Source organism: Paraprevotella xylaniphila YIT 11841 (assembly GCF_900683745.1).
GTDB lineage: Bacteria > Bacteroidota > Bacteroidia > Bacteroidales > Bacteroidaceae > Paraprevotella > Paraprevotella xylaniphila.
Genome location: NZ_LR215980.1, coordinates 1,151,470 through 1,209,140, shown reverse-complemented (window position 1 = coordinate 1,209,140; position 57,671 = coordinate 1,151,470). Strand labels below are relative to the sequence as shown.

Genomic DNA, 57,671 nt, shown 5'->3' with positions numbered 1-57,671 from the left:
GATTCCGAAGGCGAGCCGGTGGAGGAATTTGGTTCTGTGGGGCGTGTGACCGCATACCGCTGCTTCTTTGTGAATGACGACGGAGGCAAAAGGATTGTCAACGAGTTCAGGGTTGGCGACAATGCGCAGTGCCGCACGTTCAATATCAAAGAAGGGGTGTACGAAGGGGTATCGAACCAGTTCTACTGGAGGAGAGTGGTTGGTGTGGGCGAGGATTACATTGATTTGTCTGACGATGCGGGGGAATACATGGAGGGGAGCACCGTGCCTTTGGCGGAAGACAATATTGTCACGGTAGGGAATGCCTTTGACGCTTCCCGGCAGAATGTGGTTGTCCTCTCGGCCTACGGGGAAGATTCCCCTTACGTCGCCCAGTATGCCGGTGTGAACTCGTTTTCGCTTGAAGGGAAACTCGTGACAAGAATATCACCTCACGGGAACCTTTTCAAGGGTAATTTCGTGATGGAGGACGGAAGCGTCGTGTCGGCGAGGTTCGAGCTTTTGGACGGTGCCATCAGGAACGTGGTCACCGACTTGGAATCCCATGGCGGCAGCATTTCCAAGTTGGAGCAGAGGGCTGATGAAATCACGTCTTCGGTGGAGGACTTGGACGAGGATTTGCGGAGCGAGATAAAACAGACGGCGGATTCTGTGCATATCGGTATCAACAACGGCCTTAAGGAAGTCGGTATCGACATTGAAAAAGGGGATGTCAACATCAAGGGAGAAAATATATCGCTTGAAGGCGCGGTGACCGCCAACGGTAACTTCAAGGTGTTGGAGGACGGGAGCACCGAGTCCAAGAACGGGAAGTTCGAGGGTATTATAATTGCCAATGAAGGCATATTCAGGGGGTATGTTGGAAAATCACGTACCGTAATCACAGAAACCAACATCGGACAGTACCTGAAACCTGTTGACGGACTTGAAGGAGAATATGAAATTGATTTTGAAAAGCTTGGCGGATATGTGGTTTTCAGTGGCGAGTTCACCGAAATTCCACCATTGTACCTTCCGGGCCTGTCAGATTATTACGTGACACAAGATGAGGAAAGAAAGAATTTTATAAGGTCGCTCGTGGGACAATATGTCATAATGTACAATATGAGCAACACGGCGTTCGCCCTTTCCGGTGCTTCCTCTGAAGATTTCGACCCTACGGGCTTTACAAGCCGGACTTTGAATGTAGGGGAGTTCGCTTCATTGCAATGCCGTGCAGGCGTAATGAACGGGTACGAAGCAATATTTTGGCAGCGTAGAATAGGAAAGTTTATGTAAAAAACAAAACAATAATAGATATGGCACAATTAAACAGGACTGTGGCGGAAGTCAACCGGTTGCTTGATGAATTGGCAAGGTTGCTTGATGAGGGAGGAAGCGGCTTTGAACTGGCCAATTCCTTGTCCGACCTCCAATCTCCGGGAATGGCAACAAGCTCTTCTCTTTCCGGATTGATATTCAACACGGCAATTTCCCAAGGCATTGGCATCTGTGATTACAATGACACGACCATTCCGATGCCGGAAATGTCATCCGTCACCAAAGTGAAGTCCGTGGTTTATTATGAACGAAGCAAAAAAATCTATGCCACGGGAGAAGACGGGAAACTCCATAATAACTGGTCGGATTCCTCGGTGACGCCTTTCGCTTACCAAAAGCGTGAGTTCCTCTGCGGCTTTGACGGAAACTCTCCCATAGCGGGCAAGGTTTACCTGATGCGCCATGCCCAGACGGGGAATCTTGGACTGTACTTCTTCAATGGGAATGCAATGGTGCAACTCATCGACTTCAACGTGGTGACGGAGATGGCCAAAGGTCCCAAAGTGGAGCATGCAGACACCCTTTCGGGCATACCGGCGGACGTGGACATGGTTGACATAAGCATCAGCTCCCCACAGTCGTTAAGCATAGCCGGCACTCCCAAATCCGGGCACAGGATTGAGATATTCGTATTCTGCGAGGAAGGCACGCAATCGGTCACCTTGCCGGATGACCCGACCACATGGACCCACATCAACGGAAATACCTTTTCGTTGGACGAGATGGAGTCGGCAAAGATAGAGCTGACTTATATCGGCAGCTTATACTACACGACTGTGATGAAGAAGTATGCGGATGCTTCTTTGATTGTTAAATAATAATTGGAAAATGATGGAAGAACAAGTAAAAGAACCTATTTCCTCGTGGAATATGGACGGCGCGGACAACGGGGACATCATGCCCATTGCCAGTGGCCCGGTGGGACAACTTTTTGAGGTATATGCCTCGAAGTCGGAGGCGGATGCGAAGGCTTTGGCATCGAGCAAGCCGGGGGCGATGTGTTTCGCCACGGACACGCACCGCATCGTGTTCAACGGCGTGGTTTATAATTTTGTGGAGATAATCAACAGCCTTACGGACGGGAGCACGAACAAGGCTTTGAGCGCGGCGCAGGGAAAGGCGTTGAAGGCGTTGGTGGACGCGCTTCCTACAATGGAAGAGATGAACAATGCCATCAACTCGAAACTGGGCAGCGTGTATAAGGTAATGGGGACGAAAGCGACCATTGCCGATGTGCTCGCGCTGACGAACGCGGTGAAGGGCGACACGTGGAACGTGACGGCCGAGTTCACGTTGGGTGGCAAGAAGTACCCGGCGGGGACGAACGTGGTATGCGTGACGAACACTTCGGCCAGTGACCACAACGACGACAACTGGGACGCCCTGGGGGGCACGGTGGACTTGTCGGTGTTCCTGAAGGCGGCCGACGCGGCAAAAACTTATGCCACGAAGTCGGAGCTGACCTCGCACACGGGGAACAAGAGCAACCCGCACGGGGTGACGAAAGCCCAGGTGGGGCTGTCGAACGTGACGAACGACGCGCAGGTGAAGCGGAGCGAGGTGGTGGACGATTACATAGACGTGAAGGAGGTGGCAGCGGGCAACACGGTGGCTAGCACGAACGTGACAAAGCGCATCATTACGGTGCAGGAGGCTTGCGTCCCGGTGCTGCTCGACCAGATTGTGGGGGGCACGCAGACGGTGCAGCAGGCATCGTCCACGAAGGCAGGGGGAAGCCTGGTCTACCTGAAAGACATGAAACAGTTGTGTTACCGTATTGACGGTACGTATTATAACAACTGGTCCATTGCCGATGACAGTAACAAGGCCAAGCAATATGCCGAACTTGCCGGAAGTGACGGCTTGGCCAGGAAGCCGATAGAGGGCAAGGTGTACGTGATGCCTTCGGCAGGTTCTTTTAAGGGCGTTTATGTATGCAAGGACGGTGACCTCGTGCTGTTGTCGGACAAGACGGAGGTCATCAACAGCCTGACGAGCGACCGCACGGATGCCGCGCTTTCGGCTGCCCAGGGAAAGGCGTTGAAGTCGCAGGTGGATGCCAAGCTGAACAAAAGCGACGTGGTGAACAGCCTGACTTCCACGGACACGGCGAAGGCACTATCGGCAGCACAAGGAAAAGCCCTGAATGACAAGCTGACTACGACAACGAACACGGCGAACTCTGCCAAGTCGATAGCCGACTCGATAAAAGCCGCCCTTACCATCAAATAGTCATGGCTTATGGACGAGAAAGTGATTGATTCGGAAGACCGGGAGCAAGGCGGCATTGTCCCCCTTGCATCCTCCCCCACGGGGAAGATTTTGGAGGTGTACGCGAGCAAGACGCGGGCGCAGGCTTTGTCATTGACGGGGTCCAACCCGCAGGCGTTGTTCTTTGCGACCGACTCGGATTGCATCGTGTTCAACGGGAAGGTGTATTGGAGCGGCTCGGAGCTTCGGATCAAGAACATGAACGCTTCGGGCGGGTCTACGAATGGAATCATTACGCGGACGAGTGCAATACCTGGCGTGTATTTCGATTCGGACGTATTGGCGAGCACGGCAGGACTTTTCCCGCATGGAAGCAATGCCAACGGGGTGTTGACGTTGCACACGAACGCGGGAAATTATTACCACCAGTTGGGTTTCAGTTCGGATGGCAACATATACCACCGTTCCTTCATGGGGAAGGTGCCTGACAGCACGACGGCATGGAAGAAAATCTCATTGGTTTCGGCCAAATCGGGCATGCCGGTGGCTTTGGAGGAAAGAGGCGTGGCGGAACTCATGGCCGAGGTGGAGGCGTTGCGCGGGGAGGTTGCGGAGTTGAAGAAAGCGGTGTACTGATTAAAGGAAGATGGCCATGGATAAGCATTGGGGTTCCATAGGGCGGAACGTGCGGTTATGGCCGGAAGTGGAAAAACGGGAACCCCATCGCGTTCCTGGATCGTATGTCGTGCGGGTCTTGTCTTGTGGCACGGTGAGGATTTTGTAACACTAAAAAAAGCATTGTAATGGAAAAAGTGATTATTGATTTTATAGAAAATCACATGATGAACCACATCATACTGATAGCATTATGCGTGGCGGCCACGATAGGCGCAATGGCCGTGGATTTGGTCTCTGGGGTACAAAAGGCCAAACAACGCGGCGAGGCGCGGACTTCCACGGGGTACAAGAAGACGGCCACGAAGGCAAAGAAGTACTTCACGCCTTTCCTGACGTTGTGCTTCATCGACATCCTGTGCTGCGTGGTGGTTCCCATACCGGTGTTCTCGATGTTGTGGACGGCTTACTGCATTTTCTGCGAGTTCGTGTCGGTAAGGGAGAAATCATGGCAGAAGGAGGAACTCCGGAAGGCGGAGAAGACGATGAGGGTAATCATCGACAACAAGGACGAGATAGCCAAGATGGCGGCAGAGCTTCTGTTTCAAAGGGAACATGAGAATAATACAGTAAAGAAGGAGGAAAAGTGACATGGCACTCAGGAATTTGAATTTCACCCTACAGGGTGACAGGTATGTGGCGGAAGAGACGGTGAACGCGGACTATGCTCTCCATCTGGAACGGAAGGAAGGCGGCGGGTTTTACATCTCGCAGCGGAGTTCGGACGAGGGGACGTTCGTGCCGTGCATCCTGCCGAACACGTTGTACAATCCCGGACAGTTCATAGACTGGTGCTTCGGACACGGCGTTTATCCGATGCACATCAGGATTGAGAGCATGTCGGAAGTGACGAAGGCCACTATCAGGGAGGCGGAATGATGGAGAGGATGAACTATTCACGGTTGAACATGGCGGGGTTGGGAACGACCCGCGCCAATTCTTCCGGCATCATAGGGCGCGGGGACCCGTATGAGCTTGTCGGCAACGCCCTGCTCTTGGAGGAAGGCAAGGCTTGGCTTTGGGCTGACGGAAGCCCCGTTATGATGGTGGAGGTGACAAGAAGGACAGTAAGGAAACAATTAAGACACAAGTAGTCATGGCAGTAGAAGGAAAGACGATATTACAGACCCCGGAACGCACGGAGCTGACGGGGAAAGAGGGCATCCCGTTCCAGGAGGGTGAGCGGAACGGGCATGTGCTGTTGGAGAGAATCAATGAGTATGTGAGTGGAAACGTAGTTTACATTTTACCGGGAGCTTTAGAAACGACAAAAGATTGGTCTACAACAGACGTGGAATCTATTGTAGGGAATTGGGATGAGTTTGTGGAAGCCGTAAATCATAAAGTCGTAATTGCAAAAGTTTCAATTGGATATGATGGGATTATAGCATATATTCCTGCAGGAATCGTCAAGCTTGATGGATTTATTGGATTTTATATAAATGCAGGCAATGGCATTTTTGTATACTCAATATCATCAGATAGAATATCCCTTGAAACTTTAGTAGTTGTCCCCAATGTCATAAACAACCTGAATTCTGATAATGAAGAAAGTGCTCTTTCGGCCGCACAGGGTAAAGTGTTGAATGACAAGATTGCGGAAATCTCAAATCCGGCCTCTGCGGACAAGGACGGTTTGATGTCGAAGGAGGACAAAAAAGCATTTGACAGCATCCGATTCAGCGAAGATGAGAATAGTATTTGGTTTAACGGGAAGAAGTACGGAGTGTATATATTAAAAGGGTTTGAAAACCTCAGTACTGATAGTAATACAGGTGTTATTCAATCCTTTTTGGGAGACTTTACCTATGATAGATGGGTAGATGCTGTAAATACGGGAAATATTGTATTTGTTGAAACAAATAATATATTAATACCTGCTAGTGTATATGCTAATAACTCTGAGGACCTAAATATAATGTTTGTTACACTTACATATACCTATTTTGTTAGTATACAGTATATGTATTTGCAACCGATTATTACTCAATATTTTGCAAGTAATAAGTCAGAAATATGGCCTTAATCTTTAATGGTACATTCTAAAGGACGAAGATTTAACGCTTTTATTGATTCTTAACTCATTAAAGTGTCAATACTGACACCTTCTCCTTCTCTCGATGCAGCTTGTTCCAAAATTCCACTTCTTTTTTCATTCATTTAAACCATCACAAATGGTACTATATTTCTTTAAAAGTTGTGATGTTGTTTCGGAGGACATAATGATGAACTACATCCACCATTATGTCAAATAAGAAAATGTGCCAAGCACTGACTTTTTGTCAGTTTTTGATTGTAGAAAGACATTCGGCATATAGTTTGCCATTTTAAGTATAAACATTTTAAATTAAATTAGCATGTCCATAGTAAAGTCTTATTCATTCCCAGAGGGAGATATTCGAGGGGATATGTTCTATATCAAACATGGTTCCCGAAATTTTACTGTTATTGATTGCTATCTAAAAGATGGTGATGGGAATAATGCCCGCAAAGATGAAATTATAAAAGAGATCAAAAATGAGTCTGCTGGTAGAGTTTGTCGTTTTATATCAACACATCCGGACAACGATCATATAGCAGGCATAGAATATTTGGATGATAGTTGGGAAATTACAAATTTTTACGCGGTAGATAATAATCGTCCGACAGATGATAACGATGATAGTTTAACTCGCTACCATTGGCTACTTGCTAATAAAAATTTTGCCATAAAGCGTGGCATTAGACGTGCTTGGCTCAATGAAACAAATGACGAGAATGGGTGTTCTGGAATAAATTTCATGTGGCCCGATTTAGAAAACGAAAAATTTAAGCAGGCACTTAAACTTGTTTCCGAAGGCAAAGAGGTAAATAATATTTGCCCAATTTTCACATATAGCATAGAAAATGGTGCTACTTATATGTGGATGGGGGATTTGGAAACAGAAATGCAACAAGCATACTACGATGAATACAAAAATAATATTCCACAAGTTGACATATTGTTTCAGCCACATCATGGTCGCAAATCAGGAGCTGTTCCTAATGATTTGTTAGAGGCATTAAACCCTAAATTAATCATCATAGGTAATGCGCCATCCGAGCATATTGACTACGGTGATTCAAGGCAGACTATTACTCAAAATGCAGCTGGAGATATACGTTTTGAAAATGATGGCAAAGAAGTGCATATTTACACTAAAAATAAAATTAATAATAAGCCCACATGCCTAAAAGCTAAACAAGGAAAAGGAAATATTACGCGAACCGTTTATGGATTTTCTATTGTAGATTGGTATTATGCGGGAACGTTAGTAGTTTAAAGATGAAATACTTATGGATATAAAATACTACGATTTATTATCAAATACCATAATAGGTGTAACTATTGTGGCCACCATTAATTATCTTTTTATCGGAAATATAGAAATAGATGGTGTTGTATATCTGGCATTAGGATATTTAGCTGGATATTTTATTAATGCTATCGGAAGCTTGCTTGAAGGCTTTTATTACAAAACAATAAATGGTATGCCATCAGATAAACTGCTTACATTAGTGAATGGACAAAATTGGACAGGATGTAAGCGTATTAAATTCTATGAAGCCGAAAAAGCAATAGCAACGTTGAAAAAAGAATTGAATGACCAACATGCCTCTGAACGGAAAATGTTCGGATGTGCCATGAGAAAAGTCAATGGATGTGAGGATTGTAGAGTTCCAGCTTTTAATGCCCAATATGCTTGGGCACGAACAATGCTTACAACAATATTGATTGCAGACACTCTGTGTGCTTTTCGTTTTTATAACGAATGGCAGTTTTGGCCGATTGCAATGATACTGTTGATTATATCATGGAATAGATTCAAAGAAAGAGGCTATTATTATGCAAGAGAAGTTCTTAATGAATATTTGAAGCGAACTGACAAAAAAGAATGATTTTCACACATAGGGCTAAGGCTGATTTCTGTTATTTCACTGCAATGTATGGCAATGTTTGGTAATCTTATTATGATAATATTAGTCGGTAATTTGTCTCTGTTGTCGAATACATCATTGATGTTAAGTTAATGAAACGTGAGGTTCAAATAATAGTTATTTCTGGATTATGCAAGAAAATCCACGAAAAGGCATTACCTTTGTGACTGAAAAAGCAACTGCGCTAATGACCTGAAGAATAAGAATAAATAACATACGAAACTCCTTCGCTGTCTTATAGGCTTTGGTCTGCCTCGCAGGGATAGTGATGGAGTTTTGCTTTTATATACGACCATGGCAAAAAAAGCAAAAACAAAAGATGTAGCAAAGAAAACCATCGAGCAGACGTTATGGGATTCCGCAAACGAATTGCGTGGCAACCTTGATGCTGCCGAGTATAAAAGTGTTGTACTCGGACTTGTTTTTCTAAAATATATCAACGACTGCTTCAAAGTCAAACACGATGAACTGATTGCAGAGGGTGCTGGCTTTGAGGAAGACCCGGATGAATATATTGGCGATAACATATTTTTTGTTCCTGTTGATGCCCGTTGGGACAAAATTGTTAAAGCCTCACTTACTGCTGAAATTGGAGTTGTTGTGGATGCGGCAATGGAAGCATTGGAGAAAGAGAATAAGCAACTTAAAGGTATTCTTCCCAAAAACTATGCCCGACCGGAGCTTGATAAACGCCGCTTGGGTAATGTAATTGATATATTTGAAAACAACCTGCATTTTACCGGTTCTGAAGCTCGCGATGTACTTGGGCGTGTATATGAGTATTTCCTTGGAGAATTTGCCCGCGAAGAAGGTAAGAAAGGCGGTGAGTTCTATACGCCTTCCTGTGTTGTCCGTACCATAGTTGAAGTTATCCAACCTTACAAGGGTAAAATTTTTGACCCTGCCTGTGGTTCGGGAGGTATGTTTGTGCAGAGTAGTAAGTTTATCGAACGACATCGGGGTAATATCAATCAAATATCTGTTTATGGGCAGGAACTCAACAGCAACACGTGGAGGTTGGCACAAATGAACCTTGCCATTTGTGGTATTGAAGCCAACTTTGGTGATAGTTCCGGTGATTCTTTCCACGATGACAAGCACCCGTTTCTCAAAGCGGACTTCGTAATGGCTAATCCACCGTTCAATATTTCTAAATGGGGTGGCGACCAATTACGAGATGACCCACGCTGGCAATATGGAATACCACCGGAGGGTAATGCCAACTTTGCATGGATGCAGCATATGCTATACCACTTGGCAGACAATGGACGTATCGGTCTGGTTCTTGCTAACGGTTCGTTATCATCACAGCAAGGCACAGAGGGAGAAATCCGTAAAAATATTGTCAAAGCCGATTTAGTGGAAAGCATTATTGCCATGCCATCGCAATTATTTTACAATGTGCAGATACCTTGTTGTCTGTGGTTCTTGACAAAGAAGAAGGCACAACCGGGCAAAACGCTTTTTATAGATGCCCGTAACATGGGTTATATGAAAGACCGTACGCACCGTGAACTTTCTTGTGGAGAAGAAACAGAAGACCATGGCAATGATATTGCACGCATAGCAGATACCTTTGAACAGTTTCGTGCCGGGACGCTTGAAACTGAAAAAGGTTTTTCTGCTATTGCCACTATTCAAGATATAGAAAAGCAAGACTTTATTCTTACTCCCGGACGTTATGTCGGTATTGCTGAAGTGGAGGAAGACGGAGAACCTTTCCAAGAAAAGATGGAACGCCTTACTTCCGAACTTTCGGATTTGTTTGCCCAATCACATACGCTTGAAGATGAAATTCGTAAACGGTTGGCAAGTATCGGTTTTACCGTCAAATGAAACGACTTCTACTCTTCGTTAGATTCACATTAATAACGAGGATATGAAAGAAAAATTAATTCAGGAAATCAGCACCGCAATGGCAGAAGTATTAAGTTTTGAACAAGTAGCTCACCTTAATAGTGTGTTGCTTCAAGTTGTAAGCAAATACACTATTACAGAGGATGGCGAGACCCTGCACGAAAATGCAGCGTCTAACGACCGTTTGCTTGATATATTTCTGTCGGCAAAACAAGTGGAGGGTTGCACTACTCCGACAATCAAATACTACGGTTCTACCATTCGGCAACTATTCAAAAAGATGCCTAAGAAGATAACCGACTACACGACAGAAGACATCAGAGCCTACCTCGCTGTATTCCAAAGAAAGAACAAATCAAGCAAAGTGACCATTGATAATATCCGTCGGATATTTTCGTCATTCTTCGCTTGGCTTGAAGAAGAAGACTATATTGTCAAAAGTCCTGTCCGCAGGATACACAAGGTAAAAACTGGGACACAGGTGAAAGAGGTGTTGAGTGATGAGAATATCGAACAGCTACGGGATAGTTGTACCAAAATTCGCGACCTTGCCATTATTGATTTGTTGGCTTCTACGGGTATGCGTGTGGGTGAACTGGTGAAGCTCAATCGTGAAGACATCAATTTTTCCGAGCGCGAATGTATTGTTTTCGGCAAAGGCAACAAGGAACGTATTGTTTACTTCAACGCCCGTGCAAAAATTCATTTGCAACAATATTTGACTTCTCGTAAAGACCGGAACAAAGCACTTTTTGTTTCGTTGGCAAAACCGCATAAACGGCTTGAGATTTCGGGCGTGGAAACCCGTTTGCGCAAAATCGGTCGTTTGGCAAAAATCGTACGTGTTCACCCTCATAAGTTCCGCCGTACCTTGGCTACTATGGCTATAGACAAAGGTATGCCTGTGGAGCAAGTGCAACGCTTGCTTGGTCATGTCAAGATTGACACCACCATGCACTATGCGATGGTTAATCAAAATAATGTCAAACTCTCTCACCGTAAATTTATAAATTAGCATGTGGTATTGTTCGACATATGGTAGAAGCACATCTTTTTTCCAAAATAGACACGGAAATGATAATTTAGAGCAGCAGGCACAGGCGTTGTTCAAGGCTTGGTTTGTGGATTTCGAGCCGTTCAGGGACGGTGAATTTGTCAATTCTGTATTGGGGAGTACTCCTAAAGAGCTACCAATAACATATATTGAAAATATACCTCATAATATAGAAAGCGGGAAAAGACCGAAAGGTGGAGCTACATTGATAGGCGTTCCGAGCATTGGAGCAGAAAACATTAAGGGGCTGGGATATTATGATTACTCTAAGACAAAATATATCCCCGAAGAATATGCTCAAACGATAAAAAAAGGAAAAATTAATGGATATGAACTATTGATTTACAAAGACGGGGGCAAGCCGGGGTATTTTATTCCAAATTTCACTATTTTTGGAGAAGGATTCCCTTTCAATGAAATGTATATCAATGAACACGTTTTTCTTTTGGACTTAATGGACTGTGGCTATAATGTGTTTGCTTATTTTTATATGCAAACACCATACATTATGAACCAATTAAATTCAATTGGAGGTAAGGCTGCGATTCCCGGAATTAATACTAAAGATGTTGAATGTTTGCCCATATACTCAAATGAAAGCCCTTATGTGAAAAAGTTTGGCGAAATAGTTCTACCTTTCATCAAAACGATACTTTCTAACAGCCTTGAAAATGCAAAACAGGCAAAAGTGCGTGACACACTTTTACCAAAGCTAATGTCAGGTGAGTTGAAAATTAATGAAATAGAAACCGAAAAATAATTATGGATAAATCAATCGGCATATTAGATAAGGATTACTCTTTATGGGTTGATGAGCTTGTAAAGCGTTATCGTGGTAGCCAAATCAAGGCAGCAATAAAGGTGAATAAAGAACTGCTGCGCTATTATTGGGAGCTTGGTAAAGATATTGAGGAGAAACAAGCAGATAACAAGTATGGCAGTAAGTTTTACGCTACATTAAGCCGTGACTTGCGTCATGAAATGCCTGATGTTGAAGGACTGTCCGAAACTTCAATTCGATACGCAAAGCGATTTTATACCCTTTATAACCAACAGGTTGCAATTCTTCCACAAGTTGTGGAAGAATCTGAAAAGGAAAATCTTCCACAACTTGTGGAAAGATTATACTCCGATTTGTTTTCAATACCTTGGGGGCATCACCGCTATATCATAGACAAATGTTCCAATGATTCAAGTAAGGCTTTGTTCTATGTACGCCAAACATTGGAAAATGGTTGGAGTAGAGATATATTGCTGAATATGTTGGGTACAAATCTGTATGAGCGAAGTGGTAAGGCTCTGACAAATTTTAAGAATACACTTCCAGATGTGGATAGCGATTTGGCACAGGAATTAACACGCGACCCCTACGATTTCTCTTTCACTGGTTTGCGTGGGAAATACAATGAACGCAAACTGAAAGATACACTGCTGACCAATATCACTAATTTTTTGTTGGAACTTGGTACCGGATTCGCCTATGTAGGCAAAGAGTATCGCTTGCAAATAGCTGAGAAGGAAAAATTTATAGACCTGCTTTTCTATAATCTCAGATTATCTTGCTATGTCGTAGTTGAAGTAAAAATCGGAGAATTCGATTTTGCTGACGCAGGTCAGTTGGGTGGTTACGTTGTCGCTTGTAATCATCTACTTCGCAAAGAGGGACGAGACAATCCCACAATCGGATTGCTTATTTGTAAGCAGAAGAACAACACATTGGCTCAATATGCGCTGGAATCAAGCAGCCAGCCTCTCGGAATATCCGAATATGAGCTTGAAAAGCTCTATCCTGAAAAGGTTGAAGGTACAATGCCATCAATCAAAGAGATAGAAGATAAATTGGATGGTCAAACTAACTGCTAAATTCTCATTTATGGAAGAATATAAATTATCAGATATTGCAGAGGTACGGACTGGTCCTTTTGGCAGTCAATTACATAATGAAGACTATGTTTCGACTGGAACTCCTATAGTAACAGTTGAGCACTTAGGGAATAGGCGATTTTCAAAACAAAATCTGCCATTGGTCTCTGATGATGATAAAAAGAGGCTTTCTAAATATTTGCTACAAGAGGGGGATATAGTATTTAGTCGCGTTGGCTCTGTAGATAGATGCTCATATGTAACTTCGGCTGAAAATGATTGGCTTTTTTCTGGTAGATGCTTGCGCGTTAGATGTGGCAATAATTGCCATCCATTATTTTTATATTACTATTTCTGCAAAGAGTCTGTTAAGCAATATATTAAGAGTATAGCAGTTGGTGCAACAATGCCTTCTATTAACACAAAGCTAATGGCTGAAATACCTATTTTATTGCCAAAACTTGAAGAGCAGAGATGTATTGCTGATATTCTTTCCTCCTTCGATGATAAAATTGAACTGAACCGCCGTATAAATGATAATTTAGAGCAGCAGGCGCAGGCGTTGTTCAAGTCGTGGTTCGTAGACTTCGAGCCATTCAGAGGCGGTGAATTTGTAGATTCAGAGCTTGGATTGATACCCAAAGGTTGGAGAGTTGTTAGCTTAGGTGAAGTCACAAAGCAAATAACAGAAAAGGTTGGCAATCGTGAAGATGTGACAGTGCTGTCTCCTATAAATTCAGGAGAATTGGTATTGTCAGAAGAATACTTCACCAAACAAGTATTTAGCAAAGACTTATCAAAATATCTAATTGTCAACCCTTTATCATTTGCTTATAATCCAGCTCGTATTAACATTGGCTCAATCGGGTTAAATACTTTCGACTTTGTGGGTTGTGTTAGCCCAGTCTATGTCGTTTTTGAGTGTGAACCTAATTACCAGTATTTCTTCGACTTTTTCAAAAGAACAGCTATGTTCAAAGACGAAGTTGCTTTAAGAGCTATTGGTGGAGTCAGACAATCGCTCGGCTATAATGATTTGTCGCTTATAAAAATAATATACCCAACATCTGATGTTGTAGTTGAGTTTAATAACCTCTATTTGAAAATGAAAGAGGTTATGATAAAGAATACGGATCAAAATGAAAAATTCATTTCTTTGCGAGATTCGCTTCTCCCGAAGCTGATGTCTGGCGAGCTAAAAATTAACGAATTTAATTGCTAAATTCTCATTTATGGAGCTAAAGAAAATACACATATCAGATATTGGCAAAGTTGTTACTGGGAAAACTCCCAGAACATCTATTGTTGAAAACTATGGCGGTGATATTCCTTTTCTTACCCCATCAGATGACTTATCTTATAAGTCCGTTCCTAAAACAGGTAAGACCCTTACAGAACAAGGATTGAACGAAGTGAAAAATTGTTTGCTCCCTCCGCACTCTGTGTGCGTAAGTTGTATTGGTACTGATTTGGGTAAGGTCGTAATGACATCAGAACCAACTATAACCAACCAACAGTTTAATTCTATTATCCCCAATCGGCGGTTTGATGCTGATTTTGTGTATTATCTCATGACATTGGTCGGTAAGGAATTGAATTATCTTAGTAAAACTTCCACTGCCGTACCTATTATAAATAAAAGTTCATTCTCCAACTATGAGGTTGAAGTACCAGATTTGGAAACGCAAGAAAAGATAGCTTCAATTCTTTCTTCACTTGATAGCAAAATCGAGTTGAACCGCCGTATAAATGATAATTTAATTCCAATCTATTATGCCTAATACGTTCTATTTTACAGAAGATTCATATGAGCAATCAATAATCTCATTGTTCAAGGGAATGGGCTATGAATATCATTATGGTCCGGAACTTGAAGCCGAAACAGGTCGGGAACTTACTGATGCAACCATACCGGGAGTATTGCGTAAGGCAATGTTGGTCATCAATGGAACAGACAAAGCCGCAGCCGTAGATGAAGCCATCCGTCAAATACGCGAACAATTCAGTTTACCTTTGGTTGGTGCGAATATTACTCTTACCGATTGGATACAAAACGGTTTGGATGTGACTTTTAAGACTGCTCAAGGCACATTACGCAGCGACCATATCAAGATAATCGAAACGAACCCTGACCATATAGACAATAACTCTTTTGTTGTAGCTAATCAATGGACTGTAGTAAATGGCAAATCTACCAAACGTGCTGACATCGTGGTATTCATCAACGGTTTGCCTGTCTCCGTCTTTGAATTGAAGTCTCCTTCTCGTGAAGTTACTAATTCGGAGGAAGCCCACCAACAGTTGCAAAACTATATGCGTATTGTTCCACAGCTCTTTACTGTTTGTCAAATGCTCGTAATAAGTGATATGGCAGACACTCGGGTGGGTACGATTACTGCACCACTCGACCGATATATGGAGTGGAAAACCACAGACGGAAGTTATGAAAGCACGGCATTTGCCGATTTTGAAACTTTCTTCAATGGTATCTTTGTCAAACATCGTTTCATTGATATTATTGCTGATTTTACTCTCACGATGGGAGTGGATAAAAAAGCCCGTATTCTTGCAGGCTATCATCAATATTTTGCTGTAAAGAAAGCTCTCGAATGTACCAAGCAAGCCCTGCAACGTAAAGACGGAAAAATCGGTGTATTTTGGCATACACAGGGCTCAGGTAAAAGTCTTTCGATGGTGTTCTATGCCCACCAGCTTTTAAAGAATCTGTTGAGTGCAACCCTGCTTGTACTAACTGACCGTCTTGACTTGAATGATCAACTGCACAGTACCTTTGCAGCTTGCAGCGATTATTTACGTCAAAAGCCTGTCAAGGCTACCGATGGAGAACATTTATATGAATTGCTTGAAAAGCGTAAAAGTCACGGTATTATCTTTGCCAATATCCAGAAATTCAAAGACCGTGAAAAATTAATCACCAACCGTTCTGATGTGATTGTGATTAGTGATGAAGCCCACCGTACACAATCAAACACCAAAACAAAAATAGATACTGAAACAGGAGAGTTGAAACTCGGTTTTGCAGCTATTGTGCGTAAACTTTTGCCTCATGCCGCATTTATCGGCTTTACGGGTACTCCCATCGAACAAGACGATAACGATACAAGGGAGGTTTTCGGCAACTATATCGACATTTACGATATGACCCAAGCTGTGGAAGATGGGGCAACTGTTCCTGTCTATTATGAAAGCCGCCTGCTGAAATTGGATTTGGATGATGACACACTCAGATTGCTTGACAGCGAGTATGACAAACTTGCTGAAGAGGGGGCGGAGGAGCAGGACATTAAACGCTCCAAGGATGAAAATGCACGGCTTCATGCCCTGCTTTCAGCCCCGCAGACTATTGACACATTATGCAAGGACATCATAGACCATTACGAGAATAACCGTGCCGACCTGCTTACAGGAAAAGCCATGATTGTAGCGATTGACCGAGCCACCGGGATAGACATCTATAAAAAACTGATAGAACTTCGTCCACAGTGGAAAGAGATTATCGCTGTGGTTATGACGCAAGGAAACCAAGACCCCGTAGAATGGAACGATATTATCGGCTCGGGCGCAAGGAAGGAGGAGCTGGCTCGCCAGTTTAAGGATAACAACTCATCCCTGAAAATCGCTATTGTCGTGGATATGTGGCTCACGGGATTTGATGTGCCCTCGCTTGCAACAATGTATGTTTACAAGCCGATGAAAGGACATAATCTGATGCAGGCTATCGCTCGGGTAAACCGTGTATTTCCTGAAAAAAGCGGCGGTTTGGTGGTGGATTATATCGGTATTGCCAAAGCTCTGAAAAAAGCCATGCACGATTATACAGGACGCGACAAAAAACGCTTCGGAGACCCAAATATCAAGACAACCGCTTATCAGCAGTTTGTTTCAGCTTTAAAGCGATGTCGGGAATGTCTGAACGGCTATGATTATTCTGCTTTTTCTGATTGTTCAAATCTGCAACGAGCCAACCTCATTAGAGGTGGTGTAAATGTGTTACTTGATAAGAATAATCTTGTCCCATCAGAACCTGCTGCTCAAGATAAAGTTTCTTCTGAAGCTCAAAAAGTCTTTATGGAAGAAAGCAAGCGTTTGTCGCAAGCGGCTTCACTTTGTCGCAGTTTGCTGACTCCTGCTGAGCGTTTTGAAGAGGCATATTTTGAAGCTGTAAGGACATTACTGTCACGTCTTTCCGGGAATAAGCAGATTACTCGAAAAATCATAGATGAGCGTATTACGCAGTTGCTCAAAGTCGCAATCAAAGCAGATGGCGTGGTGGAAATACTCAATACCAAAGGCTCTGAATTTTCTCTTTTTGATGAGAATTTCCTGAAAGAAATTGCCGAGATGAAAGAGAAAAACTTTGCACTCGAACTGCTCAAACGCTTGCTTGAAGAGCATATAAAAAAGCACGCTAAAAAGAGAATGGTTGAAGCCGAGAAATTCAGCGAAATGCTCGATGCCCGTCTTGCCGAATATTTGCGTGGATTGATTTCCAACGAGGAAGTTATCAAGGAACTCCTTAAAATGGCACAAGAGTTGAAAGCTAATGCAGAACAAGCGTCTGAATTGGGGCTGACCGAAGAAGAACAAGCTTTTTATGATGCCTTGACAAAACCGCAAGCTGTACGGGATTTCTATGAAAACGACCAACTTGTTGCTATGGCAAAGGAATTGACTGAAGCCTTACGCAGTAGTAAAACCATTGATTGGCGACAGAAAGAATCAGCTCGTGCCAAGATGCGCTCTCTGGTAAAACGATTGCTCAAAAAGTACAAGTACCCGCCTGAAGAACAAGAAGCAGCCCTCGAAACCGTTATCCGTCAATGCGAACTTTATGCGGATTCAGATGACGAAAGTTAGCGTAAAATAGAACAAGATAGCCTAATGGAATCCTAAAACTCTATTAGGCTATTCTTATTGCAAAAAGTTATTATACAAATTAAGAGAATTATCTTCTCATAGAAAAACCTCTTTTCTGCTGTTGGTCATAATGTCCCTCTACCACATTATCTACTTCCCGTCTGGCTTTGATTTGCTCCCGATTGTCAAACCCGCCCTTTTGCTTGGCTGTGAAATACAGGAAATCACCTGCCGCCCGATGTGATTGCCTGTCCTCCCCAAACAGGTTAAGGGCACTTTTGATGTCCGACACCTGTTCCGTATCAAAACGGGGCTTGTAATAATCACGGGCAAAATGAACAATACAGTGAACAGCCTTGCGGAAGATGTCGTTTGTTTTTAGCAGCAGGAAACTGAGGCAGCCGATGATATGGCTTTGCCATGCAATCCGGTTTTTAAGCCTTGTGGTTTCCTGTGCATGTTCTGCTTCCTTGCGGCTCAACTCTGATTGATGCCTACTTTCCAGTTTCATCAGTTCCCGGTGGTGGTCACTCTGTATGGTCTGGATTTTATCCTGTAACCGCTCAATGGTTTCCTCGTGCGTGGAAATTTCGCTGCGCAAATCCTCTATTTCATTTTTCAGGGCTTTCGATTTCCCGGTAGCCCAGCCGACAGCGGCATTCAGAAGTTCGCTCCCTTTTTCCCTGTTCAGCTTGGAGCGTTTCTCGCTGATAGCCCTGTCAAGGTATTCACTCTGCCGTTCCTTTTCATTTGCCTTTTCGATAAGGGCGTTGGTTATGGTTTCCGTTTCCTGCATTTTCTTATTCGCTATTTCCAACTGATGCTCCCTGTACTGCCTTGTAGCGTCAAGACGCTTCATTTCCTCTTTCTGCTTCTCAATGATGAAATCGTTTCGCTCTAAATGTATCTTGCCTGTAACAGCCTTTGACTGCCCACGCTCCATCAGGAGAATGTCGGATGCCAGACTTTGCATTTCGGTCATATCCTCGTCATTGAGCTTGCGGCTCTTGCCTGTGTCATGGTTCATCCAGTCGAACACGATATGCGCATGGTAATTTGGCTTGAACCATTTTTCGCCCACCTTGAAACTTTCTTTGTCTTCTTGGGTGGGTTGTCCGCCCAGCCAATGCCCCTCGTCTTTGTGCAGGAAGATTTGGAGCGGTGTGATGCCCCAACGTCTTTGGCATTCCTCGCCAAACTTGTGCACGTCTGCCAGTGTCGTGTCCGGTCGGATGAGCAACACGCCCTCACGGATTGGCGAGCATCCCGCCACCTTGATTATCTTTCCGTTCTTTCTCTTGCGTTCACGCTCCTTTTCCTGCATGGCACGACCTGTCTTTTCCTTGACCATCTGCTTGATGTAGTCATAGTGCGCCTGCAGGTCGGGATTGCCGAAGCCGGGATTTATCCACTGCTCATTATTGGCAGTGAGTTCGGGCACGATGTAGATTTTGGACTTGCCGATATTGCGCATATACTCGGCAGTCCTTCGGTTATGAGCCTCGCTTGACGAGGTCTTGCAAGGCTTGATGTGTATGCTGCTTTTTGTAGCCATATTCTCAAAATTTGATTTGGGTTGTTGATTAAACTTATTGCTGTCCGCTCATAACCGCACGGGGTTCTTAGGGGTGCAACCCATAAGCGAAGATTGCAAAGAGAGGGTCACTCTTTGCTCTGGGTTCTTAGGGGTGAAACGCCCTGAGTGGGTTATTAGGGCAAAGCCTTAATCCCCTCGGGAGAGCCCACAACTACGAAAGCGGAGCGTGTAGTTATAGTGGGCTATATCAATGGCAAGCCATTGTCTTTTACCCACAGCCTACGGCTTCCATTCTTCTCCGTTATGGAGGGTTTTCGCCGCTGCTGCCGATTGGGGATGCACCGACCAGTACGAGGTCAAAATCATCTATCAGCTTTTGCAGGACGGGATTCTTTTCTATCATCCGGCAGAGGATTCTTTCCGCCTCCACCAAGTGGTCGGCTGTACAATTTATTTTGCTTTCCCGTATCTGGAAGACAATCCAGTCGGCTATGTCTATGTGTGCCGCTTTCTGTTCCGGGGTGGCATTCTTCTCAATGATGTCGGACACGACCGTCTTGCAAAAAGTCATGTTTTCGGCACGCTGTTTCCATTCCTCATATCCGTCCGCATCGGGAAAGAAGAGCACGGTGCGCCCGGTCAGCACACGGAGCTTTTCCTCTCCCAACTGGCTCTTGCCGCCTGTCGCCAGCCATACATAGCCGGGGAAGATGGCAGAGCCGATAACGGCACTCTTTTCAGATTCCACCAAGACCACGACCTTGTCAGGATAAGTGCCCAGCAGGTGTTCACCGAACAAGCATTGGGACAGTTGCCATTCCTCTGCCAGCTCATGCCGCCTTTTAAGCAGGCTGTGTATCCAGTCCACTGCCGATGCCTGTCCGTCCTTGACACGGTGTCCGTCATTGGGATTGTACTGCATCACCTTGCCCGTGCGTACCCTGCCTGTGCGGTCTATCTGCCAGAAGATGACAGCCCCGTCACGGGTAGCTCCCAAACGGTACTCTTCCAGCAACCTCTTCAACACTTCCTTTGCCGTGCTGCCGTAATAGGAACCAAGGAGCGATGAAATGAAGCGGAAAAAATTGCTATGCACGCTTTGCGACCTCTCCACATACTTTGGCGGTATGCAGCCTATGGTTGCTTGTGGTGGTATCTGCACAGACTTCCGTTCTGACCTCTGCCTGCCAAAAGATAAACCGTTGGCAGTACGGCATTCGGGGTGGTCATGGAAATACTCCTTTGGAGTGTAATGATACCCGCAGCTACTTTCATGGTTGCACCTGCCGACAGACGGGTGCAGGGGCGTACCGCTTTCATCCACATAGTATGTGAAAGAACGCTTGTCCCCGCAGCTGGGGCAGGTATGCCGTGTTGCCGTTCCTTTATATTTCTGTAATGTATAATTACCCATTGCTTGCCTCCTCTATTTTTCAATGAAATTATTACCGTCCTGTCCCATTGTCCCACGTCCTGTGGGTCGGGACAGTGGGACACCTTGGGACACTTTGGGAAATCAGATTCCCGCTTGTACTATTACCGTTCTGATAAACAAGGCGGTTATCCTTCATACAGATATGTACAGGTTGTTTCATGGCTTGTCCTCCTCTCTTTCCTGACCGATAAACAACTCCGTCTGCCTTGTTTCCTCCGTTGTCCCACCTGTCCCATATTGTCCCACCGTCCCGTTTCCTCCGGGTTGGGACAGCGGGACACTTGGAACAGTAGATTCCTCCACTTTCCTGTTGCGCTGGATTATCCGGCTGACAGTGGATTTTCCGCAATTTACCTGTGAGGCTATTTCCCTGACGGACTTTCCCGACCGGGACAATTGTAATATTTGGCAGTCCCTCTGGCTGGATTCATTGTCGCCAAGTTTTTTCAGGTGTTCTTTTTCCGTTGAATAGCCCCTGAACACAAATTGCAGGAAAGCGTCCACCTTCTCAATCTCATAGATGATTACATTGTCCGCATCGTGGGAGAATGTCCCATATCGGACTTTGAGCTGTTTTACATAGCGAAGCTCTCCATCCTGCGCACTCTTCCCGATGGCGAACACGCTGTCAAAGAAATTGTAGAGCCGTTTGCTGCCGGCAAGGTCGTTGGACGTGATGGGGCAGTCCAAAGAGCGTTTTGGCGTATGCGCCAGCACAAGGACGGACAACCCGTATTTCTTTTTGAGGTTGTTGAGCTGTATCATCAGCCGTCCTGCCGCATCGCCCTTCTCCATAGCACAGCACAGATAGGTAAGATTGTCAACGATGAAAATCTTGCACCCGGTTTGCAGAGCCATCTGTTCGATACCTCCCATGATGGCTTCCTCGAAATCGGCTTCCAGCAACGAATTGCAGTCAAGCGAAACCCGGTACAGCCTTTCGGGAAAGGTGTAGGGCTTCCCATGCTCGTTGGTATAGCGGAGCTGGAACTGCTTTTCGGACAGTTCAAAATCCAGATACAGCACATTGTCCGTCCGGGCGATACGGTCGGCTATCTGCACAGCAAGGATGGACTTGCCCACATTGGAATCCGCAAAGAGGCAGGACAGTTCCCCCTCATACCAGAAACTGTCCCACAGCGCACGGGGCGTGGGCAACAGCGATGCTTCAAGTATCGTCCGGTTGGCGGTCTTGATACTCATTACACCGATGCTGTCCGGCATTCCGTGCTGCACTTGGGTCGCCCTCGTCAGGTCGCCATGTATCAGACTGATATAATTCTTGTCCTCTTCCATGACGTTTACCAATTACGTGGAGCGGGTTTGCGGCGGTGGGAGGAAGATAAGGATTCGCTCAGTTCCTCATCGGACAGGGGTACGGGATTCTTACGGGAGGATTCCAGCCATTTGTCCAGTTCGTCCCTGTAAAGGCAATATCGTTTGCCGGGTTTGGTGGCGGGAATGCTTCCCTCTGACAGCTTCATGTAGAGCGTGCCTTTGGGAATGCCCAGATATTCCGCCGCCTCTTCCACTGACATGGGGACATGGGTGTCCACCGCCTTTGCATTGTTCACACTGCGCTGCTCGGTAAGCAGGTTTCTCAGGCTCATCACCTCGTCCCGAAGCTGAGCCACGACCTCCGGGAGGTCGTTGAATGTAATCACTGTTTTTTCCATTTGCGTAGTCGCCTCTTTTGTAAGGCTTGGCGCAAAGGACTGGAATGATACAGCTGTGAATACTTCCACGAATGGTCATTGCAAAATAATTCCCGAATAATGATGCCCAACCGTGAATGACGGGCAAAATTATTCGGGAAGCGGTGTAGAACAGATAGTTATCTGTTGTTGAATACTTACGATTATTGGTTATGGAAAGGCTGGTTATACTATTTCCGTACATAATCTGCCGGATAATGGAAATCCAGTCTGCCGTTTTCCGGCTCGTCAATGGGAATCAGTGTCTTTAACGGCTCTACCTTGAAGTTCTTGATGGTCGCTATGTCCGTATCGGCAAACTCCCGTGGAAAAAGGGTGCTGATGAAGCGGGCACGGTTGTCCCCCGTGTAGTATTTCTTGTACATGAAACGCTCGGAGATATTCCACACGAAATGCCGGAGCGGAATGTTTGAAATGTCTTTGGTCAGCCGTCCTTTTATTGGCTTGGGCTTGTAACTGTGAAGCCGCATCCAGTTGTTGACCTCACCACAGATGTGGTTCACGGTCTCCTTGTCGGCAATTCGGGGCATAATGAAATGGATGTATTCCATGACCATAGCGATGCGCTCTTCATTTTCCCGCTGCTCCCTGTCCTCGTAGTCGGCACGGTTTTTCTCGTGAAGTTCCGGAGATATGGCAATCTCTGTCGGTCTTATATCCGGGGCTGCTTCCCCTCCTGTCGACATTGATGCCGGGGGTACAGGCTTGTGTGCATCTTGGGGCTGGTCTTCCCGAACTTCTGCAATTTCGACAGGTGTCTTTTTCTTGCCGAACTTGATTCGGTAGATTTCGTATGTGTCGAAAATGACTGTCTGGAAAGAGAAATAGAGCAGCCAGCCAAGGAGGTTGCTGCATACAAAGACTATCAGACGCACAAAGTTGTCCTGATTGAATTTATCTGCGACAACCAGTGTCGCTATGGAAGATATTAGGAGGATGGCAAAGCCGACAAATCCCCAAATGATATGTTTGTCTTTTACGGACGGTTCCATGTTTCTTGTCTTATTCGGTTGTTACTTGTTGCTGTTTTCGCAAATTTAATAGTCTTCTTCCAATTATTGCTCATTATCCTTGGTTAGTGGTTTCTTTTTCAATGTTTTTCACCAAATGTCCGAAATCGTACCCGATTATCGTACTTTAAGGACTTTTTAAGGAATGGTGGGTAAAAAACATAGGGAGCGGTTAAAGCTCCACGCAATAACCGCTCCCTATGAATATCCCGGACTTTGAGGATGCCTTATGTCTCCTTGCGTTTCAGGGTTATCTTGTCCACGACCTCGCACATCTGCTGTGCCGCCATCTTGGAATAAATCTGTGTGGTGGTAATGTTCTTGTGTCCCATATAGGCTTGTATGACAGCCATGTCCGTACCCATTTCCACGTGCAGGCTTCCGAATGAATGCCGGGTGCAGTGAAAGGTTATCTTCTTGGTAATGCCTGCCGCCAAGAGCCAGCGTTTGAGCGGTCCTTGAAGCATCTTGTCCTTGAATCCGTCAAAGATAAGCCCCTCGCACCGTTCTCCGAGCAGCCCGTAGGCTTCATCACTGATGGGGTTGTGTACAATCTGCTTCGTCTTCTGCATACGGGTGGTCACAAACATCTTACCGTTGGTGTACGGCTGTATCTGCTGCCAAGTGAGCTGCCTGATGTCGCTCTTCCGCAGTCCGGTCAGGCAGGCGAAAAGAAAAGCCCTTTTCAAGACATCTTCCTCGCAAGGGGTTTCGGCAAGCCATATCAGTTCCTCTTGGCTCAGATGTTCCCTCATGGTGGGAATACACTCGATGCGGTCTAAGAATCCGTTTGGGTTCTCCTTTATCTTCCTGTCCCGGTAGGCGGTGTGAAGTACCGCACGGAAAGCCGACCAGTAGCCTGCCGCAGAATTGACATGCAGTTTTTGGTTGGTGTGTATGGATTGGGGTGCGTTAAGCAGGTATTCCATAAACTTGCGGCACAAGTCCACGTCCACCTCCTCAAAGGTACATTTGCCGTTCACGAACCGCTCGAAGTGCTTGTAAACGTGCTGCCACTTGATATTCTTCCTCTCTGCCAGCTCCTTGAAGTAGGCGAGGAAATCCCCTTTCATCCTGGCTTTGTCAAAGAAGCCGTTATTTTCGTTGAAGATGGCTTCGTAACGCCTGTTGCGAAGTATCTCCGCCTTTTTCATCATGCGTGCGTTGAAGTCACGCTCCTGCTGATTGGCGGGTTTGGCGAAAATGTAAATTCCCAGAGCTTCACGTGTAATCACTTTCATGGTGGTGTTGTCACGATAGCCGGGATAATAGTCCAGACACAGCGAATACTGTGTACCGTTCTTAATCTTGCGCTTGCGCAAGGTAACTGTCTTGCATTTGCTCATAATGATGTTGTTTTAACTGGTTGTACATTTTCGGAGGTGTCCCCGTGTTTACGGTGACAAAGGAACAACGTGAAACAACCGTGAATACCTCCACGGCAATCATTTTGAAATAATTTTCCGGAAATGTCGGTTGCTCACGGTTGTTTCTCCCTTTCAGCCATGACACGCTCCACATCGGAGCGCAAAAGCAGGTTTTTCACTCCGACCTTTATCTTTTCGATGCGCTTCACCTTGACGATATGGCTGATGTTGGCTGAGGAAAGCCCGTAAATCTGCCGGACTTGTTCCACGGTGTAGTAGCGTTCATCGTTTATGAGGTCTGTCCTGCGGAGTTCATCCAAATGGGATTTGGAGTAGTAGGTGCGCCCGTATTCTCTTTTGGTCGGTATCTTGTGGCGGTGGGCGTATGCCCGGAGTGCGGTCGGCTTCATGCCGAACAGTTCTTCCGCTTCTTCAATCAGGAGCCAGTCAGTGATATTGCTTGTATCTACAGCCACACCGAAAAACTCGTCAACATGCTTCTTGCTGTAATAGTTCTTCCCAGCGATGCGGCAGATGGGGATGCGGTTACGCTTGGCGGTGGTATAGAGCCACGACTGCTTGACCTTGAAGAGCGACATCACATTCTCACCTGAATAGAAGTCCATTACTTCATCTATATCCTTTTCCCTCTTTTCTCTTTTGGCAGGCAAAGAAGATGAAGCGGCTTTTTTCGGTGTGGAAGTGCAGCCGGGCAGGACACGATGGTAAGGGTTGCCCTCCAGCATCCGCTCGATGTCTGCCTTGCGGATGAATGCCATGCGGTTGCTGATGCGTGAGGCTTTCAGCTTGCCGAGGGCTACAAGTTTGTAAACATACTGCCGGGAACAGCCCATGAGCGTGGCTGCTTTGGAAAAGGTGAGATACTCCTGATGCTGTATCTCCATCAAGGGTTGGGCGACTTTGAAAAGATTGTTTTTCTGTTCCGTTCTGGCTCGTTTGGCTTCCGCCTGACAAGCCTCGCTGCAATATTTCTGTACCCCGCTCCGGGTTACAAATGACTTGCCGCAAAAACTGCATTTTCTGGTTGTTTTCATGCTGCTTTATCGTTTACTGGTTCATTCCTTTAATCGTGTATCCCTGAAATGGTGAATGGAAGTAAACGGAAGTCAACCGTTGTCGCCTTTCTGCACGATGTTACCATCGCTGCAAGAAGGAACGGTTGCTGTCGCTTGTCGTAAACGGTTGTAAACCCTTGTGAACTGTCTGCATGATGTGACAAAAAACAAGCTCCACAAATTCTCCACGTCAGAAATACGTCTCAAAAATATGTGGAAATTTGGGAAGCATCAAAAAGCAGCCGAAAAGTGTTAATTTTTAGAATATGCTGATAGATAAAGATTTACGCTTGAGTATTTCTGGTTGTTTTTGGTTGTTCTACGCTTCTAAATACATTATTCAACTGGTAGTGGGTATTCTATTAACCTAATACAACAGGACTCTTTAGTGAGAGTTGCAGATGTTAATAATACACTCACTAATAGCAGCACAGACAAGCCGCTATCCGCCGCAATGGGAAAAGAACTAAATGATAAAATTGAGGCCATAAAATCGGAAATTTCTGCATTAAGGGATGAAATAGAAGCACTTAAGGGAAGCGGGTCATGAAAACGGGGAGGCACGCCGCCTCCCCTCCATTTAAAAACTTTATACCATGAAAAACATGTTAGTTCTTCAAGCGTCCCTCACGGGAGGCGGTGGCAAAGTTAAACAAAAAAAGGAGATAAAGATGGGAATGTTGATAGTTTTATTTACGATTGCTGCTTGTTTTGTTTCTTCTTGGCTGTTTATTGTGTGGGAGGATGCCTGCGCAAGGAAAAAAATATTGGTAATGAATTAAATATAGGATGACATGAAAGCGAGCAACACATTGATTGAGGCGATAAAGAGATTCGAGGGTTTCCGTGGCACGGCTTACAAGTGCCCGGCGGGCGTGTGGACGATAGGCTACGGACATACGGTTGGCGTGAAGCGCGGCGACAAGATGACGGAGGGCGAAGCGGAACGGCAGCTCAGGCGCGACTTGGCAGAATATGAGGCATTCGTGGACAAATTAGGCGTGACGGAGCGGCAGAACAAGTTCGACGCATTGGTGGACTTCGCGTACAACCTTGGGTGCGACGCGTTGGCCGGTTCCACACTTTTGAAGAAAATACGGGCTTGCGCGCCGGATGCGGAGGTGCGTGCGGAGTTCATGAGGTGGGTGTATGCCACGGTGGCCGGGAAGAAGCGGAAGCTTGACGGACTGGTGAAGCGCAGGAAATGGGAGGCTGACAGGTTCTTTAATATCGCGTGAACATGGGAACGAGTGATGAATACTGGCCGATGCTTGACGACGGCGGAGGGGGCGACGGGAAGGGTTTGCCGCCTTGGTTGGTCTTCCTCGTGTTGGCTTTTGGTGTCTGGATGTTGGCACGGGCGTTGGCGATGTGAATGAATGATTATTAACCCGGTGGCGGGGAAGCGATCTTTGACTTGGTGGGATTGCAGTTAATGAAGACAAATAAGGCTTAACAAACTTGGAAAGATGGACAATTTACTCTATTTTTGTCCTATTCAAATGTTAAAATATGAAAGATAATGCACTTTCTGTGGCTAATTATCTCATTGATTTAGCAAAAAAGGAGAATAAGAACCTGACGCAATTAGGTTTGATGAAACGTGTCTATATAGCTCACGGATTCTCTTTGGCGATAAACAAAGAATCTTTGCTTGACAACCGTTTTGACAAGGTGGAGGCATGGAAATACGGGCCTGTAATTCCATCCGTCTACCATTCTTTCAAGCAATACAAAGCCGGCCCTATAACAGAAAAGGCCGTTGTGATGGATTGGGACGAAAAGAATTGTACGATTTCATTTCCGGAGCCTGTGTTGGAGGGTGACAAGGCAAAGAAAATTGTCGAGATGGTATGGAAGCGTTACCTTGATTTTACGGATGCCGAGATGGTCGCTTTGACGCACCGGAAGGGCACGCCATGGTCTGTTTGTTATATACCAGAACAAAATGTTCCCATTCCGGATGAAGTAACAGCCTTGTATTATGAAAAGCTTGTTGAAACTGTATTAAAGTCACACAATTCATGAAAGGAAAGTTTGAAGACCTTATGCGAATCCTTTCTGATGAAGGCAAGGACAAGGAGGAATCCGAAGAATCACAGGTGAATTTGTTGGAACAAACGTCCAATGAACTGACAATAGACTACCTGCGTGCACAGATAGACCGCCAAAGGGAGGAAATAGAGGGACTTAAACAAGACCGTGAGCAACGGAAAATATTCAGTTACGTGATATTTGGATTCATGTGTTTGTATATGTTAGCTTCTTTGGTCATCGTATATTTAAGTGGACGTAGGACAATCTTACTGTCAGACAGTGTACTTATTACCCTACTTACCACATCGTTGGCCAATGTGATAGGGATATTCAATTTTGTCGCAAAATATTTATTCCATCCCAAAAGATAGCCCCTTGGAATTGAAAGGCTACGTGTTTGCGTGGCTCACAAGGTAGGTTTCAACGGGCTATCATTTTGCATCAGGAGAATAGTAACCAAGCCACACGAAACCATTTCATTAATCAAGCGGCAATCCCACATAAACAAGTCGGGGTTGCCGCTTTTTCGTTGCCACAAAAAGAAGTAGGAATGAATAGATTTTTTAAAGTGTTCTGGCCTTGGCTGATGGTGCCGGTGTTCTGGCTCGTGGTGGGGCTGTCGTTGTTTGCCGTGTGCGGATGTGCACGGGTGCAGTACGTGCCGGTGGAGACGGTGAGGATAGACAGCGTGCATGGTGCGCGGTGGTCTGTGGACAGTGTTTACTTGAAGGATTCGATTCACGTGGAATTGAGGACGGAGAGGGACACGGTGTATAGGACGGAATACAAGTACCGGACGCACTGGAGGGAGCGCGTGGTGAGGGACACGTTGGTGTCGGTGAGGACGGACAGCGTTGGCGTGCCTTATCCTGTGGAGCGGAAGCTTTCGAGGTGGGAGGAAACGAAGCTGCACTATGGGGGCTTTGCGCTCGTGGCCGTGGTCGTTTGCATCCTTATAGGATTCGGGAGGTTTGTGTACAGGCTGAAAAAGTAATGTTTACTCCTTCGGGGACGGGAGTATAAAAAAGCCCCCAACGTTCCTTGCATTACCACATGACAAGACGCGAAAATAGCTCGCGCGTTGAGGGCTTTATGTCTTCATCGCGAGCTATCGTTGTATATAAACGCCTTGTCATGTGGTATGACAAAGATATGAATAAAAATCGGATTTTGTATGTGCAAGGAAGATATTTTTAATGAGATTATTCAGGTTGTCAGCAGGGAAACGGAGATTTCACCAAGAATCATATTGTCGGGAAGCAAGGAAACGGAGGTGGTTGATGCGCGTTACCTTCTCGTGTATTTCCTTTCCAAGGAGGGCTTCTACCCTTCCCGGATTGCATTATTGGTGCACAAGACGAAACGCGCGGTAAACTATATGCTGTCCAATTTTTCTTCGCGTGTGAGGTGCGGGAAAATGATGGGAATATATCGGGAAAGAATCGGGAATGAGTTGGGAAAGAACTGATTTTTTTATTCGCCATGTATCCATATTTTTGTGATACGGTTAATATTGGCCGGATTAAATAGATTTAATTATGGATACAGAGAAGAAAGAAATCGTGGAAAAAAAAGTCTACGAGGACGGCAAGAAAGAGTATGCTTCCAAGAGTATGGCCGGAACGGCGTTGGGCTTCGGTATTGCCGGAACAGCTTTGGGCTTGTGGGGTGCATCCCGTAGAAGCGGGTTGGGAATCGGTGGAGGAATGCCTGAAAACGTGAATATCAACACCGTCAGTGATGCCATTGCAGGACGTTCCGGTGCGGCTCCTACAGCCTTTCAGGCATGGGAAAAGGAGTGTGAGGATGCCATTGCGTTAACCAACACCATTTGGGGGCTGAAAGTGAACACCATGGAACAGATGTATGCCCACCGGGATACGGACGTGGCTGAAAAGTTTGGCCTGTGGAAGTCTCAAGTGGAAGGAGACTTTGGAAACTATAAGGCTTCCCGTGACCTGTATGACCACATGAGCGAAAAACTGAATACGGCCGCATTCGGACTGTACAAGGGACAGAGAGACTTGTATGACACGATCAACGAGCGTTACTCGGAGAAGTTCTGTGAATTGGATAAGAAAGTGTATGGCATGGAAATCGCCAACCTTTATCAAAACAAGATTATCCAAATGGGATTGGAAGGCGTTTTGAAAGAAAGCATGTGTTATACAGACCGTAAGACTTGTCGTGCCATTTATGGTGTGGTAGGTTTGCCGAGCACACCGACAACAACGGTATTGGAGGGTGCAAACCCTTTCGGATGCGATTGCGCACGCAGGCAGGGCACAGCACCGACGGCGTAAAACCGGCACGCAGGAAGAAGCGTTAGTGGTAAAGCCCCTTCGGGGGCGATACCACTTTCCATTAAAAACCACTAACAAAGATATTATCATGGGAATGTTTGAAAATGACCCGTTATTAGGGAACCGGCCGAGTTTGGAACAACTTGAACGGCAGAATGAAATGTATGCACAGAAATTGCAAGAGTTAAGGAATATGCCTGTTCAACCCGTTCCCGGGCATCAAAGGACATCCACGCCGTTATGGGATGAGATAGACAAGATTGTATCTTCTCTTAACGAGCAGGAAAAATCTGTATTGGTGAACAACAAAGAATATTATGAAAACAGTGTGGCCATTCAGGAAATGGTAAACGCTGAAATCCTTATGCTTGTCAAGGGACGGATAGAATCGTCACCGGAAGGGAAAGCCATCTTGGAACAACAACTTTCGTTCGTGAAGAGGATGTCAAGGGCTGCCAAGGAAGAAACAGCCAAAAGGGACGCGCTGTTCCGGGAGTATATGACGGAACACAGTGACATGACCTGGCAGGAGTTCATCGATATGAAAAACGGGAAACCTAAAAAGAAATAATCATGGAAACATCGGATGTTATAAAATTGAAAGAGGGAATAAAAGAAGCCATAAAAAATTGGACTGGGAGTAAGATTGATGCCCTGTTTCCAAAGAAACCACAAACAAGGGTCATACTAAAGCGGGGACTTTACAATTACCTTGCGAAAGAAGATTTAAAAATAAACAGCATGGTGGAGCGTATCATGCTTTTCGTGGGGGATGAAAATGGAGTGATTGACACAGATGCCGCCATCGACATGCTTATTGACTTATTCAAGGAAATGGATGTGCAGGAATATGAAATTGGGATTATTCCCATTACCGTAGGTAAGGGTGAATTTGTGCTGAATCTTCCTCATAATCCGCTGTTAGACATGCTTGTCGGTGAATTGGGAAAGGTGACAATAAAAGCGGAAGACATACTCGAAATGAAAAAAATGTTTGTGGATACATAATATCTTAATATGCAAGAAGAAGATTATATAAATGAGCTGATTGACAGTACCGACAATATCCCGTATATGGATTATTGCCGGTTGCTGCCGGTTTTATATTGGAATCTCATATAGATTTTTCCCCGTGAACAGGAATACAAAAAAATCTAAATCATTGACATCATGATGTTTTTTCTCAATTCTATGTAATCTGTATAGTATTCAGGGTGTTCTACATAATCTATAACTTTTCTAATGGCCATATCTGCTTGTTGATGTCTTACCTTTGTGTAATACCGTATGATTCCCTTTGAGTACATGGAGTGTCCAAGACAATAGTCAATTATTGTATCTGGAATCCCTAAATCTGAGGCAAACTGTGCGAAAGTTTTCCGTGCTGAATAAAATATTACTTTCTCTTGTATTCCAAGTTTTATTGCTATTTTCTTTATAGTTCGTGTTACATATTGTGTAAAGTTAGCATCCGTAAAGTTGTATCCAAAACTCAGTTTTCCCTTTTTGTCCATCCATTTATTAATGATTTCTTTTGCTTGAATTGGAACAGATAAACGAATGATATTAGTTCCGGTAGTTGTATTTTTTGATTTGGTTCTAATATATTGTATTTCATCATTTCTAAAGTCTATATTGAGTAAATCAATTAGGTTTATACCTCCAAGGAAAAATGACAAGCAGAATAAATCTCGTGCGACAATCTCCCTTTTTTCAGTAGTCTTAAAATTGATTATTTTCTTCATTGATGAAACTGAAATGTCAGCCTCTCTTATAGGGGAAGCCGTTATCTTGTAAGAACAGAACGGATGAAAGTCATATTTTACCCACCTTGATTTTAAGGCGTAGTTTACAATGACTTTCGTTCTTGCCATCATTGCATTTACAGAAGCTTTACTAAGCTTCTTTTTGCTTTTTAGATATTCGGCATAGCTTTCAATTAATTGTGGAGTAATACCAGACATCGGAAAATTACCTTTAGTGAAACATGTGAAGTTTTCACAATTGTGCATTAGCATTTTTGCATATCCGGTTCTGCCTTCTTTAATAAGTTTCTCAACATATTCATTTGTAACATCGACAAACGTTGTTGAGCTTTTACCCATTGATGATTCTATTATGATTTGCTTGAGCTGAATGCATGAATATAGTTCCGGATGCTCAATTTCATCTAATTTGGTTTGGTACAAATCCATCAGAGCCCTGATTTTTTTGTTCAAAGCTGCTGCATCGGGTCTTTTCACAATCTGCCCGTTTCTGAATTGGGTTTCGGAATCAATAATGATATTCGTTAAAATATAGGCAGTGACATGTTTATGCCTTACTGCGATTCTGATTTTATGCCTTCCTCCTTTCAGGGCTTTGGCTTTATATATAATTGGAGATAATGTTGCCATCTGCTTTTAAAATTAAAGGATACTCAATAGATACGCGGAATTGTCCACTGTTGGACATTCTTCCTTTTTTTTAAAAGCTCAAATCCTCTTTAAAAGAGAAAAAGCAAAATAGGAAATACTTGATATTGAATCCTTTGCACCCTACTTTGCCTTTGAGCCGACACGGGGACTCGAACCCCGGACCCTTTCATTACGAATGAAATGCTCTACCAACTGAGCCATGTCGGCTTTTGATTTCGCGTGCAAAGGTAGGATATATTTTTTAAATACAAAAATAAAACCGGATTTTTTTCAGGGTAAGATGAAAAAAAACTATCTTTGCTCTTATTAATACCTATATTAAATGAAGAAAACGCTGTGGTTAATCCTTTTTATATCTTGTGTCACTGGGCTTATGGCCGGTCGGCGACCGGATAGGAAGCTTATGATAGAGCAGATGGTTTTGGTGAACGAACGTTTTATGGCTCAGCACCCTGTGGCGGGGGATTCCATACGGATAAACGGTGTTCGTCCCTCTAATATTTGGACGCGCAGTGTGTATATGGAGGGACTGTTGGCTTTGAACGAAGTTGCTCCACAGCCTCGCTATGTGGAATATGCCATGGATTGGGCTGTGGCGAATTTGTGGGGATTCCGTGGAGGTTCGCATACACGTAATGCCGACAACCAATGTTGCGCGCAGGTTTATATTGATTTGTATCGCCTGCATGAAGATGCCCAGGTTTTGGGGAATACGGAACGTATGCTCAATAACGTGGTGAACAGTACGGAACGAGGGGATTGGTCGTGGATAGACGCCTTGCAAATGGCCATGCCCGTCTATGCCAAAATGGGCGTAGTCAAGCAGGATATCCGTTATTTCCGTACGATGAGAGAACTGTATGGCTATACGCGCGACTGTGCCGGACAGGTCGGACTGTTTAATACGATAGACGGTTTGTGGTGGCGTGACGCCGATTTTATTCCGCCTTATAAGGAGCCGAACGGGAAGAGTTGCTACTGGAGCCGTGGGAATGGTTGGGTCATGGCGGCGTTGGCACGTACGATAGACGAGATGGAACGGGCGGAGGATTTGTTTGTCGGAGGCGAGAAGCAGGAGATTGCGGACATCAAGAAATTGATGACGGATGATTTCCTTGCCATGGCTTTCTCGGTGAAGAAATGCCAACGGAGCGATGGTTTCTGGAATTGCAGCCTGACCGATGAATTTCATTACGGAGGTCCGGAAACAACCGGTACCGCGCTGTTCCTGTATGGCATGGCATGGGGAATGCTCAACGGGATCTTGTCGGACGAAGTTTTTGGAGAGCCTGCATTAAAGGCATGGAGTGCGTTGATGCACGACGCGGTTCATCCGGACGGATTTCTGGGATACGTGCAAGGGACCGGCAAGGAACCGAAAGACGGTCAGCCGGTAGGATATGACAGCAAGCCGGATTTCGAGGATTTTGCCATCGGTTGTTATTTGTTGGCCGGTGCCGAGATGATAAAGTTTTTAACTCAATAATATAATCGTTTTATTAACCTAATTTTCATGAACAAACATCACATTTGGGCATCGGCTTTTGCCATGCTCGCTTTGACTTACGGTGGGAAGCTGTCCGCACAAGGTCGTTTGGACTTGTCGGGACAGTGGGAGTTTCAAATCGACAGGGCTGATAAGGGAACAGCCGATAAGTGGTACGACCGGACTTTGGAAGACCGTATCTTGTTACCCGGCAGTATGCCACAACGTTTGAAGGGCGACAGGCCGTCGGTGGAAACGCAGTGGACAGGGTCGCTCTACGACAGTTCCTATTTTTATAACCCTTACATGGAGAAATACCGTCGGGAAGAGAACTTCAAGTTGCCGTTTTTCCTGACGCCCGACCGCCACTATGTGGGGACGGCCTGGTACCGAAGGACGGTGGAAGTGCCGGCTGATTGGAAGAACCGTCGCGTCGTATTGTATCTTGAGCGTCTGCATATCGAGACGGAATTGTGGGTCAACGGAAAGAAAGTCGGGGGCGACAACAGCTTGTGCGTGCCTCATTGTTATGACGTGACGGATTATGTCAAAAGCGGGGAAAACGCCTTGGCACTGCGCGTCAGCAACCGTATCGACGGTGTTTGTGTGGGAGCGGACTCGCATAGCGTGACCGACCAGACACAAGGAAACTGGAACGGTGTGGTGGGGCGTATGGAATTGCGGAGCACGCCTCTTCTGTATGCCGAAGACATACAGGTTTATCCGAACATACATGACCGTACGGCCACCGTGCGGATACGTTTGAAGCTACATCGCGGCAAAGGACGTCCTGATGCCGAGGTCAAGTTGTCGGCCAAGAGTTTCAATACCGATGTGGTGCACGAGATACCGGTTGTGTCCCGCCGGGTGAAGCTGAAAAAAGGACAGGCGGAAGTAGAGGTCGTGTTGGACATGGGCGAGAAAATGCAGTTGTGGGATGAATTCAATCCGGCATTGTATGAATTGACGGCAGAAGTCTCCTCTGAGTACGGGACGGACAAACAGACCCGTACTTTCGGGATGCGTGAGTTCAAGATAGACGGGAAGATGTTTTATGTGAACGGTCGGCTCATCCAGTTGCGCGGCACGGTGGAGAACTGCGATTTCCCATTGACAGGATACGCTCCGATGGACGAGGAGTCGTGGGAACGGGTGTTCCGCATTTGCCGGAGCTATGGGCTGAACCACATGCGTTTCCATTCTTTCTGTCCGCCCGAAGCCGCCTTTGCGGCGGCCGACCGTGTGGGATTCTATTTGCAGCCCGAAGGACCGAGCTGGCCGAACCACGGGGTGAAGCTGGGGAACGGAATGTACATCGACCGTTATTTGATGGAAGAAACACAGCGCATGAACAAGGCGTATGGCAATTATGCTTCGTTTTGCATGATGGCCTGCGGCAACGAACCGGCGGGCAACTGGGTGGCTTGGGTGAGCGATTTCGTGGACTATTGGAAGAAGACGGACAGCCGTCATGTATACACCGGCGCGTCGGTCGGAGGCGGTTGGGCTTGGCAGCCTAAGAGCATGTACCATGTGAAAGCCGGTGTGCGCGGGTTGGACGAATGGCGCCGCCGTGCACCGGAGAGCATGTCCGACTTCCGTGCGAAAATCGACACGGTGAGTGTGCCTTTTGTCTCCCACGAGACCGGACAATGGTGCGTATTCCCTAATTTCGATGAAATCAGTAAGTACACGGGGGTGAACAAAGCCAAAAACTTCGAGATATTCCGCGACATACTGAACGACAATCACATGGGCGGGATGGCGCACAAGTTCATGATGGCTTCCGGTAAGCTGCAAACCCTATGCTACAAACATGAGATTGAACGGACCTTGCGTACACCGGATTATGCGGGATTCCAATTGTTGGCCCTGAACGACTACTCCGGGCAGGGTACGGCCTTGGTGGGATTGACGGATGTCTTTTTTGACGAAAAGGAATACTGTTCACCGGAAGACTTCCGTGAATTCTGTTCGCCGACGGTGCTGTTGGCGCGCATTCCCAAGTTCACCTATTGGAACCGGGACGCTTTTACGGCGGCGGTCGAGGTGGCCCATTATGGCAAAGCGGCGATCCGTGACGCAGAAGTGTCTTACCGCATCTGCGACAAGTACGGGAAAACGTATACGGAAGGGACTTTGTACAACGGTGATGTGGCTTTGGGCAACAACATCGGTTTGGGCAGCGTGATGGTTTCTTTGGATAAGATAGATGTGCCTCGGCAAATGGTGTTCGAGGTGATGCTGAAGGGGACGTATGACCTCGATGGCCGCAAGGAAGAAGTGCGCAGCAGGAACCATTGGGACTTTTGGGTGTATCCTCAGACGACGTTGGATGATTTGGCCTGCATGGACACCGGCGACGTGTACATCACGGACACGTTGGACAAACAGGCCGAAGAAGTGTTGAAGGCAGGAGGCAAGGTGTTGGTGGCGGCAGCCGGAAAGATTACTTATGGAAAGGACATCGTGCAACAGTTCACGCCCGTGTTCTGGAACACGAGTTGGTTCAAGATGCGTCCGCCCCACACCACCGGGCTTTACATCGAAAGCAACCATCCGCTCTTCCGGAACTTCCCCACGGATTACTACAGCGACATGCAGTGGTGGGACTTGGTGAACCGCAAACAGGTCATGCAGTTTACGGAATTTCCGGCTGATTTCCAACCGATCGTACAGAGCATCGACACGTGGTTCCTGAGCCGCAAGATCGGTATGCTGTTTGAAGCCAACGTGGCGGGCGGACGGCTGATGATGACTACCATGCCGTTGGATGCGGACAGCGGGGTACCCGTTATCGCCCAGATGCGCAAAGCCGTCATCGCTTACATGCAGTCGGACGATTTCCGCCCGCAATACACGGTGGATTTGCAGCACGTCAAAGACCTTTTCACCAAAGAAGCTCCCAAGGTGAACATGTACACCAACGATTCGCCCGATGAGTTGAAACCGAAACTTAATGCCAAGAAATGATGCGACATCACTTTATTATATTAGGCCTATGGGCATGCGGCACGGGATTTTCCGTGTTGCATGCTGCCGATGGTGGTTACCTGTTGCAACTGACTTCGGACAAGCGTGTACCGGTGCAACGTCTGTTGGGGGAGGGCGATACGTCGTCTGCCGCACCGTTGACCGAACACCGGCTGTCTCCCGAAGACCGTTATACGCCGGAGAAAGGGTACGGCTATGACCTGCTCGCCTCGCCGGACGAAAGCGGAGACCGGCCTTATTATGTCTCCGTACAGGTACCCGACGGGAACTATCGCGTCACGGTGCTTTTGGGCAACCGCAAGGAGGCGGGCGTTACCACGGTACGGGCGGAGTCGCGCCGCTTGTTTTTGGAAAGCGTGCCGACGAAGAAAGGGGAGTTCCGCACGTTTACTTTCACAGTCAACAAACGTACACCGAAAATCTCCGATACCGAGGCGGTGCGTATCAAACCGCGTGAACGATCCAAGCTGAACTGGGATGACAAGCTTACGATTGAAGTCAACGGTGACCGTCCGCAGTGTGCGGCCATCCGGATTGAACCGGACCACTGTGTCCCGACCCTGTTCCTGACTGGAAACTCTACCGTGGTGGACCAGGACGAAGAGCCGTGGGCCAGTTGGGGACAGATGATTCCCCGTTTCTTTGATGCGGAAGTATGCTTTGCCAATTATGCGGAGAGCGGCGAATGTGCCGACACTTTCATCCGTGCCGGACGATTGAAGAAAGCCTTGTCGCAAATGAAACCGGGCGACTACATGTTCATGGAGTTCGGGCACAACGACCAGAAACAAAATGGGCCGGGAAGGGGAGCTTATTATTCCTTCGCCACAAGCCTGAAAACGTTCATTGACGAAGTCCGGCAGCGTGGCGGACATCCTGTGTTGGTGACCCCGACCTGCCGTCGGGCTTTCAAGGACGGGAAGATACGGTCCACACACGCCGACTATCCCGATGCCGTGCATTGGGTGGCCGAACGGGAGCAGGTGCCTTTGATAGATTTGCAGGAAATGACGCGCGTCCTGTTTGAGGCTTTGGGCGAGGAAGGAAGCAAAAGGGCTTTCGTGCATTATCCGGCCGGTACTTATCCGGGGCAGGCCAAAGCTTTGGCCGACAACACCCATTTCAATCCTTACGGGGCATACCAGATAGCGCGGTGTGTTGTCGAAGGAATGAAACAAGCCTGTCTGCCTTTTGTAGACCACCTTCGCGAAGACGTGCAGCCTTTCCGGCCTTCCGTGCCGGATAGTCCGGATGCGTTCCACTGGGACGAAAGCCTCTTTGTGGAGATGCAGAAACCCGATGGCAACTGACCTGTCCTTTGGATGCGTGGCTGTTGATTTCTTTTATCTTCTGCCTATATTTGGTTTTCAGAGAGTTAAGCTCTTGGATTTGATGACAGGAGAATGAAAAACGAATCTGCGCCAAACGAAAAATCAATCTCAGTCGATTGAAAAAACGTTTGGCGCAGATTCTTTTTGTATATGCTTTTCTCGCAGAAACACCTGAAAACAGCCTATTTCCTGCTTTCAAACATCTTGGAACCTATAAGACAGAAGAACACACGAACAAAAAAGCAAGATAACTTCCACGAGAAAGATATGTCCTTTTGTTCTTATGTCTTATCATCTTCAACATGCAAACGGATTTTCTGCGATGGGCAATCATGCCGGAAAGGGATTAGCACCCGCCTCCGCAACAGCCTCCTCTGCGGTGGTGATGCCTTCTGTCCTTGCGGTGATGGTCGTAGTCACAGCAATGTCCTTCGTGCCTGCAATCCCTGCACTCGCTGCATTCTTCGTTTTTACGGCATCCGGCACATTCCGAGCAGTCCGTCTTGCACGTACAATCCTTGCATGTGCAATCTTTACAACAGCATTCTATTTTATCCCTTTTGTCTTTTTTGTCCTTACTGTTTTCCTGTGCGGCATAAACGGTAAAGGACACTGCGCTTAGAAACACCGCGCAACTCAATAAGAACTTTTTCATCCGTTTTCCTTTTTAGTTAAACACCTTATTTGTCGGGCTTTTCCGCCCTAAGTCGGGGCCTTGCCTTCATGTCCACAAAGATAGGGAATAAAACGAAAGGACTATAGCTTTTTAGAAGTTATTATGTTTTGTGGACGATAAAATCCTTGAAACGTTCCAAGCCTTCTGCCAGTATGGCACGAGGGCAGGCGATGTTCCAACGCATGAAGCCTTCGCCTTCCTTGCCGTACATGGCTCCGGCATTAAGCCAAAGCCGGGCTTCCCGGGTCAGGCGGTGTTCCAGTTCGGCAGAAGGCGTGGCCAGTGTGCGGCAGTCCATCCATACCAAATAAGTACCCTCCAGTTTGCAAATCGGAAAGTCTGGAAGGTGTTCCGTGCAGAACTCTTCCATGTACCTGTAATTCCCCTGCAGGTATGCCAACAGTTGGTCGAGCCAGTCCGCCCCCTTGCGGTATGCGGCTATGGTGGCGATTACTCCGAAAGGATTCACGTCGCACACCTCGTTGATGTTGATGGCTTTGTCGATTCGGCGGCGTATTTCTTCGTCCGGAGCCACGATGTTGGCGATTTGCAGTCCTGCGATGTTGAATGCTTTGCTGGGGGATATGCAGGTGACGGCATGTCCCGTGAATGTTTCCGGCAAGGAGGCAAAAGGGGTATAGGCATGTCCCGGGTAGGTCAGTTCGCAATGTATTTCGTCGGACACCACCGTCACGTTGTGGCGGAGGCAGATTTCGCCGATTTGCATCAGTTCCTCCCTTGTCCACACCCGTCCGGCAGGGTTATGGGGATTGCAGAGCAGCATCACTTTTACCCGTTCGTCGGAGGCTTTCCGTTCCAAGTCTTCGAAATCGATGCGGTAGGTATGGTTTTCGTAAACGAGCGGGTTGCTTGCCACTTCGCAGCCGTTGTTGCGGATGGAGGAGAAAAAGCAGTTGTAGACGGGCGTCTGCACCAGTACTTTGTCGCCCGGCACGGTCAGGGCCTTGATGATGGCGGACACGGCAGGCACTACGCCGGAGGTATAAATCATCCACTCCTTTTCAATGGCCCATCCGTGCCTGCGTTTGAACCACGCGCAGACGGCTTCGTAATACTCATCGGGCACCCGTGTGTAACCGAAGATGCCGTGTCCCACACGGTCGGCCAAGGCTTCCGTGATGGCGGGAGCCGTGCGGAAATCCATGTCCGCCACCCATAAAGGAAGTACGTCGCTGTCCGTCGCGCTGTCCCATTTGTAGGAATTCGTATGGCGGCGGGGAATTATCTCGTCAAAATCGTATTTCATACGCAGTCGCTGAAACAAGTTTGTTCGTCCCAAAGTTTAAGTTCACAGTTGGCAGGTGCCTTGATGTTTTCGTCGAGGATGATGTCGCCGTAGCTTTCGGCGATGATACATCCGGAAGAGGGATTTTTCACGCCGCTTATCGGTCCGTTGATGGTGGCCCGTACGCTGCTGTACTCGAAAGCGCGGTCGCATTCCGGGCCGAAAGTACAATTCTCAAGCACCAAATCGCGAGCATAGCAGAGCGGTTGTTCTCCCGTGATGTGGCAGTTCACCAGACGCAGGTTGCGCGAGTGCCATCCCAAGTATTCGCCGTTCAGTTCAGAGTCGTACACGGTGACGTTTTCCACTTCCCAGAACGCATCCTTTGTGGTAATCCTGGCATGGTGGATTTCAACGTCTTTCACGTACTGGAAGACGTATTTGCTATCACTTTCCAACCCGTCTATGCGGATGTTGCGGCTGAACATGAACGGGTATCGCCCGTCGTGCAGCTTCAGGTTCTTTATGTCCAACCGGTTGCATCTCCAGAAAACTTCGTCGGCATCGTTGATTTCCACATTCTCGATTTCTATGTCCGTCATTTCGCGGAACATTTTGGGAGCGTCGATGCGTGTGTCGGTCATCTTCAAATGGTCGGAATACCACAGGGCGGAGCGTCCTCCCACGTCGAAGAAACAGTGGTCGATGACGAAACCATGTACGTGCCAAAACGGATAGTTGCCTTCGAAGCGGCAGTTAGTGGCGAGGATGTTGCTACATTCCTTGATGGCCGACTCCCCGGCACGTACGACCACGTGGTCCAGATGCAGGTCGTGTGAGGCGAACAAAGGGCGTTCGCCTCCAAATTCCATGTCTTTTATCAGTTGCATATTGTAATATGGGTTTAAGGGTTTGTCTTTTTGTCTTTCGGAAAAGCATTTTTCCGGCATACGGTTTTCTTGTACAGGCAAAGTTACGGATATGCCTGAAGTTTCAGGGTAGACGGATTACGGATGTTATGACCCGAATTCCGGAAATCCGCATGGCGGCACTTCACAAGCTTGTTTTTTTCAGACTTTCATCCACCGTTTTCCTCTCAGCCGGACTAAGAATATCATGCCTCTGAAGCATAATTCTATGCACATGGCTATCCACACGCCTTTCAGTCCCATGGAGGGGGCGAGTGCGGCAGCCAGTGTGATGCGTACGGCCCAGATGCTGAAGAAGTTCATCAGCGAGGGAACGAGGGTGTTGGCTGCGCCGACGAACACGCCGTAGGCTATGATGGCTGCGGCGAACATGGGTTCGGCGAAGGCTTCGATGCGGAGTACCGCCACGCCCAGTTCCCGTATTTCGTCCACAGGGGTCATGGTGCCGATGATTTGTGGGGCGAAGGCGTACATCACGATGCCCATGAGTCCCATTATGGCCATGCCCGCGAAGACGGTGATGTAGGCAAAACGGCGTGTGAGCTTTCGCCTGCCAGCTCCGAGGCTTTGGCCTACCAAGGTGGTGGCGGCATCCGCTATCCCGTATCCCGGCATGTAGCAGAGGCTTTCGGCCGTGATGGCGAAAGAATTGGCCGCTATGGCCGTGATGCCCAACGGGGCCACGATGACCGTGGTCATGATTTGCGCCCCGCAGATGACGGCATGCTCCAAACCCATCGGCAGGCTGATGCGGACGGCATTCTTCAGTGTGGTCCGCATGGGAAAATGGTGCGTCCCGTGCCATTCCTGGATTTTCAGTCCGGATGACCGGGTGAAGAGGTGCCATGACGTGAGGCATGCCGCCACGCATTCTGCTAACCCCGTACCCAGGGCGGCACCTTCCACGCCCAATCCCGCACCGGGCAGTTGGAGGGACTGTGTTCCGAGGGAAAGTTCCCGTTCCGGAAAGATGAGAAAGAAATTGAATACCACATCAAGCGCGCACATCAGCACGCCTGCCGTGCTGGGGACGCGCATGTTGCCGCTGCAGCGCAGCATGCCCCCGGCCAGAAAATTCAGTTGGAGGACGGGCAGGAAAAGCGAGAATATCAGGAAATAAAGCGAAGAGCCGGCGTGGATGGCAGCATCACCGCCTAACCACCGGGGCAAGTTTTCGCTGATGGAAACGCCGATGGCTGCCAATGCCACACTGAATGTGAGTACCGCCGTTACGGAATGGCGCAGCACGGAACGGGCATTTCCCCAGTCTCCCGCTCCGATGCGGTGGGCCACTTGCACGGAAAATCCCGTGGAAACAGAGGCGCACAATCCCCAGAAAAGCCACGTGGTGGTGGATACCAACCCGATGGAGGCCGATGCGTCCGCACCGAGGCTGCCCACCATTGCGGCATCAATATATTGCATGATTATGGCCGAGAGTTGGGTCACGATGGCAGGCACGCTCAAGGCTGCTGTCAGGCGCAACTGCTCACCCAAGGTCATGGGGCGGCCTTCGCGGATGAGGGCGAGCAAGCCGTCTGTATCCTTTGCCTTGTTTTCCATGTGTGGTCATTGGATTTTCCGGATGGGCTTTGCCGGTACCCCGCCCACGATAGTCCGGTGAGGCACGTCCTTGGTCACGACCGAACCGGCAGCAATGATGGCTCCTTCTCCCACGGTCACGCCTTGAAGGATGGTGGAGTGGGAACCTACCCATACGTTTCGTCCCAACACGATGGGGGCGGGGTGCATGACAGCGCGGTTTCCGGGATTGAAGTCATGGTTGAGCGTGGCAAACACCACGTCGTGCCCGATCAGGCAACCGTCGCCCAACGTGACACCTCCGTGGTCTTGGAAATGGCAACAGGCGTTGATGAACACGTGTTTGCCAATGGTGATGTTTTTCCCGAAATCCGTATAGAATGGCGGGAACGCCTTGAATGTTTCGTCCACGGGGCGGCCGATCAGGCGCGAAAACAGTTCACGCAATTCCGTTTGGCTATGGTAAGCGTTGTTGATTTCGCAAGTGATGTGCCGGGCCTCGTCGCTCATCTCGTCCATGAAACGGTAGATGTCGGGCGTGTCGAGGGGAAGGCGTGCATCCGCATGCTTTAAAAATTCATCCAATGTCATGCTGTTGTGTTTTGTTACTTCCTTTTTTGATGTGGCAAAGTTCGGGAGAATTTCAGGCTTGTGAGGTAGACAAATTACGGTTGTTACGCCCCTTATTACGGATTTTTATTGGAAAAATGCGGCACTTTGCATGGAATTGGTACGGAATCGCTATATTTGCCTGAACCTTTTTATAAACAACAGAACCCGATATGGAAGAATTTATCAAACTTGACACCGTGGACTGCTACAATAAACTTTATGGGGTAGAGACCCTGCACCCGTTGGTTTCGGTGGTCGACGCTTCAGAAGTCCAACGTGACCTTCCGGACAATGTCACGTTCAACTATGGGCTTTATGCGCTTTTTTTGAAACAGACAAAGTGTGGCGACCTGCGTTACGGCAAGCAGACGTATGATTACCAAGAAGGGACGGTGACGAGTTTTGCTCCGGGGCAGGTGGTGGAAGTCCGGAGGGATACGAGTGTCCGCCCTCAATGGCAGGGCTTGGTGTTCCATCCAGATTTGATACGTGGCACTTCGTTGGGACAGGACATCAAACAGTATTCCTTCTTTTCGTATGCTTCGAATGAAGCCCTCCATCTTTCCGAGGACGAAAAAGGCATTTACCGGGATTGCCTGTCGAAAATCAAGAGGGAGATTTCGCGTCCGGTGGACAAGCACAGCCGTCGGCTGATAGTCCGTAACATAGAGTTGCTTTTGGATTATTGCCTGCGTTTTTATGAACGGCAGTTTATCACGCGGAGCAAGGTGAACAAGGGGATTCTGTCCAGGTTCGAGGATTTGTTGGATGATTATTTCCAAAGCAACCTACCACAGACAAAGGGACTGCCCACGGTGAAGTATTTTGCCGACCGTGTAAACTTGTCGCCCAATTACTTTGGCGATTTGGTCAAAAAGGAGACAGGGCGTACGGCGCAGGAGTATATCCAAGGCAAGCTCATCGAGGTGGCCAAACAGGAGATTCTCGGTTCAGACCGCAGCGTGAGCGAGATTGCCTACCGTCTCGGCTTCCAATATCCGCAGCATTTCACCCGGATTTTCAAGAAGAGTGTCGGATGTACGCCGACCGGATACAGGGATTTGCCGGTTTTATAAGAGTAGGGGGACTGGCAAGTCGGGCGAGGCCGAAAATTTCGTATGTATCGGGTAATGGCAAAGACAGGAGTGAAGAGGGATAATAAGACATTGAACATAAAGACCGTGTGCGAATGTTGTCATTGTTTGGGCAGTAAGACGTTACATCCGCAGGTGAGCCTTATCAATCTGGAAAAGCCGGAATTGGAAGAGGATGCCGTGAAGTTTGAATTCTATGCCATCTTGTTGATAGAGGATTGTCCGGACGGTTGTTGCTGTTGCGGCCGGAAGTATTATGATTATTCCGTGGCCACGATGGTATTCCTTACGCCGGGCGAAATCTTCCGTATGGGCAAGGAGGACACGTTGCCTCCCAAGGGTTGGCTTTTGGCATTCCATCCCGACTTGCTGTTCCGCACTTCGCTCAAGAGCCACATCAAGAATTATACTTTCTTTTCTTATCGCAAGGAAGAGGCGTTGCACCTCTCCCGGCGGGAGACTTCCACGGTGGTTTGCCTGTTGGAGCACATAGAAGAAGAACTGCACCATCCGATAGATGTGCATACCGGTACCATCCTTTCGCGCCACATCGAACTTTTGTTGGATTATTGTACGCGGTTCTACGAACGTCAATTCATTACCCGTGAAAATAAAAACAAGCTATTGCTAGCCCGTCTGGACCGCATGTTCGATGAATATCTTGATTCCGGACGGTTGTCGGCAGGAGGTTTGCCCGTCTTGGCGCAGTGTGCCGCTGTGCTGAATCTGTCTGCGGCTTATTTTTCCGACTTGTTGAAGTTTGAGACCGGTAAGGGTTTGGAGGAATATTTTGAGTTCAGGAGACTGGATACGGCCCGGCGTTTGTTGTCGGAAGGCATGCATACACCGGCCGAAGTGGCTCGTTTGTTGGGGTATCCGAACGTACAATGCTTCAGCCTGATATTTAAAAAGGTGGTAGGGGTGCCGCCGGGTGAGTTCCGTTATTCACGGAATTAAAACCCTCTGCACCCGTGGAGTGGATGCAGAGGTCTTGAGGTTATAACGGCATGTTGCCGTGTTTTTTGGGCGGATTGCTTTGGTTCTTGTTCCGGGTCATCTCCAAGGCGCGGATGAGTTTCCGGCGTGTGTCGCGCGGCATGATGATTTCGTCCACCAGTCCGCGCTCGGCTGCGCGGTAAGGATTGGAGAACTCTTCTTCGTATGCTTCCACCGCCGTCTTTTTCTCCTCCTCCGATGCTTTACGGTAGAGGATGTTGATGGCACCGGATGCCCCCATGACTGCAATTTCGGCTTGCGGCCAGGCAAAGTTCACATCGGCACCGATCATCTTGCTGGCCATGACGATATAGGCTCCGCCGTAGGCTTTACGTGTAATCAGCGTGATTTTGGGAACGGTGGCCTCGGCGTAGGCATACACGATTTTGGCTCCGTGGCGGATGATGCCGTCATGTTCTTGTGCCGTGCCAGGCAAGAAGCCCGGCACGTCTTCGAACGTCACCAAGGGGATGTTGAAGCAGTCGCAGAAACGGATGAAGCGGGCGGCTTTGTCCGAAGCGTCGATGTCGAGCACGCCGGCCAGGAATGCCGGTTGGTTGGCGATGATGCCGACGGTTTGTCCTCCGAGGCGGGCGAAACCGATGATGATGTTCTTGGCAAAATGCGGCATCACTTCAAAGAAATATTGGTTGTCCACGACGGGTTCGATAACGTCTTTGATGTCGTATGGTTGGTTAGGATCTTCCGGAATCACCGTCTGCAAACTTTCCACACGGCGGTTCGCGTCGTCGCTGCAAGGCACGATCGGCGCGTCCTCCATGTTGTTGGACGGCAGGAAGCTGAGCAGTTCGCGGAGTTGCATCAGTGTTTCTTCTTCCGTCGGGTAGACAAAGTGGGCCACACCGCTCTTGCTGCTGTGCGTGTAAGCTCCTCCCAACTCTTCCTTGTCCACCACTTCATTGGTCACGGCCTTCACCACATCCGGTCCGGTGATGAACATGTGGCTGTTTTCGTTGACCATGAAAATAAAGTCGGTGAGGGCGGGAGAGTAGCAGGCACCTCCGGCACACGGGCCGAGGATGGCCGTGAGTTGGGGAATCACGCCGGAGGCCATTGTATTCTGGTAGAATATGGAAGCGTATCCCGCCAGGCTGGTGATGCCTTCCTGTATGCGGGCGCCTCCCGAATCGTTCAGCCCGATGATGGGTGCGCCGCTCTTCAAGGCCAAAGTCTGTACTTTTACGATTTTGGCCGCGTTGGTCTCGCTCAACGAACCGCCGTGTACGGTGAAGTCGTAAGCATAGACGAACACTTGCCGTCCGTCTATCTTGCCGTGACCGCACACCACGCCGTCTCCCGGAATCTGTTTCTTCTCCATTCCGAAGCGGGTGCAACGGTGGTTCACGAATTTGTCTATTTCGCAGAACGTATCCTTGTCGAGCAACATGCCGATGCGTTCGCGTGCCGTCATGCGGCCCGAGGCGTGTTGCTTTTCTATCTTGTCCGGTCCGCCACCCTGCGAAGCCCGTTTGTCCAATTCCTCAAACCGGGCATATAGTTCTTCTCTTTTCATGCTTCTTGTATGAGTTCTAATTCTATCAACGTTTGATTGTCTTGTACGGCCTCTCCCTCTGTCACGAGAATGTTTTTCACCCTGCAGTCCGAACTGACCTTATAATTGCTTTGCATCTTCATGGCTTCGAGTACGATGGCGATGTCACCTGCCTTCAACTCGTCTCCCGGCTGTACGGGGATGCTGACCACCTTGCCCGGCATGGGTGCCACGATTTTATCCGACTGGCGTTCGTCCGCATGCTTTTTCATGCGGAGGTACTTGGCCTGCGTGTCCACCACGTCCACGTGGTAGGAGCGGTAGAACATGTTCACGTCGTAGCTCTTTCCGCCTTCTCCGCGAATAAGTTCCGCATTGTAGGAATTGCCGTCGTGCAGGATGGAGCAACTACCGTTCTCGGCCATGACGATGTCCACTACACACGGTTTGCCGTCGATGGTGAGTTCCACGCGGTTTCCCTCTTTGTTTACCAATGTCACGTCCGCGACACGGTCTCCTATGTGCATTTCCATAAAATATCCCTTTCCTTATTATATACGTAATACTCCCTTTTGCAGGCCGAACTCGCGCCAACGGCTGATGGGGCGGGAGTCTGTCGTGCGCACGGGGCTGTTCTCTTCCAGGTTGAAGAGGTAGTCCACGTAGGCAGCAATCATGGCCATGTTTTCTATCTCTTCGTTCTCTCCGTTGCTGCGTTGCAGCGAACGGGAATATTTTGACAGGAATGAAGTGTCGTATTCACCTTTCACAAAAGCCGGGGCGTACATGATGCGGCGCAGGTAGCTGATGTTGGTTTTCAGTCCCGTGATTTTGAATTCATACAACACACGCCGCATACGTTCGATGGCAAACTGGCGGCTCGTGGCCCATACGATGAGCTTGCCGATCATCGGGTCGTAGTAGAGGGGGATTTCGTAACCTTCGTACACGTAGCTGTCGATACGCACGCCGATGCCGTTCGGCTCCGTGAGTTGGCGGATGATGCCGGGGCAGGGGATAAACCCGTTTTCCGTGTCTTCGGCACAGATGCGGCACTCGATGGCGTGTCCGCGTTGGGAGAGGTCCTCTTGTTTGAAGCGCAGAGGCTCACCGTCGGCCACGCGGAGCTGTTCTTTGACAAGGTCTACGCCCACCACTTCTTCCGTGATGGGGTGTTCCACTTGCAGGCGGGTGTTCATTTCCAAGAAATAGAAGTGGCGGTATTTGTCCACCAGAAATTCTATGGTACCGGCACCACGGTAGTTCACCGCCCGGGCGGCGGCAACGGCTTTCTCGCCCATCTCCCGGCGGAGTTCCGGCGTGAGGAAAGGCGAAGGGCTTTCTTCCACGATTTTCTGGTTGCGGCGTTGCACGGAGCACTCCCGGTCGAAGAGATGCACCACGTTGCCATGGGCATCCCCAAGTATTTGGAACTCGATATGGTGCGGCTCTTCCACGAATTTCTCCAGATATACCGTGTCATCCCCGAAGGAAGACATGGATTCCGAACGGGCCGAGTCGTAAGCCTCTTTCACTTCGTCTTCGCTATGGATGAGGCGCATGCCTTTTCCGCCGCCACCCATGGAGGCTTTCAGCATGACGGGAAAACCGATTTCCTTGCAGATGCGTACGGCTTCATCGGCGTCTTTCAGCGGTTCGGCAGTGCCTGGCACCACCGGTACCCCTGCCGCCATCATGCGTTGGCGGGCTGCAATCTTGTCTCCCATGGCTTCCATCGTGTCGGCTGTCGGGCCGATGAAGATGATGCCTGCGGCCTCGCAACGGCGTACAAATTCCGCATTTTCGGACAGAAAGCCGTAACCGGGATGGACGGCGTCGGCTTTGCATTTTGCGGCCACTTCGATGATACGGTCGATGTTCAGGTAACTTTCGTGCGACTCGGCCGCGCCGATGCAGTAAGCTTCGTCGGCATACATCACGTGCCTTGACGTACGGTCGGCCTCAGAAAATACGGCCACGGTACGCAGACCCATTTCGCGGCACGAGCGCATGACCCGCACAGCGATTTCGCCACGATTGGCGATCAAAACTTTTTTAATCATCTTTGTTTCATTTATCCTACATGTTCTCCTAACCCACGAGCAAGAACAGTTTTTTAACGAACGGCAGGTCTTCTGACTCGCCCCCTTCCTGAAACCTTCCCGGCCTTGAGAAACAAACGGCCAGTGGTGATGGTGCTTTTTCAGAAAGTTCACGGAGCATCACAGCAGCGGGACTGTCCGGGATTTGCACCCGATTCCCTTTTAATCCGTGCGCAAGGACTTGCACACAGAACCGATTCTTGTGCAAAGGTACGTCTTTTTTCCGTTACAGCCTAATGGTTTCAAAAGAAATTAATTTTCCGTAGGGCGGAAGATGTCGGGTGGGCTTGTAGGGAATGTCTTTTTGTTACTGTATGGGAGGATTTCAGTCCCAAAAGACAGCGTTTTCGTTTTATCTGACAGGCCAAAAACGGCTGAACCGTAGCATATAGAGCCTCTTCTTGCATATTTATACGGTATATGCGTTGTTGTTTTGCATATCTCCCGCATATATGCAATTCAATCTCAAGAGAATGGAAAACCATTCGGCTGAAAGCGGAAAATCATTCTCCGCATGTCGGCTCGTGTTTCTCTTTCAAACGCCGTAAAAATGTCTTTTTTCCGGCAAATTTCCGGCTTGCAAACCGTGTGCCGGCTTTATTGGGTTGCTTTTTCCGTTCCAAAATCCGGTGGCATCATGCAAGCCGGATGTGTCTTTAGGCTTACGCACCGAGCCGCTTCATGCGGAAGGAAAGGCATGGACGGGTGACAGAGGATAAATATTCTTGCGTAAGGGTTGTCATTTTGTTATTCCTGAAGGGCTGTATGGTTGCGTTATTCTTGTCGCAGCCTTTGCCTGTGTGCGAATACGCAATTCTTGGGGGTGTGGAAATGACATGGTGTCAGAATGTCAATGGCATGCCGGGTTTTGGATTTAATATTTTTTAAGTATAATATAATGTATTCCGATTGGTATTTTATGAGGTTCGTTCGTATATATATTATATTCACGTAAAGTTGGTAGTATGAATAAGATATTATGTGGCGCGTTGGGAGCCTTCTTCGTTTCTTTTCCCATGCAAGCGAAAATACTCGTGTATCCGAAGATAGAAGACCAGGCCGTTGTGGACGACAACCGTTACAAGGTGTACGTCAGGGAGGCCGGGACGGAAAATGCCTGGCGGGAGTTACAGGTTTTTTCAGTGGAGGTGGACATGGACACGCAGAGCCGGGCTGCCATGGCGCAGTTCGACGCAGACGAGCCGGTGGAGGTGAAGGTCGTGGCGCATGGTTTACCGGTGGATGACGTGAAGATACGTCCTCTTTCGCGAGGTATATCATATAATAAGGTGGACGGGCACGCCTTGACGTTCCGCCTGGAGCGTCCGGCCAAGTTGAGTGTGGAGTTCGGGGGCGACCGTATGGGTAATCTCCATTTGTTTGCCAATGCTGTGGAGACGGAGACGTATGACGGAACAGGGGGCGAAGGCGTCGTGGTCTGGGATGGAGGTTCGAAAGACATTTTCCGGAAAGATTGCCGTCTGATTTATTTCGGTCCCGGCGTGCATAAGCCCAAGGACCTGCCCAACGATGAGATAGACGTACCGAGCAACTGCACGGTTTACCTGGCGCCGGGGGCCTTGGTGAAAGCCAAGCTCAGGGTGGACAGGGCAAAGAATGTGCGGATTGTGGGACGAGGGATGCTGTTCCAGCCTTTGCGCGGCGTGGAAATCACCCGTTCGCGCAACGTGCACGTAGAAGGCATTACGGTGGTCAACCCCCGGCATTACACCATAATGGGCGGAGAAAGCCGGAAGGTGACGGTCAGGAATGTGAAGAGCTTTTCATCCCGGGGGTGGAGCGACGGGATTGACTTGATGTGTTGCCATGACTGGTTGGTGGACGATGTGTTTCTTCGTACGAGCGACGACTGCCTGGCATTTTATAATCACCGGTGGTGGTTTTGGGGAGGGACAAGCAACCTGACGGTGCAGAATTCCATTTTGTGGGCCGATGTGGCGCATGCCATTAACGTGGGAGGCCATGGTGACGACCGTTCCCCGAAGGGGGAGACGCTTCGCAGCGTAAGGTTCCGCAACATAGACGTGCTGAACGTGGATGAGGATGACGACAACTATCGTGGAGTGATGGCCGTATGCGTGGGCGACAAGAACCGGGTGGAGGACGTGTCGTTCGAGGACATCCGGGTGGAAGACTGCGAAGAGGCGCGGCTGATAGATATCCGGGTTCTTTTCAATGAGAAATATAACCGTGAGCCTGGCGGTCCGATTCGCAACCTTGTCTTCCGTAATATCCGCTACCAAGGTGAAAGGGGAAAAATGTATCCTATGCGGATAAAAGGATATGACGCAGGCAACGACGTGTGCGGCGTGCTGTTGGAGAATGTCACGGTAGACGGAAAGAAACTGACGGGCACGGAAGGGATAGAGATGAACGGGTTTGTTTCCGATGTGGAAGTAAGGTAGGGAGCTTGTCTTTCGTTTTGTTCATGAAAGCGTGGATAGGTTTCTTTTTTGTCACAAGAAGTGTCTTTTTCTACGTAAATAGCGAAATAAATTGCAAGTATTCGCATTTATTTGTACCTTTGCCCACTAATAAGGTTTGAAGAAAACGATTGTCATGGAGCAGTTGAAACACGAATGCGGGATCGCTATGATACGCTTGCTGAAGCCCTTGGAGTATTACCAGGAAAAGTATGGTACTTGGATGTATGGCTTGAACAAGCTTTACCTTTTAATGGAGAAACAGCATAACCGCGGACAAGAAGGAGCCGGGTTGGCTTGCGTGAAGATGGAGGCGAATCCCGGAGAAGAGTATATGTTCCGTGAACGGGCGCTGGGTACGGGTGCCATTACCGAGATTTTTTCCTCCGTGCAGTCCCGGTTCAGGGATTTGGGCGCGGAACAGCTTGCAGACGCCACGTATGCCAAACGGCAGCTTCCCTTTGCCGGTGAAATTTATATGGGCCACCTTCGGTATTCAACGACCGGAAAGAGTGGCCTTTCTTTTGTCCACCCGTTTCTGAGGCGCAACAACTGGCGGGCGAAAAACCTTGCGCTGTGTGGCAATTTCAACCTGACGAATGTGGATGAGGTATTTGCCGGCATTACGGCCAAAGGACAGCATCCCCGGATTTATTCCGACACTTATATCATGTTGGAGCAAGTGGGGCACAGGCTCGACCGCGAAAGCGAACGCCTTTATGCCGAAGCCATAGGGCATGGATTGTCCGGCATGGATATCACGCATTATATCGAGGAACGCATCGACGTGAACAACGTGTTGCGCACGGCAGCTCCCTTGTGGGATGGCGGTTATGTGGTGTGCGGGGCGACGGGCAGCGGCGAGATGTTTGTCCTGCGTGACCCGTGGGGTATCCGGCCGGCCTTTTGGTATAAAGACGATGAGGTTTTGGTCGTGGCTTCCGAGCGTCCTGTCATCCAGACGGTTTTCGCGTTGGAGACGGAGCAGATACACGAACTCATGCCGGGGCAGGCGGTCAGCGTGCATAAGGACGGGGAGATGCGTTTGGAACAAATCTTGCAACCCAAGGAGGTGAAAGCCTGCTCGTTCGAACGAATCTATTTCAGTCGTGGAAGCGACCGCGATATTTACCTGGAGCGTAAGGCTTTGGGCATGCAGTTGCGCGATGCCATCCTGAAAGCCATTGGCGGGGATTTGGAACATACGGTGTTCTCTTTTATTCCGAACACGGCGGAAGTCGCCTTTTATGGCATGTTGGATGCTTTCAAGGCGTATCTGAACCAAACCAAGATTGCCCAGATAGAAGCGTTGGGACATAAGCCCACGCATGAGGAGCTCGAACGCATCCTGAGCCAGTATATCCGTAGCGAGAAAGTGGCTATCAAGGACATCAAACTGCGTACGTTCATTACGGAAGGCAACAGCCGGAACGATTTGGCAGCGCATGTGTATGACATCACTTACGGGAGCGTGAATGCCTACGAGGACAATCTGGTGGTCATCGACGACAGTATCGTGCGCGGGACTACGCTGAAAGAGAGCATCATCCGCATCCTTGACCGCCTGCACCCGAAGAAAATCGTGCTGGTGTCTTCTTCGCCGCAGGTGCGCTATCCCGATTATTACGGTATCGACATGTCCAATATGGATGAGTTCATCGCTTTCCGCGCAGCCGTGGAGCTGTTGAAAGAACGGGGCATGGCGCACGTGGTGGGTGAGGTTTATGAACAATGTAAAATGCAGATGGGGTTGCCTAAAGAAGAAATGGTGAACAGCGTGAAAGCCATCTACGCTCCTTTTGCGGACGAGGACATTTCATGCAAGATGGTGGAGATGTTGCGCCCGGCAGGAGTCACCACGCCCATTGAAATCGTATACCAGACGCTGGAGGGCCTTCACGAGGCCTGTCCGGGGCATTCGGGCGACTGGTATTTCAGCGGCGACTATCCGACACCGGGTGGCGTGAAGTTGGTGAACCGGGCGTTCATCAGTTATTATGAGAATGTGTTTAAGGCAAATAAATAAGATAATAAAGATTGTATTTCTGCAATGAGAAACGTGACACTTATCCTCGACGACGGGAGCCGTTTTCACGGTAAGTCGTTCGGTTATGAAAAACCGGTGGCCGGCGAAGTGGTTTTCAATACGGCCATGATGGGGTATCCGGAGAGTTTGACCGACCCGTCTTATGCCGGGCAGTTGATGACGCTGACCTATCCTTTGGTCGGGAACTACGGCGTGCCGGCTTTTACTATGGAAGAGAATGGCCTGGCCACTTTCATGGAGAGCGACCGGATTTATGCCTCGGCCATTATCGTAAGCGATTATAGTCTGGCCTACAACCATTGGAATGCAAAAGAAAGTCTGGCAGACTGGCTGAAACGGGAACAGGTGCCGGGCATCACGGGAGTGGATACGCGCGAGTTGACGAAGGTGTTGCGCGAACACGGGGTGATGATGGGCAAGATTGTGTTTGACGACGAACCGGATAACATACCCGAGGCCGATTATAACGGTGTGAACTTCGTGGATAAAGTGTCGTGTAAGGATGTCATCCGTTACAATGAAGGAGGCGGACGGAAGAAAGTCGTGTTGGTGGATTGTGGTGTGAAACACAATATTATACGTTGCCTGCTTCGTCGCAGCGTGGAAGTGATACGCGTGCCTTGGAACTATGATTTCAATACGTTGGAGTTTGACGGCCTCTTCTTGGCCAACGGTCCCGGCGACCCGGACACGTGCGAGGCTGCGGTAGCGAACATCCGCAAGTTCCTTGCTTCTCCTTCGGTGCGCCCCTGCATGGGCATCTGTATGGGCAACCAGCTTTTGAGTAAAGCGGCCGGTGCCCGGATTTATAAATTGAAGTACGGGCACCGCAGCCACAATCAGCCGGTGAGGATGGTGGGCACGACCCGTTGTTTCATCACGAGCCAGAACCACGGTTATGCTGTGGATGCGGAAACGCTCGGGGCAGACTGGGAACCCTTGTTCGTCAACATGAACGACGGTTCCAATGAAGGCATACGCCATAAAGTAAATCCTTGGTTCAGTGCGCAGTTCCATCCGGAAGCTTGCAGCGGTCCGGTGGATACGGAGTTCATGTTCGATGATTTTGTAAATTTGCTCAAATAAGAAACAGGTGGTCTATGGAAGATAAAGGAATAAAGAAAGTATTGTTGTTAGGTTCCGGTGCGCTGAAAATCGGCGAGGCCGGTGAGTTTGATTACTCCGGTTCGCAGGCGTTGAAGGCGTTGAAAGAGGAAGGGATAGAGACGGTACTCATCAATCCGAACATCGCCACGGTGCAGACGAGCGAAGGGGTGGCCGACCAGATTTATTTTTTGCCGGTGACTCCGTTTTTTGTGGAGAAAGTCATCCGGAAGGAACGGCCGCAAGGTATCTTGTTGGCGTTTGGAGGACAGACGGCTTTGAATTGCGGTGTGGCCTTATATAAGGAAGGAATCTTGGAGAAATACGGCGTGCAGGTGCTCGGAACTCCGGTACAGGCTATCATCGACACGGAAGACCGTGAATTGTTCGTGAAGAAGCTCGATGAAATCGACGTGAAGACCATCAAGAGCCATGCTTGCGGGAATATCGAAGAAGCCCGCAAGGCGGCTGCCCATCTGGGCTATCCCGTGATTATCCGTGCGGCCTATGCGTTGGGTGGCCTGGGTTCAGGATTCTGCGACAATGAGGACGAACTTAACAAGTTGGCAGAGAAGGCTTTCTCGTTTTCACCTCAAGTGTTGGTGGAGAAGAGTTTGAAGGGATGGAAAGAGATTGAATACGAAGTGGTGCGCGACCGTTATGACAACTGTATCACGGTGTGCAACATGGAAAACTTTGACCCGCTCGGCATTCATACCGGTGAAAGTATCGTGATTGCTCCCTCGCAGACGTTGACCAATTCGGAATACCACAAATTGCGGGCGTTGAGCATCCGCATCATCCGTCACATCGGAATCGTGGGAGAATGTAATGTGCAATATGCTTTCGACCCTGAATCGGAGGATTACCGTGTCATCGAGGTGAATGCACGTCTGAGCCGTTCTTCCGCTTTGGCTTCCAAGGCCACGGGTTATCCGTTGGCTTTCGTGGCTGCCAAATTGGGGTTGGGCTACGGGCTTTTTGAACTGAAAAACTCCGTGACGAAAACGACATCGGCCTTCTTCGAGCCGGCGTTGGATTATGTGGTGTGCAAGATACCGCGCTGGGATTTGGGTAAGTTCCGAGGTGTGGACCGCGAGTTGGGTTCCTCCATGAAGTCTGTAGGCGAGGTGATGGCCATAGGCCGTACTTTCGAGGAAGCTATCCAGAAAGGCTTGCGCATGATAGGCCAGGGGATGCATGGTTTTGTGGAGAACAAGGAACTGCAAATCGACGACATCGATGCCGCCCTGCACGAACCGACCGACAAGCGTATCTTTATCATCTCCAAGGCCATGCAGAAAGGTTATACGATAGACCGGATTCATGAACTGACGAAGATAGACAAGTGGTTCCTGCAAAAACTACAGAACATCAAGGATACGTCCAAGGCTTTGCATGCCTGCAAAAGCATCAATGTGCTAGACAATGACTTGTTGCGCCGGGCGAAGGTGCAAGGCTTTACGGATTTCCAGATAGCCCGTGCCTTGGGTATGGAAGAGGAAATGGACATCGAAGAGGCTTCGCTGATAGTGCGCCGTCGTCGCTTGTCCGCAGGTATCGTACCGGTTGTGAAACAAATAGACACGTTGGCTGCCGAGTATCCGGCGCAGACGAACTATTTGTACATGACTTATAGCGGCATAGCCCATGACATTCATTACGAACACGACAAGCGCAGTATTGTGGTTTTGGGTTCGGGTGCCTATCGTATCGGGTCGTCCGTCGAGTTCGATTGGTGCGGTGTGCAGGCGTTGAACACCATCCGTAAAGAGGGTTTCCGTTCGGTGATGATTAACTACAATCCCGAAACGGTATCTACCGACTACGACATGTGCGACCGCCTTTATTTCGACGAACTTACTTTCGAGCGCGTGTTGGATATTCTGGATTTGGAATGTCCGAAAGGGGTTATCGTTTCTACGGGCGGACAAATCCCGAACAACCTGGCCATCCGTTTGGACCAACAGCGTATTCCTATTCTCGGCACGACGGCCAAGAGCATTGACAATGCGGAAGACCGTGAGAAGTTTTCGGCCATGTTGAACCGTATCGGTGTGGACCAACCGGAATGGAGTGCGCTGACCAGTATGGACGATGTAAACGCATTTATAAGTAAGGTAGGCTTTCCGGTCTTGGTACGTCCTTCGTATGTGCTTTCCGGTGCGGCGATGAACGTATGTTCCAATCAGGATGAGTTAGAGCGATTCTTGAAGTTAGCTGCCAATGTGTCTCATAAACATCCAGTTGTCATCAGTAAGTTCTTGCAGCATGCCAAGGAAGTGGAGATGGATGCCGTGGCACGCGAGGGAGAAATCGTGGCATACGCTATCAGCGAGCACATTGAGTTTGCCGGCGTGCATTCGGGAGATGCCACCATCCAGTTCCCTGCACAGAAATTGTATGTGGAGACGGTGCGTCGCATCAAGAAGATTTCCGGGCAAATAGCCCGCGAGCTGAAAATCAGCGGCCCGTTCAATATCCAGTTCTTGGCCAAGGACAACGACATCAAGGTGATTGAATGCAACCTGCGTGCTTCACGGAGTTTTCCGTTCGTGAGCAAGGTGCTTAAGATAAATATGATAGAACTGGCCACGAAAGTCATGTTGGGATTGCCGGTGGAGAAGCCGAACAAGAGCCTTTTCGATTTCGATTATGTGGGCATCAAGGCCAGCCAGTTCTCGTTCAACCGTTTGCAGAAGGCCGACCCCGTACTTGGAGTCGATATGGCATCGACCGGAGAAGTCGGTTGTTTGGGTGACGACTCGGGAACCGCTTTGCTTACGGCCATGCTTTCGGTAGGGCATCGTATTCCGAAGAAGAACATTCTTTTGTCTACCGGT

The 57,671-nt window shown here is 48.2% G+C and carries 53 protein-coding genes, 1 tRNA gene and 1 riboswitch (2 of these 55 only partly in view); of the genes, 37 read left to right on the top strand and 17 right to left on the bottom strand.

Annotated elements, in window-relative coordinates; genetic code table 11:
* The 18 genes from E0E47_RS05005 to E0E47_RS04925 form a co-directional block, all read left to right on the top strand.
* A protein-coding gene (locus tag E0E47_RS05005; RefSeq protein WP_130892502.1) for a hypothetical protein crosses the window boundary here: on the top strand, positions 1–1,278 show its end. 2,883 nt of this gene lie to the left of the window's left edge; 1,278 of the gene's 4,161 nt are visible here — the last part of the coding sequence; the start codon falls outside the window, past its left edge; it ends in the stop codon at positions 1,276–1,278.
* 20 nt (positions 1,279–1,298) lie between these two features.
* The gene (locus E0E47_RS05000) at positions 1,299–2,138 is read left to right on the top strand and encodes a hypothetical protein (RefSeq protein ID WP_130892501.1); all 840 of its coding nucleotides are present in this window, start codon (positions 1,299–1,301) and stop codon (positions 2,136–2,138) included.
* A gap of 10 nt (positions 2,139–2,148) precedes the next feature.
* Complete coding sequence (locus E0E47_RS04995; RefSeq protein ID WP_130892500.1) at positions 2,149–3,552, top strand: hypothetical protein; 1,404 nt, start codon at positions 2,149–2,151, stop codon at positions 3,550–3,552.
* Between the two features lie 9 nt (positions 3,553–3,561).
* Positions 3,562–4,167, top strand: a complete 606-nt coding sequence (locus tag E0E47_RS04990) for a hypothetical protein (RefSeq protein ID WP_130892499.1) — start codon at positions 3,562–3,564, stop codon at positions 4,165–4,167.
* A gap of 16 nt (positions 4,168–4,183) precedes the next feature.
* A complete protein-coding gene (locus E0E47_RS17765) occupies positions 4,184–4,315 on the top strand; it encodes a hypothetical protein (RefSeq protein WP_262708080.1) in 132 nt (43 codons plus the stop codon).
* Between the two features lie 19 nt (positions 4,316–4,334).
* Complete coding sequence (locus E0E47_RS04985) at positions 4,335–4,796, top strand: hypothetical protein (protein ID WP_130892498.1); 462 nt, start codon at positions 4,335–4,337, stop codon at positions 4,794–4,796.
* A 1-nt stretch (position 4,797) separates the two neighbouring features.
* Positions 4,798–5,085, top strand: a complete 288-nt coding sequence (locus tag E0E47_RS04980) for a hypothetical protein (protein ID WP_008626136.1) — start codon at positions 4,798–4,800, stop codon at positions 5,083–5,085.
* Positions 5,082–5,300, top strand: coding sequence for a hypothetical protein (locus tag E0E47_RS04975; RefSeq protein ID WP_130892497.1), 219 nt, complete (start codon positions 5,082–5,084; stop codon positions 5,298–5,300). Before E0E47_RS04980 ends, E0E47_RS04975 begins: the two co-directional genes overlap by 4 nt.
* A 2-nt stretch (positions 5,301–5,302) precedes the next feature.
* Positions 5,303–6,232 carry a hypothetical protein gene (locus tag E0E47_RS04970; protein ID WP_130893061.1) on the top strand — a complete coding sequence of 310 codons (930 nt, stop codon included), beginning with the start codon at positions 5,303–5,305 and terminating at the stop codon, positions 6,230–6,232.
* Between the two features lie 331 nt (positions 6,233–6,563).
* Positions 6,564–7,508: a ComEC/Rec2 family competence protein gene (locus E0E47_RS04965; RefSeq protein ID WP_070751405.1), complete on the top strand. Its 945-nt coding sequence runs from the start codon at positions 6,564–6,566 to the stop codon at positions 7,506–7,508.
* A 13-nt stretch (positions 7,509–7,521) separates the two neighbouring features.
* A complete protein-coding gene (locus E0E47_RS04960; protein ID WP_120046679.1) occupies positions 7,522–8,124 on the top strand; it encodes a hypothetical protein in 603 nt (200 codons plus the stop codon).
* Between the two features lie 333 nt (positions 8,125–8,457).
* Positions 8,458–9,999: a type I restriction-modification system subunit M gene (locus E0E47_RS04955; RefSeq protein WP_130893060.1), complete on the top strand. Its 1,542-nt coding sequence runs from the start codon at positions 8,458–8,460 to the stop codon at positions 9,997–9,999.
* A gap of 43 nt (positions 10,000–10,042) precedes the next feature.
* Positions 10,043–11,035 (top strand): site-specific tyrosine recombinase/integron integrase, encoded by a 993-nt coding sequence (gene xerA / locus E0E47_RS04950; protein WP_070751399.1) that lies wholly within the window; start codon positions 10,043–10,045, stop codon positions 11,033–11,035.
* Position 11,036: 1 nt separating this feature from the next.
* A complete protein-coding gene (locus E0E47_RS17510; RefSeq protein ID WP_130893059.1) occupies positions 11,037–11,834 on the top strand; it encodes a restriction endonuclease subunit S in 798 nt (265 codons plus the stop codon).
* Between the two features lie 2 nt (positions 11,835–11,836).
* Positions 11,837–12,937, top strand: a complete 1,101-nt coding sequence (locus E0E47_RS04940) for a PDDEXK nuclease domain-containing protein (RefSeq protein ID WP_070751395.1) — start codon at positions 11,837–11,839, stop codon at positions 12,935–12,937.
* A gap of 10 nt (positions 12,938–12,947) precedes the next feature.
* The gene (locus tag E0E47_RS04935; protein ID WP_130893058.1) at positions 12,948–14,159 is read left to right on the top strand and encodes a restriction endonuclease subunit S; all 1,212 of its coding nucleotides are present in this window, start codon (positions 12,948–12,950) and stop codon (positions 14,157–14,159) included.
* Between the two features lie 10 nt (positions 14,160–14,169).
* Positions 14,170–14,718 (top strand): restriction endonuclease subunit S, encoded by a 549-nt coding sequence (locus tag E0E47_RS04930; protein ID WP_120046687.1) that lies wholly within the window; start codon positions 14,170–14,172, stop codon positions 14,716–14,718.
* On the top strand, positions 14,711–17,815 hold the full coding sequence (locus E0E47_RS04925; RefSeq protein WP_130893057.1) for a type I restriction endonuclease subunit R: 3,105 nt from the start codon (positions 14,711–14,713) through the stop codon (positions 17,813–17,815). The genes E0E47_RS04930 and E0E47_RS04925 overlap by 8 nt, the downstream gene beginning before the upstream one ends.
* Positions 17,816–17,903: 88 nt before the next feature.
* Here the strand turns inward: E0E47_RS04925 and E0E47_RS04920 are convergent, their stop codons facing one another.
* The 7 genes from E0E47_RS04920 to E0E47_RS04885 form a co-directional block, all read right to left on the bottom strand.
* Positions 17,904–19,370, bottom strand: coding sequence for a mobilization protein (locus E0E47_RS04920; protein WP_070751390.1), 1,467 nt, complete (start codon positions 19,368–19,370; stop codon positions 17,904–17,906).
* 283 nt (positions 19,371–19,653) lie between these two features.
* The gene (locus E0E47_RS04915) at positions 19,654–20,766 is read right to left on the bottom strand and encodes a DUF6371 domain-containing protein (RefSeq protein ID WP_130893056.1); all 1,113 of its coding nucleotides are present in this window, start codon (positions 20,764–20,766) and stop codon (positions 19,654–19,656) included.
* A 177-nt stretch (positions 20,767–20,943) separates the two neighbouring features.
* Positions 20,944–22,083 carry an AAA family ATPase gene (locus tag E0E47_RS04910; RefSeq protein WP_120046688.1) on the bottom strand — a complete coding sequence of 380 codons (1,140 nt, stop codon included), beginning with the start codon at positions 22,081–22,083 and terminating at the stop codon, positions 20,944–20,946.
* A 5-nt stretch (positions 22,084–22,088) separates the two neighbouring features.
* Complete coding sequence (locus tag E0E47_RS04905) at positions 22,089–22,463, bottom strand: excisionase family DNA-binding protein (RefSeq protein WP_070751385.1); 375 nt, start codon at positions 22,461–22,463, stop codon at positions 22,089–22,091.
* 209 nt (positions 22,464–22,672) lie between these two features.
* Positions 22,673–23,494 carry a transposase gene (locus E0E47_RS04900; protein ID WP_130893055.1) on the bottom strand — a complete coding sequence of 274 codons (822 nt, stop codon included), beginning with the start codon at positions 23,492–23,494 and terminating at the stop codon, positions 22,673–22,675.
* A 245-nt stretch (positions 23,495–23,739) separates the two neighbouring features.
* Positions 23,740–24,858, bottom strand: coding sequence for a site-specific integrase (locus tag E0E47_RS04895; RefSeq protein ID WP_070751381.1), 1,119 nt, complete (start codon positions 24,856–24,858; stop codon positions 23,740–23,742).
* Between the two features lie 134 nt (positions 24,859–24,992).
* Positions 24,993–25,934, bottom strand: a complete 942-nt coding sequence (locus tag E0E47_RS04885) for a helix-turn-helix domain-containing protein (RefSeq protein ID WP_070751379.1) — start codon at positions 25,932–25,934, stop codon at positions 24,993–24,995.
* A 617-nt stretch (positions 25,935–26,551) separates the two neighbouring features.
* Here E0E47_RS04885 and E0E47_RS04880 point away from each other — a divergent pair.
* The 10 genes from E0E47_RS04880 to E0E47_RS04840 all read left to right on the top strand — a co-directional run bounded on the left by E0E47_RS04880 (position 26,552) and on the right by E0E47_RS04840 (position 31,303).
* Positions 26,552–26,737 (top strand): hypothetical protein, encoded by a 186-nt coding sequence (locus tag E0E47_RS04880; RefSeq protein ID WP_130893054.1) that lies wholly within the window; start codon positions 26,552–26,554, stop codon positions 26,735–26,737.
* 12 nt (positions 26,738–26,749) lie between these two features.
* Positions 26,750–27,193, top strand: coding sequence for a lysozyme (locus E0E47_RS04875; protein WP_040602650.1), 444 nt, complete (start codon positions 26,750–26,752; stop codon positions 27,191–27,193).
* A 2-nt stretch (positions 27,194–27,195) separates the two neighbouring features.
* Positions 27,196–27,330 carry a hypothetical protein gene (locus E0E47_RS17760; RefSeq protein WP_262708079.1) on the top strand — a complete coding sequence of 45 codons (135 nt, stop codon included), beginning with the start codon at positions 27,196–27,198 and terminating at the stop codon, positions 27,328–27,330.
* Positions 27,331–27,467: 137 nt separating this feature from the next.
* Positions 27,468–27,983: a Panacea domain-containing protein gene (locus E0E47_RS04870; RefSeq protein ID WP_130892495.1), complete on the top strand. Its 516-nt coding sequence runs from the start codon at positions 27,468–27,470 to the stop codon at positions 27,981–27,983.
* The gene (locus E0E47_RS04865) at positions 27,980–28,363 is read left to right on the top strand and encodes a hypothetical protein (protein ID WP_130892494.1); all 384 of its coding nucleotides are present in this window, start codon (positions 27,980–27,982) and stop codon (positions 28,361–28,363) included. Before E0E47_RS04870 ends, E0E47_RS04865 begins: the two co-directional genes overlap by 4 nt.
* A 179-nt stretch (positions 28,364–28,542) precedes the next feature.
* Positions 28,543–28,986, top strand: a complete 444-nt coding sequence (locus E0E47_RS04860) for a hypothetical protein (protein WP_130892493.1) — start codon at positions 28,543–28,545, stop codon at positions 28,984–28,986.
* Between the two features lie 180 nt (positions 28,987–29,166).
* Positions 29,167–29,460, top strand: a complete 294-nt coding sequence (locus tag E0E47_RS04855; protein ID WP_130892492.1) for a hypothetical protein — start codon at positions 29,167–29,169, stop codon at positions 29,458–29,460.
* Between the two features lie 70 nt (positions 29,461–29,530).
* The gene (locus E0E47_RS04850; RefSeq protein ID WP_130893053.1) at positions 29,531–30,295 is read left to right on the top strand and encodes a hypothetical protein; all 765 of its coding nucleotides are present in this window, start codon (positions 29,531–29,533) and stop codon (positions 30,293–30,295) included.
* An 88-nt stretch (positions 30,296–30,383) separates the two neighbouring features.
* The gene (locus E0E47_RS04845; RefSeq protein WP_130893052.1) at positions 30,384–30,866 is read left to right on the top strand and encodes a hypothetical protein; all 483 of its coding nucleotides are present in this window, start codon (positions 30,384–30,386) and stop codon (positions 30,864–30,866) included.
* Between the two features lie 2 nt (positions 30,867–30,868).
* Entirely contained in the window at positions 30,869–31,303 is a 435-nt protein-coding gene (locus E0E47_RS04840) for a hypothetical protein (RefSeq protein ID WP_130893051.1), read from the top strand.
* A gap of 146 nt (positions 31,304–31,449) precedes the next feature.
* Here E0E47_RS04840 and E0E47_RS04835 read toward each other — a convergent pair whose 3' ends face one another.
* A complete protein-coding gene (locus E0E47_RS04835; RefSeq protein WP_130893050.1) occupies positions 31,450–32,691 on the bottom strand; it encodes a phage integrase SAM-like domain-containing protein in 1,242 nt (413 codons plus the stop codon).
* Positions 32,692–32,846: 155 nt separating this feature from the next.
* Positions 32,847–32,919, bottom strand: a tRNA-Thr gene (locus tag E0E47_RS04830).
* Positions 32,920–33,034: 115 nt separating this feature from the next.
* Here E0E47_RS04830 and E0E47_RS04825 point away from each other — a divergent pair.
* The 3 genes from E0E47_RS04825 to E0E47_RS04815 are packed head-to-tail and all read left to right on the top strand — an operon-like array spanning position 33,035 to position 38,502.
* Positions 33,035–34,198, top strand: a complete 1,164-nt coding sequence (locus tag E0E47_RS04825; protein WP_130893049.1) for a glycoside hydrolase family 88/105 protein — start codon at positions 33,035–33,037, stop codon at positions 34,196–34,198.
* A gap of 27 nt (positions 34,199–34,225) precedes the next feature.
* A complete protein-coding gene (locus E0E47_RS04820) occupies positions 34,226–37,171 on the top strand; it encodes an exo-beta-1,4-galactosidase (RefSeq protein ID WP_130893048.1) in 2,946 nt (981 codons plus the stop codon).
* The gene (locus E0E47_RS04815; RefSeq protein ID WP_130893047.1) at positions 37,168–38,502 is read left to right on the top strand and encodes a rhamnogalacturonan acetylesterase; all 1,335 of its coding nucleotides are present in this window, start codon (positions 37,168–37,170) and stop codon (positions 38,500–38,502) included. The genes E0E47_RS04820 and E0E47_RS04815 overlap by 4 nt, the downstream gene beginning before the upstream one ends.
* Before the next feature lie 367 nt (positions 38,503–38,869).
* Here E0E47_RS04815 and E0E47_RS04810 read toward each other — a convergent pair whose 3' ends face one another.
* The 5 genes from E0E47_RS04810 to E0E47_RS04790 all read right to left on the bottom strand — a co-directional run bounded on the left by E0E47_RS04810 (position 38,870) and on the right by E0E47_RS04790 (position 43,507).
* Positions 38,870–39,178: a hypothetical protein gene (locus tag E0E47_RS04810; RefSeq protein ID WP_172604655.1), complete on the bottom strand. Its 309-nt coding sequence runs from the start codon at positions 39,176–39,178 to the stop codon at positions 38,870–38,872.
* A 121-nt stretch (positions 39,179–39,299) separates the two neighbouring features.
* Positions 39,300–40,466 (bottom strand): MalY/PatB family protein, encoded by a 1,167-nt coding sequence (locus E0E47_RS04805; protein ID WP_130893046.1) that lies wholly within the window; start codon positions 40,464–40,466, stop codon positions 39,300–39,302.
* A complete protein-coding gene (locus tag E0E47_RS04800; protein ID WP_130893045.1) occupies positions 40,463–41,335 on the bottom strand; it encodes a DUF3737 family protein in 873 nt (290 codons plus the stop codon). The genes E0E47_RS04805 and E0E47_RS04800 overlap by 4 nt, the downstream gene beginning before the upstream one ends.
* 180 nt (positions 41,336–41,515) lie before the next feature.
* The gene (locus E0E47_RS04795) at positions 41,516–42,937 is read right to left on the bottom strand and encodes an MATE family efflux transporter (RefSeq protein WP_008629542.1); all 1,422 of its coding nucleotides are present in this window, start codon (positions 42,935–42,937) and stop codon (positions 41,516–41,518) included.
* A gap of 6 nt (positions 42,938–42,943) precedes the next feature.
* Positions 42,944–43,507 (bottom strand): DapH/DapD/GlmU-related protein, encoded by a 564-nt coding sequence (locus tag E0E47_RS04790; RefSeq protein WP_130893044.1) that lies wholly within the window; start codon positions 43,505–43,507, stop codon positions 42,944–42,946.
* A 191-nt stretch (positions 43,508–43,698) separates the two neighbouring features.
* On the opposite strand from E0E47_RS04790, the gene E0E47_RS04785 reads away from it, so the two are divergent.
* On the top strand, positions 43,699–44,604 hold the full coding sequence (locus E0E47_RS04785) for a helix-turn-helix domain-containing protein (RefSeq protein ID WP_130893043.1): 906 nt from the start codon (positions 43,699–43,701) through the stop codon (positions 44,602–44,604).
* A 54-nt stretch (positions 44,605–44,658) separates the two neighbouring features.
* Positions 44,659–45,579, top strand: a complete 921-nt coding sequence (locus tag E0E47_RS04780) for a helix-turn-helix domain-containing protein (RefSeq protein WP_008629535.1) — start codon at positions 44,659–44,661, stop codon at positions 45,577–45,579.
* A gap of 40 nt (positions 45,580–45,619) precedes the next feature.
* Here the strand turns inward: E0E47_RS04780 and E0E47_RS04775 are convergent, their stop codons facing one another.
* The 3 genes from E0E47_RS04775 to accC are packed head-to-tail and all read right to left on the bottom strand — an operon-like array spanning position 45,620 to position 49,194.
* On the bottom strand, positions 45,620–47,152 hold the full coding sequence (locus E0E47_RS04775; protein ID WP_130893042.1) for an acyl-CoA carboxylase subunit beta: 1,533 nt from the start codon (positions 47,150–47,152) through the stop codon (positions 45,620–45,622).
* Positions 47,149–47,664, bottom strand: a complete 516-nt coding sequence (locus E0E47_RS04770) for an acyl-CoA carboxylase biotin carboxyl carrier protein subunit (protein ID WP_130893041.1) — start codon at positions 47,662–47,664, stop codon at positions 47,149–47,151. Before E0E47_RS04770 ends, E0E47_RS04775 begins: the two co-directional genes overlap by 4 nt.
* Positions 47,665–47,682: 18 nt before the next feature.
* Positions 47,683–49,194 carry an acetyl-CoA carboxylase biotin carboxylase subunit gene (gene accC / locus E0E47_RS04765; RefSeq protein WP_008629527.1) on the bottom strand — a complete coding sequence of 504 codons (1,512 nt, stop codon included), beginning with the start codon at positions 49,192–49,194 and terminating at the stop codon, positions 47,683–47,685.
* Between the two features lie 45 nt (positions 49,195–49,239).
* A riboswitch (cobalamin riboswitch) is annotated at positions 49,240–49,446 on the bottom strand.
* A gap of 752 nt (positions 49,447–50,198) precedes the next feature.
* Here accC and E0E47_RS04755 point away from each other — a divergent pair.
* The 4 genes from E0E47_RS04755 to carB form a co-directional block, all read left to right on the top strand.
* Positions 50,199–51,659 (top strand): glycosyl hydrolase family 28 protein, encoded by a 1,461-nt coding sequence (locus E0E47_RS04755; protein ID WP_130893040.1) that lies wholly within the window; start codon positions 50,199–50,201, stop codon positions 51,657–51,659.
* Positions 51,660–51,813: 154 nt separating this feature from the next.
* A complete protein-coding gene (locus E0E47_RS04750) occupies positions 51,814–53,703 on the top strand; it encodes an amidophosphoribosyltransferase (protein WP_130894323.1) in 1,890 nt (629 codons plus the stop codon).
* A gap of 24 nt (positions 53,704–53,727) precedes the next feature.
* The gene (carA, locus tag E0E47_RS04745; protein WP_130893039.1) at positions 53,728–54,810 is read left to right on the top strand and encodes a glutamine-hydrolyzing carbamoyl-phosphate synthase small subunit; all 1,083 of its coding nucleotides are present in this window, start codon (positions 53,728–53,730) and stop codon (positions 54,808–54,810) included.
* A gap of 14 nt (positions 54,811–54,824) precedes the next feature.
* A protein-coding gene (gene carB / locus E0E47_RS04740) for a carbamoyl-phosphate synthase (glutamine-hydrolyzing) large subunit (RefSeq protein ID WP_130893038.1) crosses the window boundary here: on the top strand, positions 54,825–57,671 show its 5' portion. 378 nt of this gene lie beyond the right edge of the window; the window shows 2,847 of its 3,225 coding nt (coding positions 1–2,847); the start codon lies at positions 54,825–54,827; the stop codon falls past the right edge of the window.

Coding starts and splice junctions, on each gene's coding strand:
- E0E47_RS04855 (WP_130892492.1), top strand. CDS start 29,167: ATGTGCAAGGAAGATATTTTTAATGAGATTATTCAGGTTGTCAGCAGG.
- E0E47_RS04935 (WP_130893058.1), top strand. CDS start 12,948: ATGGAAGAATATAAATTATCAGATATTGCAGAGGTACGGACTGGTCCT.
- E0E47_RS04750 (WP_130894323.1), top strand. CDS start 51,814: ATGGAGCAGTTGAAACACGAATGCGGGATCGCTATGATACGCTTGCTG.
- E0E47_RS04840 (WP_130893051.1), top strand. CDS start 30,869: ATGGAAACATCGGATGTTATAAAATTGAAAGAGGGAATAAAAGAAGCC.
- E0E47_RS17510 (WP_130893059.1), top strand. CDS start 11,037: ATGTGGTATTGTTCGACATATGGTAGAAGCACATCTTTTTTCCAAAAT.
- E0E47_RS04850 (WP_130893053.1), top strand. CDS start 29,531: ATGGATACAGAGAAGAAAGAAATCGTGGAAAAAAAAGTCTACGAGGAC.
- E0E47_RS05000 (WP_130892501.1), top strand. CDS start 1,299: ATGGCACAATTAAACAGGACTGTGGCGGAAGTCAACCGGTTGCTTGAT.
- accC (WP_008629527.1), bottom strand. CDS start 49,194: ATGATTAAAAAAGTTTTGATCGCCAATCGTGGCGAAATCGCTGTGCGG.
- E0E47_RS04915 (WP_130893056.1), bottom strand. CDS start 20,766: ATGGGTAATTATACATTACAGAAATATAAAGGAACGGCAACACGGCAT.
- E0E47_RS04930 (WP_120046687.1), top strand. CDS start 14,170: ATGGAGCTAAAGAAAATACACATATCAGATATTGGCAAAGTTGTTACT.
- E0E47_RS04825 (WP_130893049.1), top strand. CDS start 33,035: ATGAAGAAAACGCTGTGGTTAATCCTTTTTATATCTTGTGTCACTGGG.
- E0E47_RS04880 (WP_130893054.1), top strand. CDS start 26,552: ATGAAAAACATGTTAGTTCTTCAAGCGTCCCTCACGGGAGGCGGTGGC.
- E0E47_RS04875 (WP_040602650.1), top strand. CDS start 26,750: ATGAAAGCGAGCAACACATTGATTGAGGCGATAAAGAGATTCGAGGGT.
- E0E47_RS04980 (WP_008626136.1), top strand. CDS start 4,798: ATGGCACTCAGGAATTTGAATTTCACCCTACAGGGTGACAGGTATGTG.
- E0E47_RS04940 (WP_070751395.1), top strand. CDS start 11,837: ATGGATAAATCAATCGGCATATTAGATAAGGATTACTCTTTATGGGTT.
- E0E47_RS17760 (WP_262708079.1), top strand. CDS start 27,196: ATGGGAACGAGTGATGAATACTGGCCGATGCTTGACGACGGCGGAGGG.
- E0E47_RS04995 (WP_130892500.1), top strand. CDS start 2,149: ATGATGGAAGAACAAGTAAAAGAACCTATTTCCTCGTGGAATATGGAC.
- E0E47_RS04820 (WP_130893048.1), top strand. CDS start 34,226: ATGAACAAACATCACATTTGGGCATCGGCTTTTGCCATGCTCGCTTTG.
- E0E47_RS04835 (WP_130893050.1), bottom strand. CDS start 32,691: ATGGCAACATTATCTCCAATTATATATAAAGCCAAAGCCCTGAAAGGA.
- E0E47_RS04800 (WP_130893045.1), bottom strand. CDS start 41,335: ATGCAACTGATAAAAGACATGGAATTTGGAGGCGAACGCCCTTTGTTC.
- E0E47_RS04780 (WP_008629535.1), top strand. CDS start 44,659: ATGGCAAAGACAGGAGTGAAGAGGGATAATAAGACATTGAACATAAAG.
- E0E47_RS04975 (WP_130892497.1), top strand. CDS start 5,082: ATGATGGAGAGGATGAACTATTCACGGTTGAACATGGCGGGGTTGGGA.
- E0E47_RS04925 (WP_130893057.1), top strand. CDS start 14,711: ATGCCTAATACGTTCTATTTTACAGAAGATTCATATGAGCAATCAATA.
- E0E47_RS04755 (WP_130893040.1), top strand. CDS start 50,199: ATGAATAAGATATTATGTGGCGCGTTGGGAGCCTTCTTCGTTTCTTTT.
- E0E47_RS04790 (WP_130893044.1), bottom strand. CDS start 43,507: ATGACATTGGATGAATTTTTAAAGCATGCGGATGCACGCCTTCCCCTC.
- E0E47_RS04990 (WP_130892499.1), top strand. CDS start 3,562: ATGGACGAGAAAGTGATTGATTCGGAAGACCGGGAGCAAGGCGGCATT.
- E0E47_RS04955 (WP_130893060.1), top strand. CDS start 8,458: ATGGCAAAAAAAGCAAAAACAAAAGATGTAGCAAAGAAAACCATCGAG.
- E0E47_RS04775 (WP_130893042.1), bottom strand. CDS start 47,152: ATGAAAAGAGAAGAACTATATGCCCGGTTTGAGGAATTGGACAAACGG.
- carA (WP_130893039.1), top strand. CDS start 53,728: ATGAGAAACGTGACACTTATCCTCGACGACGGGAGCCGTTTTCACGGT.
- E0E47_RS04900 (WP_130893055.1), bottom strand. CDS start 23,494: ATGGAACCGTCCGTAAAAGACAAACATATCATTTGGGGATTTGTCGGC.
- E0E47_RS04870 (WP_130892495.1), top strand. CDS start 27,468: ATGAAAGATAATGCACTTTCTGTGGCTAATTATCTCATTGATTTAGCA.
- E0E47_RS04785 (WP_130893043.1), top strand. CDS start 43,699: ATGGAAGAATTTATCAAACTTGACACCGTGGACTGCTACAATAAACTT.
- E0E47_RS04960 (WP_120046679.1), top strand. CDS start 7,522: ATGGATATAAAATACTACGATTTATTATCAAATACCATAATAGGTGTA.
- E0E47_RS04970 (WP_130893061.1), top strand. CDS start 5,303: ATGGCAGTAGAAGGAAAGACGATATTACAGACCCCGGAACGCACGGAG.
- E0E47_RS04845 (WP_130893052.1), top strand. CDS start 30,384: ATGGGAATGTTTGAAAATGACCCGTTATTAGGGAACCGGCCGAGTTTG.
- E0E47_RS04865 (WP_130892494.1), top strand. CDS start 27,980: ATGAAAGGAAAGTTTGAAGACCTTATGCGAATCCTTTCTGATGAAGGC.
- E0E47_RS04805 (WP_130893046.1), bottom strand. CDS start 40,466: ATGAAATACGATTTTGACGAGATAATTCCCCGCCGCCATACGAATTCC.
- E0E47_RS17765 (WP_262708080.1), top strand. CDS start 4,184: ATGGATAAGCATTGGGGTTCCATAGGGCGGAACGTGCGGTTATGGCCG.
- E0E47_RS04860 (WP_130892493.1), top strand. CDS start 28,543: ATGAATAGATTTTTTAAAGTGTTCTGGCCTTGGCTGATGGTGCCGGTG.
- E0E47_RS04895 (WP_070751381.1), bottom strand. CDS start 24,858: ATGAGCAAATGCAAGACAGTTACCTTGCGCAAGCGCAAGATTAAGAAC.
- E0E47_RS04815 (WP_130893047.1), top strand. CDS start 37,168: ATGATGCGACATCACTTTATTATATTAGGCCTATGGGCATGCGGCACG.
- E0E47_RS04770 (WP_130893041.1), bottom strand. CDS start 47,664: ATGGAAATGCACATAGGAGACCGTGTCGCGGACGTGACATTGGTAAAC.
- E0E47_RS04905 (WP_070751385.1), bottom strand. CDS start 22,463: ATGGAAAAAACAGTGATTACATTCAACGACCTCCCGGAGGTCGTGGCT.
- E0E47_RS04810 (WP_172604655.1), bottom strand. CDS start 39,178: ATGAAAAAGTTCTTATTGAGTTGCGCGGTGTTTCTAAGCGCAGTGTCC.
- E0E47_RS04910 (WP_120046688.1), bottom strand. CDS start 22,083: ATGGAAGAGGACAAGAATTATATCAGTCTGATACATGGCGACCTGACG.
- E0E47_RS04985 (WP_130892498.1), top strand. CDS start 4,335: ATGGAAAAAGTGATTATTGATTTTATAGAAAATCACATGATGAACCAC.
- E0E47_RS04965 (WP_070751405.1), top strand. CDS start 6,564: ATGTCCATAGTAAAGTCTTATTCATTCCCAGAGGGAGATATTCGAGGG.
- xerA (WP_070751399.1), top strand. CDS start 10,043: ATGAAAGAAAAATTAATTCAGGAAATCAGCACCGCAATGGCAGAAGTA.
- E0E47_RS04920 (WP_070751390.1), bottom strand. CDS start 19,370: ATGGCTACAAAAAGCAGCATACACATCAAGCCTTGCAAGACCTCGTCA.
- E0E47_RS04885 (WP_070751379.1), bottom strand. CDS start 25,934: ATGAAAACAACCAGAAAATGCAGTTTTTGCGGCAAGTCATTTGTAACC.
- E0E47_RS04795 (WP_008629542.1), bottom strand. CDS start 42,937: ATGGAAAACAAGGCAAAGGATACAGACGGCTTGCTCGCCCTCATCCGC.